Source organism: Brevibacillus sp. NRS-1366 (assembly GCF_050467985.1).
This window is the reverse complement of the sequence record NZ_JBITPN010000020.1, coordinates 1-57,671: the sequence shown is the minus strand read 5'-3', so window position 1 is coordinate 57,671 and position 57,671 is coordinate 1. Positions and strand designations below refer to the sequence as shown.

General features: G+C 48.0%; 50 protein-coding genes, 1 rRNA gene and 1 riboswitch (1 of these 52 running past the window's edge). Of the genes, 19 read left to right on the top strand and 32 right to left on the bottom strand.

Translation table 11 applies throughout. The features are described 5' to 3' along the window. From ACIFQN_RS13900 to ACIFQN_RS13890, 3 genes are all read right to left on the bottom strand, one after another. Positions 1-2,766: the 5' portion of a calcium-translocating P-type ATPase, SERCA-type gene (locus ACIFQN_RS13900; RefSeq protein ID WP_429833624.1), read on the bottom strand. The gene continues 39 nt to the left of window position 1, outside the view; only the first 2,766 of its 2,805 coding nucleotides appear in the window; its start codon is at positions 2,764-2,766; its stop codon lies off the left edge, out of view. Positions 2,767-2,932: 166 nt separating this feature from the next. Next, entirely contained in the window at positions 2,933-3,673 is a 741-nt protein-coding gene (locus tag ACIFQN_RS13895; protein ID WP_429833623.1) for an MntP/YtaF family protein, read from the bottom strand. Positions 3,674-3,879: 206 nt separating this feature from the next. After that, positions 3,880-4,731, bottom strand: a complete 852-nt coding sequence (locus ACIFQN_RS13890) for a DUF6612 family protein (RefSeq protein ID WP_429833622.1) — start codon at positions 4,729-4,731, stop codon at positions 3,880-3,882. A gap of 247 nt (positions 4,732-4,978) precedes the next feature. On the opposite strand from ACIFQN_RS13890, the gene ACIFQN_RS13885 reads away from it, so the two are divergent. Both ACIFQN_RS13885 and ACIFQN_RS13880 read left to right on the top strand, forming a co-directional pair. After that, entirely contained in the window at positions 4,979-5,572 is a 594-nt protein-coding gene (locus ACIFQN_RS13885) for a TetR/AcrR family transcriptional regulator (RefSeq protein WP_429833621.1), read from the top strand. A 19-nt stretch (positions 5,573-5,591) separates the two neighbouring features. Continuing rightward, positions 5,592-6,221, top strand: a complete 630-nt coding sequence (locus ACIFQN_RS13880; protein WP_429833620.1) for an HXXEE domain-containing protein — start codon at positions 5,592-5,594, stop codon at positions 6,219-6,221. Positions 6,222-6,345: 124 nt separating this feature from the next. On the opposite strand, the gene ACIFQN_RS13875 is transcribed toward ACIFQN_RS13880, so the two are convergent. After that, positions 6,346-7,305 (bottom strand): sporulation protein, encoded by a 960-nt coding sequence (locus ACIFQN_RS13875; protein WP_429833619.1) that lies wholly within the window; start codon positions 7,303-7,305, stop codon positions 6,346-6,348. Between the two features lie 144 nt (positions 7,306-7,449). Here ACIFQN_RS13875 and ACIFQN_RS13870 point away from each other — a divergent pair, with 144 nt between their 5' ends. Further along, positions 7,450-8,256 (top strand): DUF2935 domain-containing protein, encoded by an 807-nt coding sequence (locus ACIFQN_RS13870; protein ID WP_429833618.1) that lies wholly within the window; start codon positions 7,450-7,452, stop codon positions 8,254-8,256. A gap of 237 nt (positions 8,257-8,493) precedes the next feature. Beyond that, complete coding sequence (locus ACIFQN_RS13865) at positions 8,494-8,712, top strand: hypothetical protein (RefSeq protein ID WP_429833617.1); 219 nt, start codon at positions 8,494-8,496, stop codon at positions 8,710-8,712. Positions 8,713-8,733: 21 nt separating this feature from the next. Here ACIFQN_RS13865 and ACIFQN_RS13860 read toward each other — a convergent pair whose 3' ends face one another. The 11 genes from ACIFQN_RS13860 to kdpF all read right to left on the bottom strand — a co-directional run bounded on the left by ACIFQN_RS13860 (position 8,734) and on the right by kdpF (position 21,775). Further along, positions 8,734-9,603, bottom strand: coding sequence for an arginase family protein (locus tag ACIFQN_RS13860; RefSeq protein ID WP_429833616.1), 870 nt, complete (start codon positions 9,601-9,603; stop codon positions 8,734-8,736). A 248-nt stretch (positions 9,604-9,851) separates the two neighbouring features. Further along, complete coding sequence (locus tag ACIFQN_RS13855; protein WP_429833615.1) at positions 9,852-10,232, bottom strand: RidA family protein; 381 nt, start codon at positions 10,230-10,232, stop codon at positions 9,852-9,854. Between the two features lie 60 nt (positions 10,233-10,292). Further along, entirely contained in the window at positions 10,293-11,471 is a 1,179-nt protein-coding gene (locus ACIFQN_RS13850) for a MalY/PatB family protein (protein WP_429833614.1), read from the bottom strand. An 86-nt stretch (positions 11,472-11,557) separates the two neighbouring features. Further along, positions 11,558-12,928: an amino acid permease gene (locus ACIFQN_RS13845; RefSeq protein WP_429833683.1), complete on the bottom strand. Its 1,371-nt coding sequence runs from the start codon at positions 12,926-12,928 to the stop codon at positions 11,558-11,560. A 426-nt stretch (positions 12,929-13,354) separates the two neighbouring features. After that, positions 13,355-13,996 (bottom strand): helix-turn-helix transcriptional regulator, encoded by a 642-nt coding sequence (locus tag ACIFQN_RS13840; protein ID WP_429833613.1) that lies wholly within the window; start codon positions 13,994-13,996, stop codon positions 13,355-13,357. A 202-nt stretch (positions 13,997-14,198) separates the two neighbouring features. Beyond that, on the bottom strand, positions 14,199-14,951 hold the full coding sequence (locus ACIFQN_RS13835) for a hypothetical protein (protein ID WP_429833612.1): 753 nt from the start codon (positions 14,949-14,951) through the stop codon (positions 14,199-14,201). 12 nt (positions 14,952-14,963) lie between these two features. After that, on the bottom strand, positions 14,964-17,294 hold the full coding sequence (locus ACIFQN_RS13830; RefSeq protein WP_429833611.1) for a universal stress protein: 2,331 nt from the start codon (positions 17,292-17,294) through the stop codon (positions 14,964-14,966). 24 nt (positions 17,295-17,318) lie between these two features. Continuing rightward, on the bottom strand, positions 17,319-17,879 hold the full coding sequence (gene kdpC / locus ACIFQN_RS13825) for a potassium-transporting ATPase subunit KdpC (protein ID WP_429833610.1): 561 nt from the start codon (positions 17,877-17,879) through the stop codon (positions 17,319-17,321). Between the two features lie 34 nt (positions 17,880-17,913). Beyond that, the gene (gene kdpB / locus ACIFQN_RS13820) at positions 17,914-19,953 is read right to left on the bottom strand and encodes a potassium-transporting ATPase subunit KdpB (RefSeq protein WP_429833609.1); all 2,040 of its coding nucleotides are present in this window, start codon (positions 19,951-19,953) and stop codon (positions 17,914-17,916) included. 43 nt (positions 19,954-19,996) lie between these two features. Next, on the bottom strand, positions 19,997-21,670 hold the full coding sequence (kdpA, locus tag ACIFQN_RS13815) for a potassium-transporting ATPase subunit KdpA (protein ID WP_429833608.1): 1,674 nt from the start codon (positions 21,668-21,670) through the stop codon (positions 19,997-19,999). A gap of 30 nt (positions 21,671-21,700) precedes the next feature. Then, complete coding sequence (kdpF, locus tag ACIFQN_RS13810; RefSeq protein WP_429833682.1) at positions 21,701-21,775, bottom strand: K(+)-transporting ATPase subunit F; 75 nt, start codon at positions 21,773-21,775, stop codon at positions 21,701-21,703. A gap of 457 nt (positions 21,776-22,232) precedes the next feature. After that, positions 22,233-22,377: riboswitch (cyclic di-AMP (ydaO/yuaA leader) on the bottom strand. Positions 22,378-22,834: 457 nt separating this feature from the next. Here kdpF and ACIFQN_RS13805 point away from each other — a divergent pair. Beyond that, on the top strand, positions 22,835-23,203 hold the full coding sequence (locus tag ACIFQN_RS13805) for a DUF2294 domain-containing protein (RefSeq protein ID WP_429833607.1): 369 nt from the start codon (positions 22,835-22,837) through the stop codon (positions 23,201-23,203). 68 nt (positions 23,204-23,271) lie between these two features. Here the strand turns inward: ACIFQN_RS13805 and ACIFQN_RS13800 are convergent, their stop codons facing one another. Both ACIFQN_RS13800 and ACIFQN_RS13795 read right to left on the bottom strand, forming a co-directional pair. Then, the gene (locus tag ACIFQN_RS13800; protein ID WP_429833606.1) at positions 23,272-23,472 is read right to left on the bottom strand and encodes a copper ion binding protein; all 201 of its coding nucleotides are present in this window, start codon (positions 23,470-23,472) and stop codon (positions 23,272-23,274) included. Between the two features lie 79 nt (positions 23,473-23,551). Further along, positions 23,552-25,969 carry a heavy metal translocating P-type ATPase gene (locus ACIFQN_RS13795; RefSeq protein ID WP_429833605.1) on the bottom strand — a complete coding sequence of 806 codons (2,418 nt, stop codon included), beginning with the start codon at positions 25,967-25,969 and terminating at the stop codon, positions 23,552-23,554. 256 nt (positions 25,970-26,225) lie between these two features. Between ACIFQN_RS13795 and ACIFQN_RS13790 the strand changes: the two genes are divergently transcribed. Then, positions 26,226-27,680, top strand: a complete 1,455-nt coding sequence (locus tag ACIFQN_RS13790; RefSeq protein WP_429833604.1) for a stalk domain-containing protein — start codon at positions 26,226-26,228, stop codon at positions 27,678-27,680. A gap of 56 nt (positions 27,681-27,736) precedes the next feature. On the opposite strand, the gene ACIFQN_RS13785 is transcribed toward ACIFQN_RS13790, so the two are convergent. After that, positions 27,737-28,063: an ArsR/SmtB family transcription factor gene (locus tag ACIFQN_RS13785; protein WP_429833603.1), complete on the bottom strand. Its 327-nt coding sequence runs from the start codon at positions 28,061-28,063 to the stop codon at positions 27,737-27,739. A 96-nt stretch (positions 28,064-28,159) separates the two neighbouring features. Here ACIFQN_RS13785 and ACIFQN_RS13780 point away from each other — a divergent pair, with 96 nt between their 5' ends. Both ACIFQN_RS13780 and ACIFQN_RS13775 read left to right on the top strand, forming a co-directional pair. Then, entirely contained in the window at positions 28,160-28,597 is a 438-nt protein-coding gene (locus ACIFQN_RS13780; protein WP_429833602.1) for a DMT family transporter, read from the top strand. 24 nt (positions 28,598-28,621) lie between these two features. Next, positions 28,622-29,095 carry a DMT family transporter gene (locus ACIFQN_RS13775; protein ID WP_429833601.1) on the top strand — a complete coding sequence of 158 codons (474 nt, stop codon included), beginning with the start codon at positions 28,622-28,624 and terminating at the stop codon, positions 29,093-29,095. A gap of 26 nt (positions 29,096-29,121) precedes the next feature. On the opposite strand, the gene ACIFQN_RS13770 is transcribed toward ACIFQN_RS13775, so the two are convergent. The 4 genes from ACIFQN_RS13770 to ACIFQN_RS13755 form a co-directional block, all read right to left on the bottom strand. Beyond that, positions 29,122-30,048, bottom strand: coding sequence for a pseudouridine-5'-phosphate glycosidase (locus ACIFQN_RS13770; RefSeq protein ID WP_429833600.1), 927 nt, complete (start codon positions 30,046-30,048; stop codon positions 29,122-29,124). A gap of 3 nt (positions 30,049-30,051) precedes the next feature. Further along, positions 30,052-31,152 carry a carbohydrate kinase gene (locus ACIFQN_RS13765; RefSeq protein ID WP_429833599.1) on the bottom strand — a complete coding sequence of 367 codons (1,101 nt, stop codon included), beginning with the start codon at positions 31,150-31,152 and terminating at the stop codon, positions 30,052-30,054. Between the two features lie 158 nt (positions 31,153-31,310). Further along, complete coding sequence (gene menC, locus ACIFQN_RS13760; RefSeq protein WP_429833598.1) at positions 31,311-32,423, bottom strand: o-succinylbenzoate synthase; 1,113 nt, start codon at positions 32,421-32,423, stop codon at positions 31,311-31,313. 168 nt (positions 32,424-32,591) lie between these two features. Beyond that, positions 32,592-34,169, bottom strand: a complete 1,578-nt coding sequence (locus ACIFQN_RS13755; protein WP_429833597.1) for a glutathione ABC transporter substrate-binding protein — start codon at positions 34,167-34,169, stop codon at positions 32,592-32,594. Between the two features lie 389 nt (positions 34,170-34,558). Between ACIFQN_RS13755 and ACIFQN_RS13750 the strand changes: the two genes are divergently transcribed. From ACIFQN_RS13750 to ACIFQN_RS13720, 7 genes are all read left to right on the top strand, one after another. Further along, entirely contained in the window at positions 34,559-34,720 is a 162-nt protein-coding gene (locus tag ACIFQN_RS13750; RefSeq protein WP_429833596.1) for a hypothetical protein, read from the top strand. A 162-nt stretch (positions 34,721-34,882) separates the two neighbouring features. After that, on the top strand, positions 34,883-35,329 hold the full coding sequence (locus ACIFQN_RS13745; protein ID WP_429833595.1) for a MarR family winged helix-turn-helix transcriptional regulator: 447 nt from the start codon (positions 34,883-34,885) through the stop codon (positions 35,327-35,329). Positions 35,330-35,454: 125 nt separating this feature from the next. Then, a complete protein-coding gene (locus ACIFQN_RS13740) occupies positions 35,455-36,081 on the top strand; it encodes an FMN-dependent NADH-azoreductase (RefSeq protein ID WP_429833594.1) in 627 nt (208 codons plus the stop codon). A gap of 78 nt (positions 36,082-36,159) precedes the next feature. Then, a complete protein-coding gene (locus tag ACIFQN_RS13735; protein WP_429833593.1) occupies positions 36,160-36,546 on the top strand; it encodes a DoxX family protein in 387 nt (128 codons plus the stop codon). Between the two features lie 53 nt (positions 36,547-36,599). Continuing rightward, positions 36,600-37,373, top strand: a complete 774-nt coding sequence (locus ACIFQN_RS13730) for a pirin family protein (RefSeq protein WP_429833592.1) — start codon at positions 36,600-36,602, stop codon at positions 37,371-37,373. A 167-nt stretch (positions 37,374-37,540) separates the two neighbouring features. Next, positions 37,541-38,872 carry a cytochrome ubiquinol oxidase subunit I gene (locus tag ACIFQN_RS13725; RefSeq protein ID WP_429833681.1) on the top strand — a complete coding sequence of 444 codons (1,332 nt, stop codon included), beginning with the start codon at positions 37,541-37,543 and terminating at the stop codon, positions 38,870-38,872. Positions 38,873-38,900: 28 nt separating this feature from the next. Beyond that, entirely contained in the window at positions 38,901-39,938 is a 1,038-nt protein-coding gene (locus ACIFQN_RS13720; protein WP_429833591.1) for a cytochrome d ubiquinol oxidase subunit II, read from the top strand. Positions 39,939-39,943: 5 nt separating this feature from the next. On the opposite strand, the gene ACIFQN_RS13715 is transcribed toward ACIFQN_RS13720, so the two are convergent. The 3 genes from ACIFQN_RS13715 to ACIFQN_RS13705 all read right to left on the bottom strand — a co-directional run bounded on the left by ACIFQN_RS13715 (position 39,944) and on the right by ACIFQN_RS13705 (position 43,131). Continuing rightward, positions 39,944-40,153, bottom strand: a complete 210-nt coding sequence (locus ACIFQN_RS13715; RefSeq protein WP_429833680.1) for an Lrp/AsnC ligand binding domain-containing protein — start codon at positions 40,151-40,153, stop codon at positions 39,944-39,946. A gap of 653 nt (positions 40,154-40,806) precedes the next feature. Continuing rightward, positions 40,807-42,318, bottom strand: coding sequence for an acetyl-CoA hydrolase/transferase family protein (locus tag ACIFQN_RS13710; protein ID WP_429833679.1), 1,512 nt, complete (start codon positions 42,316-42,318; stop codon positions 40,807-40,809). 141 nt (positions 42,319-42,459) lie between these two features. Further along, positions 42,460-43,131: a LytTR family DNA-binding domain-containing protein gene (locus ACIFQN_RS13705; RefSeq protein WP_429833590.1), complete on the bottom strand. Its 672-nt coding sequence runs from the start codon at positions 43,129-43,131 to the stop codon at positions 42,460-42,462. 180 nt (positions 43,132-43,311) lie between these two features. On the opposite strand from ACIFQN_RS13705, the gene ACIFQN_RS13700 reads away from it, so the two are divergent. The 4 genes from ACIFQN_RS13700 (at position 43,312) to menC (ACIFQN_RS13685) (ending at position 49,312) form a co-directional block, all read left to right on the top strand. After that, complete coding sequence (locus tag ACIFQN_RS13700) at positions 43,312-45,336, top strand: sigma-54 interaction domain-containing protein (protein WP_429833589.1); 2,025 nt, start codon at positions 43,312-43,314, stop codon at positions 45,334-45,336. 186 nt (positions 45,337-45,522) lie between these two features. Beyond that, the gene (locus ACIFQN_RS13695; protein ID WP_429833588.1) at positions 45,523-46,935 is read left to right on the top strand and encodes a YfcC family protein; all 1,413 of its coding nucleotides are present in this window, start codon (positions 45,523-45,525) and stop codon (positions 46,933-46,935) included. A 30-nt stretch (positions 46,936-46,965) separates the two neighbouring features. Further along, on the top strand, positions 46,966-48,108 hold the full coding sequence (locus tag ACIFQN_RS13690) for a M20 peptidase aminoacylase family protein (protein WP_429833587.1): 1,143 nt from the start codon (positions 46,966-46,968) through the stop codon (positions 48,106-48,108). A gap of 55 nt (positions 48,109-48,163) precedes the next feature. Further along, positions 48,164-49,312, top strand: a complete 1,149-nt coding sequence (gene menC, locus ACIFQN_RS13685) for an o-succinylbenzoate synthase (RefSeq protein ID WP_429833586.1) — start codon at positions 48,164-48,166, stop codon at positions 49,310-49,312. Positions 49,313-49,373: 61 nt separating this feature from the next. On the opposite strand, the gene ACIFQN_RS13680 is transcribed toward menC (ACIFQN_RS13685), so the two are convergent. The 7 genes from ACIFQN_RS13680 to ACIFQN_RS13650 all read right to left on the bottom strand — a co-directional run. Next, entirely contained in the window at positions 49,374-50,279 is a 906-nt protein-coding gene (locus ACIFQN_RS13680; RefSeq protein WP_429833585.1) for a hypothetical protein, read from the bottom strand. 137 nt (positions 50,280-50,416) lie between these two features. Then, positions 50,417-50,707 (bottom strand): HesB/YadR/YfhF family protein, encoded by a 291-nt coding sequence (locus tag ACIFQN_RS13675; RefSeq protein WP_429833584.1) that lies wholly within the window; start codon positions 50,705-50,707, stop codon positions 50,417-50,419. Between the two features lie 145 nt (positions 50,708-50,852). Next, the gene (locus ACIFQN_RS13670; RefSeq protein WP_429833583.1) at positions 50,853-52,145 is read right to left on the bottom strand and encodes a sensor histidine kinase; all 1,293 of its coding nucleotides are present in this window, start codon (positions 52,143-52,145) and stop codon (positions 50,853-50,855) included. Continuing rightward, entirely contained in the window at positions 52,145-52,822 is a 678-nt protein-coding gene (locus ACIFQN_RS13665) for a response regulator transcription factor (RefSeq protein WP_429833582.1), read from the bottom strand. The genes ACIFQN_RS13670 and ACIFQN_RS13665 overlap by 1 nt, the downstream gene beginning before the upstream one ends. Before the next feature lie 45 nt (positions 52,823-52,867). After that, a complete protein-coding gene (locus tag ACIFQN_RS13660; RefSeq protein ID WP_429833581.1) occupies positions 52,868-56,017 on the bottom strand; it encodes an efflux RND transporter permease subunit in 3,150 nt (1,049 codons plus the stop codon). 9 nt (positions 56,018-56,026) lie between these two features. Continuing rightward, the gene (locus tag ACIFQN_RS13655) at positions 56,027-57,334 is read right to left on the bottom strand and encodes an efflux RND transporter periplasmic adaptor subunit (protein ID WP_429833580.1); all 1,308 of its coding nucleotides are present in this window, start codon (positions 57,332-57,334) and stop codon (positions 56,027-56,029) included. A 234-nt stretch (positions 57,335-57,568) separates the two neighbouring features. After that, a 23S ribosomal RNA gene (locus ACIFQN_RS13650) occupies positions 57,569-57,671 on the bottom strand; the annotation flags it as partial.

The following is a 57,671-nucleotide window of genomic DNA, read 5'->3' as shown; positions in this document are numbered from 1 at the left end:
CTTGTTGGCTCGTGGTCGACCACTGGTCAGAACCCCGCCAATTCCTGCCACGAAGGTAGGAACTCCCGATGTAACCAGAATCAGTGCCCAATCACGGAAATCCAGAGCAGTTGTCTTGAATATAGGTTGCAGGGCATCAATATAGACGACACCTAGCACTAGCAACAGCGAAGAGATAACCGCCCAGACCAGATACTTGTTCTCAAACACATTGCGGTGAAAGACACTGTATTGGCTGCGGCAGTCGAACACATGAATCAGTTGGGCCATTACCAACGTAACAAAGGCAACCGTCTGCGCGTGTACCAGGTCGCTTGGATCCTCATGCAAGGTTAGCCAAAAAGCGAGCAAGGTCATGGCTCCAATCAAAAATCCACGGCTGATGATTTTCCAGCCTAATCCGCGACTGAATATATTTTCAGCTTTGTTGCGCGGGTGTTGGTACATCGTGTCTTTCTCGGCCTGATCAACGCCCAAGGCCATTGCTGGCAATCCGTCTGTGACCAGATTGACCCAAAGAATCTGAATCGGTACCAATGGCAGAGGCAGACCGAGAATCATGGCGAAAAACATGACGAGAATTTCGCCTACGTTGGAAGCTAGCAGATATCGAATAAATTTTCGGATGTTATCGTAAATGTTGCGCCCTTCCTCCACGGCCGCAACGATCGTGGCAAAGTTATCATCACGCAGCACGAGATCAGCCGCTTCCTTCGTTACATCCGTGCCTGTAATCCCCATCGCGATCCCGATGTCAGATGTCTTGATTGCAGGCGCATCATTGACCCCATCCCCTGTCATGGCAACCACGTGCCCCTTGCTTTGCAAAGCACGCACGATTCGCAGCTTGTGCTCGGGCGAGACACGGGCATATACGGTCACGCGTTCTGCGTATTCGGCCAGCTGAGTATCGGACATGCCGTCCAGCTCTCGGCCTTCCAACACTTCGCCATAGCCACGCATCAGCCCGATCTGACGAGCGATGGCTTCTGCGGTCACTTTATGGTCGCCTGTAATCATAACGGTCTTGATACCTGCTTGATGGCACAGGTTGATCGCAGGACGAACTTCGTCACGCGGCGGGTCAATCATACCTGCCAGGCCGACAAAAACGAGGTTGTTCTCGACGGAGGCGATTGGCTGACCAGGTCGATAGCCTTGCATCGTTTTGTATGCAAACGCCAGGACACGCAGGGCCCGACCAGCCATACTCTCTGTCTGTTCAAGCACTTGATGACGAAGTGTAGCTGACAGCGGCTGAAGCTCGCCTTTCCAAAGAATATGCGTGGATCTTGCCAGTACGGCTTCTGCTGCCCCCTTTGTCAGCAAGGAGTGGACGCCGTCTGACCCTTTCTCTACTACGGACATCATTTTTCTCTCTGAATCAAACGGAAGCTCTTCTACACGCAGGGGCTGTTGTCCGTTTTTTTTGCGCTCTGTACCGCCATTTTGCCCTTTGGCTGCCAGTACTTTGAGTGCCCCTTCCGTCGGATCACCGACCACTTGCCAGAAGCGCGTGGCCTTTCCTACCCCGAGAATGTTTCGCGAACTTTGCTCTACACTGGTTAATCGCGCATTATTGCAGCGCTCGGCAATCCGTAAAATTTGGCTGAGCGCCCCATCCCGCCCTACTGATACAGCCTTGCCTTGATAATGGAACGAGCCTTCTGGTTCATAGCCGCGTCCGCTCACCTCGTACATCATATCGCTGTGCCAGACGTGGGTCACTGTCATTTTGTTTTGCGTCAGCGTCCCTGTCTTGTCAGAGCAAATAACCGAAGCGCAACCCAGTGTTTCCACGGATGGGAGCTTGCGTACAATCGCATTTCGCCGGATCATCCGCTGCACACCGAGGGCCAGTGCTACCGTCACAATAGCTGGCAAGCCTTCCGGAATTGCCGCTACCGCCAAGCTTACCCCGGCCAGGAACATCGTGAATAAATCATGTCCGTGCCATACACCTGCACCAATCACTACGATCGTGAGCAGCACAGCCACTACGACGAGAATTTTGCCCATCTGTTCCAGGCGCATCTGCAATGGCGTCTCTACTTCTTCCGCTGTATTCATCAGATGTGCGATTTTTCCTATTTCCGTACCCATTCCGGTAGCCACTACGATGCCGCTTCCCGTCCCTCCGGTCACCATCGTGCCCATAAAGGAAAGGTTTTTCTGGTCACCCAAGGGTACTTGCGCCTCGATAGCGTGGTCCAGTTTTTTTACTGTCTTTCCTACCGGCAGGGACTCTCCTGTCAGCGCAGACTCTTCAATCTCAAGCCGATTGGCAGATAAAAGACGCATATCAGCCGGTACCCGGTCCCCTGCTTCCAAATACACTAGATCACCTGGGACTAGCCGGGAAGCCGGGATCATGGAAAGGTGCCCATCTCTCATGACACGCGCCATAGGAGAAGCAAGCTCCTTTAATGCTTGCAGTGATCGCTCTGCCTTCGCCTCCTGAATGAAACCGAGAATGCCATTAATAATGATGATCGCGATAATCGTAATCGCATCCAGGTATTCTCCGAGGAAGTAAGAAATCAACGTGGCGATGAACAAGATGAGCACCATGAAATCCTTGAACTGGTCCACAAAGACCGCGTAGAGAGGCTTTCGCTTGGTCTCAGCCAACTGGTTGGCACCGTGTTTAGCCAGTCGCCGCTCTGCCTCCTGCTGAGTCAATCCCTGCGCCGCATCGCTATGAAGGGCATCGGTCACGTCGGCCGCTGCCAGCGTGTACCATTTTCGAATTGGCTGTGTATCCACCTACATCTCCTCCATCCACTTCTCACTCATCACATGTGTATGCAGACGAGCCAGAAAATAAAACAACCCGTCCCTCTATAGGCGGACGGGTACAATCGATTTCATTATTCTGAATCAGAAAGTATAAACCTCGCGCATCCTTGAGAATACCTCGATAGGGGTTTTCTTACAGACTTTTTACAAGCCCGATAAAGATTAACAGAATTGGCGGGAGCCATGTCAGTCGTGACAGCCACTTCCTTTTTCCTGCGCGACGCCCCAACGCAAGACCTACCGCCAAGAGCAAAGCACCCATCACAGCAATACAAAGGGCGACCAGAAAAGGTGTGTACCCCAGAAAAGTGAGACTGATACCCGCGCCAAACGCATCCAGGGACAGGGCAAGACCAAGCATGACAGCCTCCCAGCCCATGATATGTCCGGAGCGATCCGCATCAGCTTTAGCTGGATCTCGTAAAATCTGAATCATTACTCCAAAAACTCGAAATTGCGACAGGACCGTACGCTCTGCCTCTTCATGGGTTTCTTCAGAATCAATTGCAGAGCTCTGTCCTGCCATAGCAGATGTCCGGTTCGTTTCACAGGATTCTACTCGTCCTTCTTCCGTAGACGAGACTTTTCCGGCCTCTGCTGCTGCACGTGGAGAAACAAGTCTCCACAACGTAAACAATCCCATGACAATTAACACGGCGGCACCAATATGTTTTCCTACCTCAGGCGTTAGCCAGTACGTGAGCGACGAGCCTACTAGCATGACTCCATAAACGACTGCAAATGAACACCCAGACACGACGATCAGAGACAAAAATGGCATTCTCATATTGCGCAAACCATACGTCAATCCTACGCTGACACTGTCCATGCTGATGGCCAGGGAAACGAGCAGGAGTGAGAGCCATCCGCTCATATGTGGTCACCTCTTTCTCATTGCCTATTAGGTATACGCGGAGTACTGTGGTTTTGTGCTAAAAATTAGCCTTGGTGGAGGAGAGGAAAACGGAGAAAACGCTCTAGATTCTTGGAACTCCTGCTGGGGGTGTGCTGGGACAGAATGAAAAAACGCCAAAGCTCTGTCTGGCAGAACCTTAGCGTTTTTGTGATTTTTTAAACAGCTTATTGTTGAACAGGTGCTGCGTTCAGAGCTTCTTGCGGAACCTTGATTTCGCCGACTTCGTTATGCTTGGAGAACGTGCTTGTCGTCACCATGTCGAGAGAAATTTTTTGACCTTCTTGCTCCATCTCCATCGACATGTTCACAACAGAACGTGTTGGCAAATACGTTTCTTTGTTTACAGCGCTCTGGATTTTGAGACTCTTGATCTTCATCGAGTCCAGCATAGCTGTCGCCTGCTCGCCAGCACCGGCGCCTGCTTGGCTCATCAGCTCTTTTGCGAGCTCCTTCACATTGTCGCCAGACAGTTCTGCCGACATAATATAATCGTTGCCTTCCTCAGCGATTTTCGTATCGCTGACGATTTTTTTGAACTGCTCCATCTGTTTCTCTGGCTCCAGGGAAGCCTTCATGCTTGCCATGATTTGATCCTTCATCTCGTTAGGCAGCTTCATCCAGGTACCATTCGTTTCAGTGAAGATGCCGTCATTTGTGATGTACTGCTTGATCGCTTGCTCTCCTTGCGGCATTTTCATTTGAACCTCTTGGTACATTTGCAATGGCTCTTTGACAAAATCTGCTTTCATCGTCATGTCGATTTTTTGCTCTTGCTTTTGTTCGCCTTGCTGCATCACCATGTTTTGGTTCACTGTAGAATCCATTGCGAAGCTTTTCAATTCTACGCTTGCTTTTGTTGTTTTCTCAATCAATTCTTCCACAGTCGGAACCGCAGCAGCTGCTTCTTTAGCCTCGTTTGTTTGAGCATTGTTGTTGCTCGGTTTCTCTGCTGGGCTACAAGCTGTCAAGCTGATCGCAGTCGCAACTGCCAAAAACAATACACTCCACTTCTTCACTCCATTATCCTCCTAAAAATTGAACTACTAACAAGGATATCCAAGTCCATATAGGTACTAAAGAGGATTTAGTCCCGAATAGATAGGCACATTTTCCTGTTTATATACAAAAAATTCCTTTTCGTTTGTTGAAGAAGAAAATAAAAAAAGGAATTGAAATCGAACGTATCTCCTGCTATTATCAAATTAAACATTGTTTAAAACGGTGTTTAACACCTGATTTTACTTCTATTCAAAGGAGGGCTTTATGTCTCAGGTCGATAAGAATAACGGCGAAACGAAAACGAAAATTTTGCAGGCGACACTGGATTTGATTAAATCGGAGGGCTTTGAAAGTGTGACGGTGCGCAAAATTGCAGCGGATTCAGGCACCAATGTTGCTTTGGTCAATTACTATTTTGGCTCGAAAGACAGGCTCATCAATGAAGCTCTGAGTGTTTTTCTTAGCAGCTTCCAAGGTACGTTTGATTTGCTCGATGATGGAACTATCCACCCCAAGCAGCGTCTCAAGCAGTTTTTGACCCGCTATGTGGAAGTGATCCAGCAATATCCCGAGCTGGTCTCCCGCATTTTTGCCCTTGGCGGAGCTGTTTTTACCTCGCAGTATGAGTACGGACAATTCTTGAGGAACATAGGCTTCACGAAGGTTCAAACTATCTTGAAGGAAATTACCGGGGAAGAGAATGCTGAGGTCCTGATGATGATGATCATGCAGCTATTCGGAGCAGTATTTCTACCCGCCCTGCTTAGGTCCATCCTGGCGACAGGTGCCGGCATCGAAGTCAGCTCTGTAGACGAACAGATTGACTTGTTATTTACACGCTATTTTCACGAAATGTAGGAAATAGGGGGAGAGACACATGGACTTTTTGCGAAAATATTGGCAAGATCTAGGTCTGATTGTAGCTGTATTGGTTGGGATTTACCTCCTGACAGAGTGGGGAGCCATCCCGGCAACGGAACGCCTGTTATGGCTGAGCTTCATCGCGATTCTGGTACATCAATTCGAGGAATACAGGTGGCCAGGCTATTTTCCCGGATTGTTTAACAGGCTGATTTTCAAGAGTGACCATCCTGAACGTTACCCGCTGAATACTCAGTCTGCGATGATCATCAACCTCGTCATCGCGTACTTGTTTTACCTTGTTCCCGTGTTCTTTCCAAGTGTCGTCTGGCTGGGGTTGGCTCCAATTTTCATGGGCTTCTTCCAATTTATCTGGCACGGAATATTCGCCAATCGATTGGCCAAAACCATCTACAATCCGGGCTTATTCGCTGTCATGTTCCTCCATATTCCCATTGGCGTATGGTATATACAGCATATCATCTCAACAGACATGGCAACGACGCTGGACTGGATCGTCGGTACTCTCTACTTTATCGTCGCCGTGTACATTTTGATTGTGAAGGGCAATATGTGGTTAAAGAATGAAAACTCGCGCTATGCCTTTTCTCGCAAACAACTCGGGGCATATGGACCTAAGTCATAAAGGAAACTAGCGGGTTTTACTGGGCTCCAACCACACTTTGCTTAATTGACAGCACCATACGAAAAAGCCACCGCCTGCCGTTTCCAGCAAGCGATGGCTTCTATTTATGCTCGGGTAGATAGCCTTACAGCTCCTCGTCAAAACCCCCGAAGTCCATATCCATGTCTTCGCCTTCGCTATCCCCTGTATCTTCGGAGGCCATTTCCTCGTCTCCCGACATCATTTCACTAAGCAGCATGCCGCCAAGGACCCCTGCTGCCATACCGCCAATCATGCCGCCCATACCGCTGCCACGATGTCCGTGATGAGCATGTTGTCCTTGCTGGTAGGAGGAAAGCGACACGTATGGGATCGATTGCGGATTGTTCGCATATCCGGTAATGGTGTCGCTAAAAAAGCGGGATAGCTCCTCTTCTTTTCCATCCACCAACAATTCCTCGGGAACCACAATCTCTGCCTTGTACTCTTTCTCGCGGCGCAGGATACCAGTCGCCAGGTCCAGCTCTACAAGCAGTCGCAGTTCTCCTGGTACGGAGAAGAAAATAACCTCCAGCTCATTTAGCGGAATACCCAGATTCGAACCTGGGAAAAAGGAGAACTCCTGCCCGTATGGAGTCAATTTGCCCGAGTCTGGTTTTTGACGCAAATTTAAACGATCAAGTGCTTTCAAGACACGCTCGACAGGCTCTGGCGGCAATACCTCGACCCTATCAAAATCGGTCGGATCTAGCGCCATTTCAACATCCAGCTTGGTGTGAAGCGCATATTGGATAGCTGGAGTCGACATCGCCAAGCCCTGAGGCATTTCGAACGAAAAAGGGATCTCCTGCACAAATGGCTTCGGCTGTACAGTGAAATTGCGACTGATCGAAAATGCCTGTACCTGCTTGGTCACTTCCTGTCCTCGAATATGTACCCGCATGAGTAATAGAGCACTCAAATCGGAAATGCGCTGTTCTACGTTTCCGCCCTCAATGCGAACGACCCCTGTCATCGTTTCACCGAGTCGATACCCCGGGCGATCCAGCTTCAGATCAACCTTGGCTGCTCCAACCCCAAACTTGGCCAATATTTTTTTAAACATAGCCTCTCCCCCTCTACTTATAAGCAATTACTTATATGAATAGTATATCAGAAAACAGGGGCTGTTGCTGAATGTTCCCGGGCATCCATACACACTTCTGGGCATGTTGACATATGCTGAAGCGTTATGAAGGAGGGTACACACGTGAAAGTTAACTTTCGAGAAAGCATTCTATTTGAGCATCGTTTTTGGCTACAAATTCTGGGCGACCATTCCCGATTTATCCTTCAATCCCTAGCTCAAAACGAACAAGAAGAGATTGAAAGGGCTCGTTATTTTATCGAGTCATTTGACAATCTATTGGATTACGCTCGAAAAAATTTATCGGATGAAGAAATTTATGCCCTCAACCATCAGGCAAGTACTCAAACACAAAGCTTGCGTGAGTTTAAGCTGCATCTCCTGGAAAGACATCTTGTCGGAAAGATTTCCCTCAGCCTTTCTCCCACTTTTCTTAACCACATGGTAAATGAGTTAGAAGAATATGAACGAATTTTGAATGCATACTTATCAGGCAACATGCCTCCTGCTCCAAGCCTTGTTGATGTTCATCTGCTATGGCTCTCCGATGCTGCTGGGCATGCCGCTACCATCACTTCCCTATTGGATATGGTCGAATTTGACTATCAACAAAAAAGCGAACGATTTACTAAGCAATTCGAACACTTTTATCAAAAAGCGATAGAATTGGCAGGTTACCTTCGAACAAACCTGCAAAATTTTCCGGCGTTGAGTCGTTTTAATCACCAGGCGGAAATGGAGATCAAGCTGTTTCAGGTCTTTTTGCATGAATTAGAAGAAATGCGAATGAGCGACGAATTGTTAGGTGTTCTGACTCCACTCATGGCCGACCATATGTCACGGGAAGAGTGTTATTATTTGATGAAGCTATCCGAGCTTTCCGACGTACAGCCACCTGACTGTTATCCGACCAAACCGCGGAATGAATAGAGGAATAGATCTGTTTCCCCTGAGGGGAGTGTCACCATAACTAGGTGTCGCTCCTTTTCTCCATACCTGTCTAGTTTTTTAAACATAAGCAGGACTTCGACATGACAATCTAATCAGCAAAAACATATTACAATAGCCTCATTTACATATTATTTAATATATGTGATTATATTGGTAAATACTGTAACTTTACCCGCCGATGCAGCCAACACTGAATGTTAAAAGGGGTCATGTATTATGAAACAAAACGATGAAGAAGTGAAGAATGAAAGTCAAGAGACACCTTCCTTTAATTCGGTAACTGATCACTACAAGAACATTATAGGTGTGCCAACAAATAAGGTCGATATGAAAAAGATGCCGCGTGCTCTTCGTTTTTTTGGTTATTTTGTTTTTGCAATTATGGCGGCATGTTCTTTCATTTTTATTATCATGTACCTTTTGCAGTTTCTTTAGAAAAAAATCCAGTTCCTGTTCCTAAGAGCCAGCTACACGACTAGCCAACGCATCCACAAGCAGTTGAACAAGCCGTGTCGCCTGATCCCCATTCGTATCCCGGAGCGCAGAGAACTCGGTCACTTCCAAACCGATTACACGCGGATCACGCAACACAGTAGTCAACACAGACTCAGCTTCTTGCAGCGACAAGCCTGTCTCGCTCGGGGAATAGGCTGCAGCCATCGCCTCTTTATGCATCACATCCACGTCGAAATGAACCAATATTTTGACATCTTCCGGGATGGTTTGCATGACAGCCTTGATACGCTCAATGATATTGCCTGCTAAAAGCTGCTCCAACGTCATCACGTCCACACCGTAGGTCGCCTCTGGCATCTGCTGACACCCGACCACTCGCATCCGATCCGCACTCCATCCGCTGGGCAAGGTCCAGACCCCCTCGTCTTGCAGCAAAAACCACAGACCCATACCAGCTGCGCCAATCGAGCGCGATGCCACGGGAATAACCGCATCAAAATGACCGTCGATGACTACGAGGTACGCATTGTCTCCATAACGTGCCCGGTGAGCCTGCGCCACCCCCACGATGAGACTGCAATCACCGCCCAGCATCAAGACAAAATCCTCTGGATCGAACCATTCATACGCCTCTTTTTGCAGCAAATCCCACAACATGCGAGGTGCAGGCCAGTTGCGGACAGGGGGAATGTTGTGACGAGGCAAATAATCAGGTAGCCTCAGATTTCCGATATCTTGAACATCCAGACCAGACTGCTGTAGCTGCAAAACCAGGCCTGCCTTGCGCAAAGCATCTGGAGCAAGCTCCGTTCCCGAAACCAATGCCCCTGTATAGTGCGGTATGCCAACGACTTTTACGTAAATAGCCAATCCCTCCTGTTTCATTCGGTATGTAAATGTAACCAGTATATCACAGCCCTATAGCCTAAAAAATGGATCATGGCTTTACCTACTGTAAGCGACCAGCTTTTCTTTTCCCTCGTTCGTTTGGAAGGATTCTCTTGGGTTGAAAACATAAACATGAAAAAGCCACCGCCTGCCGTCTCCAGCAAACGATGGCTACCCGCTTTACAGTTCCTCGTCAATTCCGCCTAAATCCATGTGGCTATCCTATGTCTTTATTTTTTATGCGCAATCGCTTCAATTTCAATCAACGTATCTTTCGGTAGTCTACTAACTTCCACGCAGGCTCGTGCTGGTGGATTGTCTACAAAATATTCACCGTAAATTTTATTCACTTTCGGGAAGTCATTCATGTCTTTAATAAATATGGTTGTTTTTAGCACATCATCAACACCTGCGCCGGCTGCTTTTAAAATTTCAATCAGATTTTGAATGGAACGATGCGTTTGTTCTTCGATATCTGAAGATACAATTTCTGATGTGTCAGGGTCCAACGGGATTTGCCCCGATACAAAAATCAATCCTGATAATTCAATAGCTTGTGAATAGGGTCCAATTGCAGAAGGGGCTAATGATGTTTGCACTACTTTTTTCACATGTATCACTCCTATTATGGTTCGCTACGTTCATACTCCATTTGCATTGCCAAGGCTGCTTTATTTGAGCTGATCATAGGCATTTTTTATTCTTTGAAGCCCTTGTTCAAGAATTTGTTTCGGACACCCAATATTAATCCTGATAAAACCACTTCCGCCTGTACCCAATGAATAGCCTTGGTTGACAATGGTCCTCGCTTGATCTTCAAAAAATGACGTTAATTCTGAATCTGACATACCCAGAAAATTGAAGTCCAGCCAAACAAAATAGGTTGATTCTGGCTTGTACACTTTCACTTCGGGTAAATTAATTTTCATAAACTCATAAACAGTATGATAATTTCCTTCTACATACGTCATGAGTTGCTCGATCCACTCATCACAATGCGCAAATGCCGCTTCTGTCGCAACATGTCCAAAAATGCTCTCTCCAAAATGTTGATCGTTTTTCAAGAGTTCATTCTGGTAAATCTCTTGAAATTTTTGATTTTCCGTGATGACTAGTGAATGTTTAAGCCCGGTAACATTGAATGATTTACTCGGTGAGGCCAGTGTAATGGTATTTAAGGAAACTTCTTTGGATATGGAAGCGATTGGAATGTGTGTATATCCCTCATAGGTCAAGCCCATATAAACTTCATCGGATAAAATGACAATCCCGTGCTGCAAACAAATATTTGCAATTTCGGTTAATTCCTCTCGCGTCCACACCCTGCCAACAGGATTCTGTGGATTACATAAAATAAGAAGTTTTGTTTTTGGTGAAATTTTCGCTTTAAAGTCCTCGATATTAAAGATGTATTTACCATCCTTTATTTGCAAGGGGTTCTCTACAGTAATTCTACCGTTCGCATGAATAATCTCCTCAAAGACAAAATGAACGGGTGTTTGAATGATTACTTCGTCCCCAACCTCGGTCAGCCCATCGATAAACGATTGAAAGGCAGGATAAATGGAAAGACTGTTCGCAATCCACTCTTGCCTGATCTCCCAATTGCATCTTCGTTTAAACCAACCAATTATGGCATCGTAGTATGACTGCCTTTTATATGGATATCCAAAGTGTCCCACATCAACAACCTTTTGTATGGCATCAATAATGGGCTGAGCAGATTTAAAATCCATATCAGCTGTTCCAAAGCAAAGCAAGGAGTCATCGTTTTTGCGTTTCATCTGAGCTTCCCACTTCATCGTACTTAGCTTTGAACGATCTAAAACTTCATCAAAGTTATATTTCATATCACTGCTGCCAACGTATCCTGTCGGATATATTATGGCTCGCAGATTCCCCCCTTTTCACAATTTGTTTTTTTAACTAGTCATGGTCACATTTCAGCTTGCATTTTTTTCTTCGTTTTTGAATAGTAAATGATCACCAATAATGCATACCAGATGACCCCTACCATAACACCGATACGGGTATCGGATGTATAGGCAAGCATGACAATGATAAACGCTAAAACTGCTAAAGTAATATACGGCATAAACGAAGCAAACGGCATTTTGTATGCTAACCTATTTACCTCGTCTGCAGTTAGACTTTTTCGGAATTTGATCTGAGACAGTAAGATCATAGTCCATGTGAAAAAGGTAGAAAGTGTTCCAATACTTGCAAAATACATGAAGATTTGTTCCGGCACAATATAGTTCCCGATTACTGATAGAAATAGGATTGCTGCGAAAAAAAACACCGCATTTCTTGGAACACCATTTTTTGTTGCCCTGGCAAGTGCAGATGGAGCTTCTCCTCGATTCGCCAGATTAAATAGTATGCGTACTGCACCATACGTATTGCTATTAAAAGAAGATAAAGCTGCTGTAATGACGACAAAATTTATGATACCCGCCGCAGCTGGGATACCTAACTTTGTAAACATATTGACGAATGGACTACCAGTTGAACCTATTTCTGTCCATGGATACACGGAGAGAAGAACGATCATTGCACCTACATAAAAAATTAATATGCGCCAGAATACGTTATTAATAGCGGTTTTTAACGTTTTTTCAGGGTTTTTAACTTCAGCGGCAGTCATTGCTATCATTTCCATGCCGCCATAGGACCACATCACCAAGAATAAGGAAAGAAAAACACCTGATAAACCATTCGGCAAAAATCCCCCGTTATTCCATAGATTATCAAAGCCAATCGCAATACCGCCATTTCCAATACCAAAAATAATTAGGCCTAATCCGCTAATAATCATGAAGCCAATTGCGGCCACTTTTATCATTGAAAACCAATATTCAAACTCCCCAAAAAATTTTACATTTAATAAATTTATTGCAATCATGATAACAAATGTCGCAAGTGCCCAAATCCATTGCGGAACGTCTGGAAACCAAAATTTCATATAGATAGCAACTGCAGTGATTTCGGACATACAAAAAACAATAGTAGAAAATGTGTAATTCCATCCAACCGTAAACCCTGCAGCTGGCCCCAAGTAATTTCTTGCATACTGGCTAAAGGAGCCTGCCGTAGGGTCTTGAACCGCCATTTCGCCAAGAGCGCGCATGATAAAGTACATAAAGAAGCCGCCGATTGCATACGCCAAAATAACTCCCGGTCCTGCTATTTTTATGGCACTTGATGATCCTAAAAATAAGCCAACACCAATAGCACAGCCTAAGGACATGAGAACAATATGTCTTTGTTGTAACCCCTGTTGTAAACCTTGATCCTTAGAGCTCATATTTTGCATAAAATATCACTCTCCGTTGTTGTTTTTCGCAAAATAACCGTTTTTCTTACACTATTTCTTGATCGTTTAAAAGTAAGCGTTAACAATTCGATCAACAAAGGAATCAAGTAAAAGCTCTCTAGTATATCGATCTTATATCTATAGCTCTCCATCTCATCCACTCTTAGCTTTTTGTCTGCGGTCTTTCCTCCTTTTGTTGTCTATAGAAAATTCAAATAATTAGACCCGATTAGCTTCATGAAACAAATGGCTAGCAGCTTCTAAAACAAATCATAATATGTATTTTGAAGATTGTCTATAATAATTTATTTTCATGATGTATTTTTATTTTCAATAATAGAACGTCCTCTTATCGTTTCGGTAAACACAAAAAAAAGTATAGGAAATCATCTCCTATACTCCTTACAACTGCAAATACTATCTTTTTTTATTGAGGTACCTGTATATCGTAGGTTCAGAAGTCTTTAATCGTTGTGCAACCTCTGACACAGCTCCTTTTAATAAAAACACTCCTTGATCACTCAAGTTATGCACGATTTGTTTTTTTTCTTCTGGTGACATTCTTTCAGGCGATATACTTATACCCGAAAAAACGCTCTCCATCGTGTTCTTTATTAGATCATCCATCGATATATCAATATTTTCGGTTGTCTCCTTATTGTCAGTCTTGTTGTAAAAACTATCCAAAAGGCCTGATAGATAATTGTTAAAAGAAATTAATTCAGTCAAATTATTGTTTACACATAACAAACCAATTAGTTCTTGGTCATTATTTTTAATAAAGAAGGTAGACGAGTTTAAAATTTTATTATCGATTGTCCGACCATTGTTAACAACATAGTCTTGTTTTTTGTAATATTCTTCTTTAATGAGCTTTAGAGCGAGGTTGGTTATTGGTCCACCTACTTCCCTTCCACTGATATGCCCGTTCACAATACAAATGATTGAATTTTCGAAATTTGATGCATCATGAAGAACGATTTCATAATTGATCCCGCAAATTTTCCCGATAAATTCAACCAAAGGAACGTACGATTTTAAAATTTCCTGATTGTTCATTACTTCCTCCATCTATTTCAACGAATATAATGTGTACTGAATGTAATCAAAGCTAGGTGTAGATAGAGCATTTTGACAGTGTATATCCTGCAATAATTTTATCAAAATGCAATAATATTGTCAGCTTGTATAGTGCGTACTTTTAACGATATGATAGCCAGTTCATGTCCGTTACTTCGGTGTATGAATATACATTAGTATATCATAATCTGGATTCTAAAAAATGGATCATGTCACTTACCGAAGGCTGCAGCCACCGATCCGGCATATTCCCCTGTTCCCCCAGAAGCAATTGAGCAGCGAGCGCATTCGGATGAATATCCGCACTTAAAAAATAGAGCTGTTCCCGCGGTTTGGGGATCGCATCCATCACCTCTACGCATTTGCAGATGTACGCTTGCAGCGCATCCCGATAGGCTGGAGCGGTTAGTGCCGTTCCACTCCAAACGTCCACTCCGGTCAATGCCTTCGCATGGGCCGCATCCAAGCTTTTAGCGAGAGAACAGACGACAAACAGCAATTGCTCCGGCGCTAGCTTGTAGCGTTTTTGATACTGCTTGATGAACCTTGCAATGGTTGCATTCCACGATGGCGTATCATAGCTGCCCAGATCGGGAATGCATTTGAGGACACCTACTAGCTGTTCCTCTTTTTTGACAAACAGCAGGCCATCCTGGACCTGAAAAGAGAACCCAGGCAAGCGCTCCAAAAGAAACTCTCCTACTCTCTCATGCATGACGCGCGAGATTCGCTGCGACGATTTACGCTTTAATTTTTGCCGCACACGCACGTCTTCTTCCTCCAAATAGACCCGTGTCAGACGGGAAAACAAAAGCGCTTCCATACTTGGCTCCTCTTGTTTGCCCCGTTCGACACATTCTCTCGTCAGGCAGTCCAAACGGCTATAAGCTTTAGCCAAGCTTTGATCCCATCGCCCCTCTTTTGCTGTGCCCATGGTTATCCTCCCTCACGTCGTATCGGGTGCATGATCGGCTACAACCAGCACATCCATATGTCGCACTTCCCGCAGCAATCGCTGAATCACTGAGCCGCCGCAAATTTCTTTCCACCTCGTCCTCGCTGATTGACCGATCACTACCTGTGTCGTATTTTTTTCGTTCATGTGCAAGACGAGCTTGGTAAACACCTTTCGTTTGGATGCTGCCTCGTACTTCTCAAAGCGACCGCCGAGCCGCTCCGTCAATTTCTTCAGCTTTTCCAACTGCGTCCTTTCTTCGTCGGTCAGCGGCTCATGATCCTGTACATAGGCTGCGTGCCAGGATGCTTTCAGCCTGTATGCGATACGAAAACCACGGCGAATCAAGCGTTCGCTATCTGCACGTAAATTGACGCAGACAAAAATCACTTCCTGCTGCCTCCAAGGTCCCCGCAGTGTCCGGCGCTCCCATGCTTCCAGCCGCTCGTCGACGTCATCAGCCACTTCGCGCAATGCAAGCTCCCGCAGAGCGATGAGATTCCCTGTTTTAAAAAAATGGGTCAGCGACTGTTCCATCTTTTCCATCGCATAAATATTGCCCTCGCGCATCCGCTGACGCAATGCCTTGGGCGAGATGTCGATCAGCTCTACCTCATCTGCCTGATGCAGAATATGGTCGGGGACCGTCTCGCGCACACGAATTCCCGTAATTTGTTCGACACTGTCATTTAAGCTTTCGAGATGTTGAATATTCATCGTAGAGATGACAGAAATACCCGCGTCCAGAATCCTTTCTACATCTTGGTACCTCTTCTCAAGCTGACTTCCCCATACATTGGTATGCGCCAATTCATCGACCAGCACCACCTCGGGATTGCGCCGAATAATCTCGTCCGTATCCATTTCCTCCAGCGTGACATTTTTGTACGGAATACGCTTGCGGGGAAGCAAGGGAAGATGGCCCACCTGTTCGCTCGTTTCTTTTCGTCCATGTGTTTCCAAGAGACCAATTACGACATCAATGCCGTTTTGGGCCAGCTCGTTTCCTTCTCGCAGCATCGTATATGTTTTGCCGACTCCCGGGGCTGCCCCAACGTAAACCTTCAAGGTACCGCGCCGGATTTTCCCGATTTCCTGCTCCATTTCCGCCTCGGAAAGTCGGCGGTACGGATTGAATGGTGCCGTTTCCCTGCGTTTGGTTGGCATGACGCGCTCTCCGTCCCGTTTTGACCTATCCGCCACGATCAAAATGTCGATATTCTTCGTTTGCCGCAATATTTTATGGACGATGGAGCCATACCAAATCTCTTCCCAGCGCGTTCGCTTGGATTGGCCCATCACGATGCGAGTCACATTGTTATCCATCGCGTAGGCAACGAGCTCACCCGCCACATCCTGATCCCACTGCAACGTCTGTTCGTCGAATACTCCCCCCACTTTATCCACCAGCTTCATCATCGCCCGTTTAAAGGTAGCTTCTTCCTTCGTCAGCTGTTTCGATGCAGGACGAAAGCAGACGACCAAAAGCTCTCCGCCGAGGCGCTTGGCTACCTGTTGGCCGCGCCGAACCAATATGGACCCATTCCAATGATATTGGGCCGATACCAGTATCCTCTCCGTTGCCCCGGACGCTCCCACCATGCCGTGCTTTTCCCGGTATTCCTCCAAGTCTTCATTCACTCCAGTGGCTACAAAGCGAAGCGCCAGCTCCCGCAGCACATGCAGATTATCTTTTTGCAGCAAAGGATGCTTAATGCGAGTCGGATTACTCTCGTCATCTTGCAGGCGCTTGAGGATCGCCTCTGGTGTTACGTCCAAAAGCTTTACCTCATCCGCTTGCGCCAGCGTGTCTTCGGGTACACACTGTTGGATTTGCACCTCGATTTTGGTCAGCCTTTCCGCCATTTCTTTCATACCCGATAGCTCGTATATGTTCACCGTCGTAATGACACTAATATTGTGATTGAGCAAGGTTTGGACATCTTCAAAGCGAGTCAGGCGCGGCGCATTCGGTCGATTGCGGCATGCCAAGCCATCCACCAGCACCACTTCGGGGTCACGAACGATCAGCGCCTCCACATCCAGATCGTGCCTCACTCCCCCTAGATGGTTCCATTCGATGGAAGGGATTTGTTCCAAACCTTCCCGCTTTTGTGCCAGCTTCGGATGTATGGCTTCGCCTGTCCCTGCGATTACGACATCGATTCCCTTTCTCTTCAAGCTCTGTCCTTCCATCAATAGGTGAAACGTCTTGCCGGAACCACTGACAGCCCCCAGTATGATCTTCAGTCTGCCCCGATGCATTTTGGATATGGACTGCAAGATTTCCTCCGGAGATTTCTTTCGAAACTGCTCGACCATCTTGAAGCCCTCCTGTTTGGCGTCTTATTTCAATTGATCCAAGGCCAGATTCAGCTTCAATACATTTACCCGCGGCTCTCCGAATACCCCCATGCTTCTGCCTTCCGTATGTTCCGCAATCAGGGCGTGCAGCTTCGCAGGGTCGAGGTTGCGTGCCCGGGCTACCCGCTCTACCTGAATGCTAGCGGCTTGGGGCGAGATGTGCGGGTCCAGTCCAGAGCCAGAATTGGTCAATAAATCGGCAGGGATATCTGCCTCTTTTACACCAGGATTGGCTTTTAAAAAAGCGGCAATATCCTTTTGTGTACGTTCAATCAGGGCAGGATTGGACGATGCGTAGTTGTTCGAGCCAGATCCAGCCGCGTTGTTATCTATAGAAGAAATACGCCCCCAAAAGTACTTCGGATCGGTAAAAGTTTGCCCAATCAGCTCTGAGCCAACCACCTTCCCGCTCTCGTCCACGATCAGACTGCCGTTCGCTTGTGCAGGCATGACGACCCTAGCAATGCCCGTCATCGCCAGCGGGTAAGCGAGACCGCACATCAACAGCAGGACGAGACTAAGACGCAGATTTGTAAGCAACATATGCACTTCCCCTTTGCTTTCCTTTTCGATGTTGTTACACCAGATTCAATCCGACTAACACGAGGTCGATCAGCTTAATCGCCACGAACGGAACCACAATTCCCCCCATGCCGTAGATGACCAGGTTGCGACTGAGCAGCTTTGTCGCGCTCATCGGCGTATATTTCACGCCCTTCATTGCAAGTGGAATCAGGATAGGAATGATGATCGCATTAAAGATCAGCGCCGACAAAATTGCACTTTGCGGTGTCGCTAGATTCATAATGTTGAGTGCATTCATCTGCGGGATGGCCAACATGAACATCGCCGGAATGATCGCAAAATATTTCGCCACATCGTTCGCGATGCTAAACGTCGTCAAGGCTCCGCGTGTCATCAACAACTGCTTGCCGATTGCAACGACTTCAATAATTTTGGTCGGATCGGAATCGAGGTCGACCATATTGGCAGCTTCTTTCGCTGCTACCGTACCGCTATTCATGGCCAGGCCGACATCAGCCTGGGCGAGGGCTGGTGCGTCATTCGTTCCGTCCCCTGTCATCGCCACCAGCTTGCCTTCTGCCTGTTCTTTGCGGATCAGCGCTATCTTGTCTTCTGGTTTGGCTTCTGCTACGAAATCGTCAACACCAGCTTCGCGGGCAATGGTGGCGGCCGTCAAAGGGTTATCCCCCGTACACATGACGGTGCGAATCCCCATGCGGCGCAGCTCTGCGAACCGCTCGCGCATACCGGGCTTCACGGTATCTTTTAAATAAATCAGCCCAAGTATGTTCGCCCCTGCCACTACAGCGAGTGGCGTGCCTCCAGCGCTCGCAATCTTCGTCGCTTTTTCTTCGAGATCGGATGGAATGGTTCCGCCTTGATCCGATACAGATCGCTTGATGGCGTCCACCGCTCCTTTACGGATGTGCGTCCCATCTGCCAGATTCGTACCGCTCATCCGCGTCTCCGCCTTGAATTCCACGCCTTCTGCGCCGGGAAGCTCCAGCTGTGCTGATTCGAGGCCATGCTTTTTCGCCAGCTCAATGATCGAGCGCCCTTCTGGTGTTTCATCGTAAATCGAGCTCTGTGCTGCTGTTTTGTTCAACTGCTCCTGACTGGTCTTGCCTACCTTCACGAATTCGGCAGCCATCCGGTTCCCAAATGTAATCGTCCCCGTTTTATCGAGAATGATCGTGTTGATGTCTCCCGATGCCTCCACCGCCTTCCCGGACATCGCAATCACGTTAAACTGCGTGACACGGTCCATCCCGGCAATTCCGATCGCGGACAAGAGTCCCCCAATGGTAGTCGGAATCAAGCAGACAAGCAGCGCAACCAATGTCGCGACAGGGATCGCTGCATGCACGTATGCCGCAATCGGCGACAAGGTCGTGCAGACAATCAGGAAAATGAGCGTAAGACTGACGAGCAGGGTATTGAGAGCAATTTCATTGGGGGTCTTTTGCCGCTTGGCTCCCTCGACCAGTGAAATCATGCGATCCAGAAACGATTCTCCAGGATCAGTCGTCACACGCACTCGGATGCTGTCACTTACGACACGCGTACCTCCCGTAACAGAGCTGAAGTCTCCACCCGCTTCCTTGATCACAGGGGCAGATTCCCCTGTAATCGCAGACTCGTCGACAGAAGCGACTCCCCAGACAATTTCTCCGTCGCTAGGGATGATCTCGCCCGTTTCTACAAGGACCAGATCGCCTTTTCGCAGCTGTGTCGAGCTGACCATTTGGAATGAGCCGTCTTTCATAGCCCTGCGCGCTTTTGTATCTTGTTTGGTTTTCTTGAGGCTTGCCGCCTGTGCCTTACCTCGCCCCTCCGCCAATGCCTCAGCGAAGTTGGCAAACAAAATCGTCACGAACAGAATCAGACTGACGACACCGTTATTAACAGGGTCTGATACCCCTCCGAACAGATTAGGGAGAAGCGTGAGGAGGAGTGTAATGACAAACCCTACCTCTACCACAAACATGACCGGGTTTTTCATCATTACTCGTGGGTCCAGTTTTTTGAAAGACGCAACAAACGCCTGTCGGTATAAATCTTTTGGAAGCGCTACTGTGCGCGTTCTACTCATCGAAATATCTCCTTTGCCTCTAGTTTCGCGAGATAAGCAGCCGTTATCGCAGGGTCAGCCACTCAGCGACAGGACCTAATGCAAGCACAGGTAAAAAGGTCAGGGCCCCTACGATCACCACAGTGGCAATCAAAATCACCAAGAATACATGGTTATCCGTACGCAGCGTCCCCATCGTCTCCGGCACCGGCACTTTGACGAGCAGTGATCCCGCCACTGCCAGCATCGCTATAATCGAGACATAACGACCGAACAGCATGACCAGACCTGTGGAAATATTCCAGAAAGGCGTGTTATCCCTCAATCCTTCAAAACCAGAGCCGTTGTTGGCTGCCGAAGAGGTGAATTCATACAGCACCTGAGAAATGCCGTGAAACCCGGGGTTGCTGATGCCTGCCGTTCCCATATCTGTCGCCATTGCAATCGCGGTAGGAGCCAAAATAATCAATGGATGAGCGAGAATCGTGATCGCAATCAGCTTCATCTCTTTACCCTCGATCTTGCGTCCCAAAAATTCAGGTGTTCGCCCTACCATCAGCCCGGCGATAAAGACAGCCAGGATGGCGTACATCAGGATGTTGACGGTACCTACCCCGTCTCCCCCAAATACGCAGTTGAGCATCATTTCACCCAAAGGCACCAATCCACCAAGTGGCGTCAGTGTATCGTGCATATTGTTGACGGTCCCGGTCGTTGCTGCTGTCGTGACTGCGGTAAACAGGGCACTTTGGGCAATGCCAAAACGTACTTCCTTGCCTTCCATGCTGCCCATCACTTGGGACAATCCTGCCCGCTGCAAAGCTGGATTCCCATTGATCTCATTGGTGTAGGCCGTAGCCAGAAAGACCAGGAACATCGCTCCCATCGCGCCAAAGATGATCCACCCTTGTCTATTGCTTTTTGCCATATGCCCAAAAGCTAGAGGCAGCGACGCTGGTATGAGAAACATCGAAAGGATCTCCAGCACGTTGGTCCACGGTGTTGGATTTTCAAACGGATGGGATGAATTCACCCCGAAGAATCCGCCGCCGTTTGTCCCCAAATGCTTGATAGCTACGAGGGAGGCGACAGGGCCGCGAGCGATCTGCTGCTCTGCACCGCTAATCGTTGTCGCAGTCGCTGTCGGCTCCATCGTTTGCGGTACGCCCTGTGCTACGAGCAGCAGCGTCATCACAATAGCCAAAGGTAGCAGTACCCGCGTATGCGCCCGGACCAGGTCGACATAAAAGTTGCCGATGCTGCGTTGACCTGTCAGCCCGCGCATGAAAGCCATGACAACAGCGATCCCAGTAGCAGGCGTCGTAAACATCAGGTAAATAATCACTATCATTTGCGAAAGGTAAGACAGTCCGCTCTCGCCGCTATAATGCTGAAGATTGGTATTCGTCACAAAACTCACTGCCGTGTTGAACGACAGCAGAGGGTCCATCGCAGCGATCCCGCTTGGATTGCCAGGCAGCACTCCCTGCAGGCGAAGCAACACATAAGCGACTGCAACCATGGCCATATTGCTCATCAGAACAGCTACCGCGTATTGCTTCCAGGTCATGTCTGCCATGCGAATCCCGGAAAGCTTGTAAATCCCCTTTTCCAGCCAGCCAAATAGAGAGTCCAGACTCGTCGCATCCAGTGAAAACGCACGAGCCAGATATCGTCCCATCGGTATCGCCAGAATCAGCAGTACCACCAAAACCAACGCCATTTGTAAAAAATCCACGACAGCTCCTCCTAACCTCAATATGAATCGTTAGTATTTTTCCGGGTAGATCAGTGCATGGCACAAATACAGTGCAAGACCAGCCACGATAATCAGGAGCACCATCATTTTTCTTTCCCTCCCTGTTCATTTACTACAGCATCACAAAATTTGATGAGTGCAAAAAATACCCCGAATGAAAGGGCCAAGAGCAGTATGGAAACGACATCCATTGTTATACCTCCTTTTCCTGTTTGGCCTACCCGAAATAAAAATAGACCAATGCTTACCCATTCCCCGTAGATCGTCACAGATGACCGGCATAAGATGGCATAGACGAAGAAACTCGCCCACATCCAGCGGCAAAACGATCGTTTATCGGAGAAAAAGTACTCATTGGTCTACCTAACGCCCAGCCGACAATGATGTTGCCCTCTTTGCGTTTTGTCTCCCGTTTCCTTTTTCGCGAAAACAGCTTATTCTTTTTTGGGCATAACGAAAAGACCTGCAAAATATTTCGAGTAAAACCTCTTGCCATCTAAATCAGATAACAAAAAAGGCCTCCTCAAATAGGCGGTCTTTAGACCTCCCTCGCTTTAGCCTACGAAGTTAGCTGACGGGTAGGATGGCGAAAGAGTTTCTCATCCCTTCCACAAATTCGTGGAATTAACCCCTACGTAATTGGGTCCTCCGTTCCCGAGTGCCTCGGGATTAGGCCAAGATCTGCAATTGTTGGTTACGAGTCTCATTATACGTCCGGCATAATCCGTTGTTAATGTTCTGTTTCTGGCTTTTTTGCACGATTTGTTCATTCTTTATTGATGTAAGCGATTTAACCCCGTCAGGCCTCATCCGCTCACGATATTTCATGGATTCTCTCGCGTTTTCATTTGGAAGCCGGTTGATTGTCTCAAGTGAAAAATCACTTCGCGCCATCCTTGTTGACAGTCTCGCCAGCTGCTAAGTAAGATAAAGCAATATAAAAAAACCTCTATCGAGGCCTCCTCAAGGAGAAGCGACCGTGTTTTAGCGGAAGGTTTTACCGAAGTAATACTGGATGCGGACGCTGAAGCACTTTGTTATGCGTTCCGGAAAGTTTAGCAAGCCAGACAAGTCTTTTTGGCGCAGGCAGGACCCTCGTCGCGCCCGATCGTACAAGGAAATGATTCATGGGAGGAATTACGGTTGCCCATCTCTAACAAAAAAAAGCTTGAAGCAGAAATTAGCGAAGCTTTTATCAAATTCCAACGTGATTTGATTGGGCGTGGACCGCAGGAGTCCAAGACATACATTGTCGGTGATATGGTGATTGTGCGCTTCAAGGGCGTCCTCACCGTAGAAGAAAAACACCTGTCCAGTCACGATAAAGGACGTCGGATCGTAAAAGAGATGCGCGAGGTACTGCGTGAAATGTATAGCGAGGAATCCGAAGAAATCGTAGAAAAGCTGACCGGATGCAAGGTCCTGTCCAGTCATAGCGATATCAGTACAAAAATGGGCGAGAGGATCGAGGTTTATGTACTGGACAAAGATTTGGAGAAATTGCTAGCGTAATCTATTTTAAAAAAGCTCCTGCCCGATCGGTGTTTCGGGTAGGAGCTTCTTCAGCTTTATGATCCGTTTTAGACGACGTCGTAGCCTTGTTCTTCGATCGCTTCCTTGATCGCTTCCAGAGTAACACCGTTTTCGTCGTAAGCAACTTCTACCGTTTTGGCTGCCAGGTTTACTTTGCCTTCTGCTCCCAGCTCTTTCAGTGTTTTTTCAACGGTGTTTACGCAATGATTGCAAGACATTCCCTCTACGTTCAATGTGATGTTTTTCATTCTCAATCTCTCCTTTGCGTCTATGTGTATAGAAATGCGGACAAGCCGCTTGTTGCTTTTTTGACCAGGCTGCTGGAGTTTACAGCTTCACCCGTTGTAGTCTTAGCGCATTGAGCACGACAGATACGGAACTGAATGCCATAGCTGCTCCGGCGAGCCAAGGCGCCAGAAATCCTAGTGCAGCAAAGGGAATGCCCAATGTATTGTAGGCAAATGCCCAGAAAAGATTTTGCTTGATGTTGCGAATAGTCCGCTTGCTCATTTCGATCGCGTCGGCGACACTCGTAAGCTCGCCACGCATCAGCGTAATATCTGCCGCCTCCATTGCCACATCTGTACCTGTGCCTATCGCCATACCGATATCTGCAGTGGCAAGGGCCGGAGCATCATTGATACCGTCTCCCACCATAGCTACCTTTTTGCCTTGTGCCTGCAGTTTTTTCACTTCTGCTGCCTTGCCCTCGGGCAGGACTTCGGCGATTACGTGATCGATTCCTGCCTCTCGCGCAATCGCTTCAGCAGTTTGGCGATTGTCACCCGTCATCATGATGACCGTCAATCCCATTGCCTTCATTCGCTCTACCGCTTGCTTCGAGGTCGGCTTGATCGTATCGGCTACGGCAATCAGTCCTGCAAGCTTGCCATTTATGACTGCCAGCATTGCGGTTTTCCCTGATTGCTCGAGCGCCAGCATCGTATCTCTAGCGGCCAGATAGGAGATCTGGTTTTGCTCAAGAAGGCGGCGGGTACCAACCAGTACTTCTTTTCCCGCAACGACTGCCCGAATACCAAAGCCAGGAATGGCCTCAAATGAAGATGTCTCTGCCAAGGAAATGCCTTTGTCAGCAATACCTCGGACGATAGCCTGTGCCAGTGGATGCTCTGAATTTTTCTCGGCTGCTCCCACCAATGACAGCAGCTCCTGCTCCTCTACATCAAAGGAGATTACATCTGTCAGCTCCGGTTCTCCTTTGGTGACTGTCCCTGTTTTATCCAGAACAATCGTATCCAGGTGATGAGCCGTCTCGAGGTGCTCCCCGCCTTTAAACAGGACGCCCAGCTCAGCCGCACGTCCCGAACCTGCCATGATGGAGGTTGGCGTAGCCAGACCGAGTGCACACGGACAAGCAATGACCAGTACTGCGATGGCTTTTTCCAGTGCTTCTGCAAAATTTCCGGGCATCACTGCAAAATACCATACCAGGAAGGTCAGGATCGCAATTCCCACGACAATCGGAACGAAAATCCCGGAAATGCTGTCTGCCAGCCGTTGAATCGGAGCTTTTGTTCCTTGCGCTTCTTCCACTACCTTGATGATTTGAGCCAATGCCGTTTCTTTTCCTACCTTGGTCGCTTGGATCTTTAGAAAGCCATTCTTATTGAGTGTTGCACCAATAACTGTATCGCCAGCGGCTTTATCTACAGGAATGCTTTCCCCGGTCAGCATGGATTCGTCTACCGCAGATTGCCCTTCCAGCACGAGCCCATCCACAGGTACTTTGTCACCAGGCTTCACATGAACGATATCACCTGGCCGTACTTCTTCTACTGGTATCGTCATCTCTACGCCACCGCGAATCACGACAGCCGTTTTGGCTTGGAGACCCATCAGCTTGCGAATGGCTTCTGACGAGCGGCCTTTGGCTTTTACTTCGAATAGCTTCCCGAGCAAAATCAGTGTAATCAAGACTGCGCTGGTCTCAAAGTACAGCTCCAGCATGTGTCCATGGGTACCAATCGAGGAGATCACGACATACAAACTGTAGAAGTAAGCAGCTGATGTACCGAGAGCGACCAGCACATCCATGTTTGCACTCTTGTTGCGGAGCGCTTTGTAAGCACCTACGTAAAACTGCGCGCCGATGATGAACTGTACGGGTGTCGCCAGTGCCAGCTGCACCCACGGATTCATCAAGAAATCTGGCAGCCAGATAAAAGAAGTAAAGGAAAAGTGACTAACCATCGACCATAGGAGTGGGAGCGAGAGAACCAGGGAAATCCAGAACTTTCTCGTCTGTCGCTGAATCTCTGCGGCCCGGCGGTCTACTTTTTGTTCGTCATTGCCTTCTTCCTTGCGCTGTGCCTGATAACCCAGCTTTTCGACCTGCCTGATCAAATCAGATATGCCGACATGTGATGAATCGTACTCGACGGTTGCCGTTTCCAATGCAAGATTGACGTTTGCCTTCAAGACGCCGGGCATTTTGTTCAGCCCTTTTTCTATCCGGGTTGAGCAGGCCGCACACGTCATGCCTGTTATGTTCAGCTCTACTCTGTCTGCCACGACACCGTAGCCAAGCGATTCAATCTTTGTGCGAATATCATCGAGGTTGGTCTTGGCCGGGTCATAGACGACTGTGGACTTTTCCAGTGCCAGGTTGACATTGGCAGTCTCTACGCCGTCCAGCTTTTTCAAACCCTTTTCAATGCGAAGCGCGCACGCGGCACATGTCATTCCTGAAATCGGAACAGTCGCTTCTGCTGTTTTGGCACTCATACTAATTCCCCCGCAACAGATACCCTTGTGGGGTATATTTTATCGTATTGTTCCCCCGAAAGCAATTTCTTATCCCACTCTCACTATACAATACCCCCCAAGAGTATATCAAGTAGTTTTTTAAAATTTTCCTGCCCAATTAGTAAAAACCGTACTGCAACTTTCCCGCTCCTCAGGTAGTCAAATCATATGGAAGAAATATCAAGCTCCTCGACAAAGGGATGTTCTATAAAGAAAGGAGCTAAAGGAGGAAAATATGAAGCGTTTGATGAGTTTGATCTTCGCGGTTTGCTTGTTATTGACCGTGGCATTGAACACAGCCATCGCCAAGGTTCCAGATGTAACAGTAAAAATCAACGGCGTTGTTCAATCCTTCGATGTGCCTCCCATCATCAAAAACGGACGTGTCCTGGTACCATTCCGCAAAATCTTTGAAAGCCTGGGAGCGCAGGTTACCTGGGACCCGAACGAGCGGGCCGTACATGCAGATAAATTCGGCACTCAGATCACTTTGATCATTGGTCAACCAACCGGCTATGTCATTACCCCAACCATCGGCGGAGGCAAAAACATAGAGAACTCACATAAACTGGACGTACCTCCAGAGATCAAAAACGGAAGGACACTCGTACCGCTCCGCTTTGTAAGTGAAAGCTTGGGCTCCAAAGTGGAATGGGTAGAAAAAGACAGAGTCGTGCTGATTACCGCTGCCGAACCCGCTTCGTTTCTTCCAGACAAAAATCTGGAGCACGCAATCCGCGAAATGCTCGGGATCAAAAACGGACCGCTTGGCACGGAAGATTTGAAATCGTTGAATCAGCTCATGATCACTTCCAGCGCGATTGATCTGACCGGGCTGGAACACGCGACCAACCTGAAAATTTTATCGCTTTCTGCCAAACAAGTAAACCATCTTGAGGTTCTCGGCTCTCTTTCTTCCCTGGAGGATCTTAACCTGTATTCTGTTCAAAACAAAGATGTTCGCTTCCTGGAAAAGCTCCTTCACTTGAAGAGCCTTCGCATTTCCGAAGTGCCCGTCGAGGATATCAGTCCGGTTAGCAAGCTTGGCGTATTGACTAGCCTTGCAGTTACCAATGCGCCGGTCAAGGATCTTCGTCCGCTGGTTGGGCTCAGCAAGCTTACGAGCCTTACACTGGAGAGTACGCAAGTCGCAGACCTGTCGCCACTGAAAAATATCAAGACGCTGGAATATTTGTCTATCTACAAAGCCCCTATGAAAGACATAACGCCGCTGCAAAATTTGTCCCTGTTAAGCGAAGTAGGATTGATGGAGACCGAGGTTTCCGATGGTACACCACTAGCCAGCCTGAAAAATCTGAAGTCGCTTTGGTTAACGGATACCAAGCTTACGACCATAGATTTTGTCACTGACCTGACCAATTTGGAATGGCTGAGTGTGCCGAGAAACCAGCTTCAATCCCTACCGTCTCTGAAAAAATTGACGAAATTGGCAACACTCCACCTTGATCACAACCCATTGAAAGACATTTCCCCGCTGGCGGGGCTCCCGGCTTTGCAAAAGCTTTCCCTGTCCGATACGAAGGTTGCGGACCTTTCTCCGCTTGCAACCTTGCCTTCCCTAAAGGAAGTGTATTTATTCCAAATCCCGGTAGATTGGAAAACGAATGCCGCAGCGCTAAAGGTACGGCAGCAGCTGGAGCAAAAAGGCGTGGAAGTCTCGATTAATTAGTTAAAGAACCGTCAGGGCTCATCACCCTGACGGTTCTTTTCGCGCAGTCGTCACGCCTACTGTGAGAAACCATCCAGCCATGCGGATAATTGCCCCAACGGCTCTGTATTCAGCTCGTAAAAAATCCGTTTTCCTTCCCGATGCTCCACGACCAACCCCGCCTGCTTCATTTCCTTTAAATGATAGGACAGCTTTGAGTCGGATAAATCCTCCATTTTCCGCAGAATGTCTTTTGGGCACAACGCTTGTGGATTCAATAAAGAGGTAGGAGACAAGCATTCCCCATCTCTTCCCTTTTTTAAGACATACATGATTTTCAAGCGAATCGGGTCACTAAGGGCTTTTATGACAGACATCATCATCAGATCAGCATTTGTATTCATGATTTTATTTTAACCCGACACCATTGACATTTCAAATAATATTGAAATATACTCGTTTCAACATATTTTGAAATATAACAGAAAGAGATGGTGGAGATGCCATTTATCCTTCTTCTTTTTGCTGGAATGATGATGCCTGTGCAGTCTGCGGCCAATGTCCAGTTACGCAGCGCATTGACCTCACCCTACCTTGCCCTGGCGATTGCTTATTTCATCGGCTTTCTCCTCTTGTTCATTTTGTGTATCACGCAAAAAAATACCATTTCTACCCTGTTTCATGCTCTGAAGACGAAGCAATCGTGGGCATGGCTGGGAGGCGCAGTAGGCGTCATAGCCGTCCTCGCTAATCTGGTGTCAGCTCCGGTTCTAGGTGCTTCTCTTACGTTTGCACTTCTTTTAACTGGACAAATGGCGATGTCCATCGTTATCGATCACTTCGGTTTTTTTCATATGCCGAAAAGAAAGGCAAGCGCTTCACGCCTGATTGGAATCACTGTCATTCTTGGTGGCATTTTGCTCATTCGTTATTTTTGACTGCTAAAAGGAGGTCCTCTTCCCATGCTGTTCATCTGTTTCGTAATTCTTACCGGAGCCACTTTGCCCATCCAAGCAGCGGTAAACGTCCGTTTGCGCCAGCTCACCTCTTCCAGTTATTCGGCAGCGATGGTCTCGTTTCTGGTTGGCACCATGATTCTTGTTTTGCTCACGTTCTCTTCCGGTCAAATAAAAATGGCCGATTTGCGCCCTGTTACTTCTTACCCTTGGTGGATTTGGATTGGCGGCTTCATCGGGGTCGTCATGATTTTGACCACAACCTACTGTTTGCCCAAGCTCGGTTCAGCTCTCACCTTTTCTCTCACTTTAATTGGACAAATGCTCATGGCGATCATCATCGATCATTTCGGGCTGCTCCACATGCCTATTCACGAAGCCTCTCTGCCAAAAATACTGGGCATCGCCCTGATCATTGCAGGCATCTTCTGCATCCAGTACAAGAAAAGCTCCGTCAGCACGCAAAAAGCCCCCGGTTGATTTCCGAGGGCTTGGTCTATCGTTACTTATTTGCTTTCGTTTACTTGTTGTTGGTAAGCAGCCGCTACTTTAGCAGCTACCTCTGCATTGTGTTTCACCAGTGCGATGTTTGTTTGCAAGCTTTTTCCTGCTGTCAATTCTTTTACTTTCGCTAACAAGAACGGTGTTACCTTTTTACCAGCGATGTTGTTTTCTTTTGCTTCTGTGAGAGCTTGCAGAATCACTGCTTCAATTTCTTTGTGGTTCAGCGCATCAGACTCGGGTACAGGGTTGGCGATTATCATGCCGCCGCGAAGGCCCAGCTCCCATTTTGTGTTCATCAGTTTTCCTACTTCTTCTGGAGTATCCAGACGGAAGTCTACACCAAATCCGCTTTCGCGAGCAAAGAAGGATGGGAATTCAGCCGTGCGGTAACCGACTACAGGAACACCTTGGGTTTCCAAGTATTCGAGAGTGCGTCCGATATCCAGGATGGATTTCGCTCCTGCGCAAACTACTGCTACATTGGTTTGTGCCAGTTCAGTCAAGTCAGCGGATACGTCCCACGTGATTTCACCATCACGGTGTACCCCGCCGATGCCCCCGGTTGCAAACATGTGGATGCCAGCGAGTTCTGCTGCGATCATCGTAGCGGCTACTGTGGTCGCACCGATTTTTCCACTAGACAGGATGTATGGGAAGTCACGGCGGCTTACTTTTTCTACAGATTGGTTCGTCGCGAACTCTTGCAGTTCACTCTCAGTCAGACCGATTTTGATCTTGCCGTTCATGATCCCGATCGTAGCTGGCACTGCTCCGTTGTCACGGATGATTTGTTCTACTTCTTTTGCCATCTCGATGTTTTGCGGATATGGCATACCGTGCGAAATAATGGTTGTCTCCAGGGCAACTACCGGCAAATTGTTGTCCAATGCGTGGCGAACTTCCTCAGTAAAGGTCAAATATTGTTTCATCTCTTATCTCTCCTTTTCGTATTGTTCGACTGTCAGTTCCAATTGATCTGCTTTTAACAATGGCGATACTGATTGATCTGTTTGCAATGTAAGGGCTGAGGCTGCCAATCCGAGGCGGCAGGCTCTCTCGAACGATTCTCCATTCACCACACCGTACAAAAGACCAGAGACAAAAGCATCTCCCGCTCCGGTTACATCTACTACCTCTGTTGGGTACGGGGTCAAATGCTCGGAAACATCCTGTGACTGATAGTAAATCCCTTGTTCACCCATAGTGACGATGACGTGTTTGACGCCTCGCTCCCTGATTTTGGCGCAAGCCTCGGCACATTCCTCGATCGTACGGATCGTCATGCCAGCGAGCAGCTCCGCCTCTTCGCGATTGGGCAATATCGCTTCTACTCCGTCCAAGCGCTGTGGCAGCTTTTTTGCTTTTGCAGAAGAGACCGGGTCAACGAAGAGGGAAATCTTCTCCTCGCGGCATCGTTCGATGATGTAGGCCAGGCAATCTTCCGGGACATTGGTATCGAGGAAAATAGCGCTGGCTGCCGCGATGTGGGACCACTTTTCGGCAAACATCTCTGGCGTTAGCGCATCGTAAATATCCATGTTGGCTAGAGACACAACCATTTCTCCGTCGATATCCAACAATGCCGTGTACGTGCCTGTTCGCTGGGTGGGAAGACGCCACACCTGGGAGATATCTACCCCGTGCCCTCTTGTCTCCTGCACAATCCACTCGCCTTCCTTGTCCTCACCGATACTGGTGAAAAGCGATGTATGGCAGCCGAGCCGTCCCAGGTTTTCAGCAATATTCCGTGCCACCCCGCCGCACGACTCCATGATCGTAACGGGATTGGATGAGTGCAGACGCACTTGCTGCTTCCCGCGCGCTTTACGGTCTAGGTTCGCCCCGCCAATGCAAGCGATCAAGCCTTCGTCGCGCAAGATATAGGCACGTCCTTTTATCTCTCCGCGCTTGGTAAGCTGTGCGATATAACCAGCTACGGCTGATCGGGAGATGCCAATCAGGTCAGCTAACTCCTGCTGGCTGATAAACGGATTGTGCCGAATATGATGCAGAATCTGCATTTCTTTGTCCACAGTCATCCTCCTTTCTTCTTAACTAGCATTCACAGCTTCGTCTACAAACAAAAGTTTATCACACAGACATTTGTTTTGCAAAATAAAAAAATAGAAATGAAAAAGCCGAAGTTCATCTGTGGTCGAGTCGACCTGAACATCGGCTTTTCATCCCATTTTTATTCAGCTCTATATATTTTGCTATACAACTCTCTTTCTTCAATTCGCTCACGATTAGGTTCATATCCGATCCCTGGCGCATTTGGAACGGTAATTATTCCATTGTCTACCACTACTTCTGGATCAATAATGTCTTCCTTCCAGTATCTAGAGGATGCCGCTGTATCTCCGGGAAGAATAAAGTTTGGCAACGATGTAATCGCCACATTGTGCGCTCTTCCTACCCCTGACTCCAGCATACCTCCACACCAAACAGGGATTTGATGCGCCTCGCACAAATCGTGGATCTTTTTCGCTTCTGTTAGCCCACCTACACGCCCGATTTTAATGTTGATGACTTTGCAACTTCCCAATCGGATTGCTTTTTGGACATCCTCTACGGAATGAATACTTTCATCCAAACAAATAGGCGTTTTTAATCTCGCCTGCAACTGCGCATGATCAATAATATCATCGTGAGCCAACGGCTGCTCAATCATCATTAGGTTAAACTCATCTAGGGCAGCTAAACGGTCCATATCTTTCAAAGAATAAGCGCTGTTTGCATCAGCCATTAATGGAATATCTGGAAAATGTCTTCTTACCTGTGCGATTACCTCGACATCCCAGCCAGGCTGAATTTTCACTTTCATACGTTTATAGCCTTGCTCAAGATATTTTTCGATCAGACCAAGCAACTGATCGACAGACTCTTGGATTCCGATGCTGATACCTACCTCTATCTTCTCTTTTTTTCCACCTAATGCTTTTGCCAGTGGTATTCCCTGTTCTTTCGCATACAAATCCCAAATCGCGCCTTCTAATGCAGACTTGGCCATGTAATTTCCACGGATATGCTTAAAACGTGCGGAGACTTCATCGGGATGCCTGATAGGCTCTTGAAAAAGAAGAGGTATTAAAAAATCCTCCATGATATGCCAGTTTGTTTTTAGTGTTTCTTCTTTATATAGAGGATCTAATGCAGCAACAGATTCCGCCCAACCAGAGAGTCCGTTCTTTGCTTTTATTTCTACTAAAATAAAATCTTTATCGTAGTCCGTACCTAAACTTGTTGTAAAAGGATGTAATAATTGCATTTTCAAATGTCGTAGTACGATATGCTTTATTTCCATTCCATCTCCTCCTTTTTTTGCATGACAGTAAAGTGAACCGTATCCATGTAGCTTTGTTTTCGACAGTCTCTTGCAGTCTATCATATTCTTGAATCCTCGTATTATAGAACAAGGATCCCCCGCTTTTGGAGTGAGGCCATTGTTCTCCTTTTTGGTCGGGTGCCTCAGCTATTCAATGCTTACGTCATGCAGCATATACATACTGACTGGATTAATCCAAAAGCCTTTCACATTTTTGCTTACAGCGGCCAGAATCTCCGGATTTCGGTAAGGAATCAAGACGGCATCATTTATTTCAATTTCCTGCGCCTTTGCATAGATCTTCTTGCGCTGTTCGATATCTGTTTCTCTGCGTCCCTGTTCAATTAGTTTGTCAACCTCAGGATTCGAGTAGAACCAACGGTTACTGAAGCCTTGAGAGCTACTATGGAATAGGTTGAATTGATTGTAATCGCCGTCGCCCGTAGCGTTCCCCCAGCCTCCCAGGAACAAGTCCTGCTTTCCGGCCATGACTGCATCAAAATAGGCTCCGCTTTCCATTGTGACAATCTGGAGATCGATGCCTATCCCCTTTAATTGTGATTGTATGACCTCGGCTACATTGATACGGTCTTTCAGATCGATCGTCAATATGGATGTTTTAAATCCGTTGGCGTACCCCGCTTCAGCCAGAAGCTCCTTGGCCTTGTTCAAGTCATACGGATATCCTTTAATATCGGGGGTAAAGCCCAGTACTTTGGATGACATTGGCGTATTCACGAGTTTTCCAATATCGTTGTACACACCCTTGATTAATGATTCTTTATCGATGGCGTAACTGATCGCCTGTCGTACACGCACATCATCGAGCGGCTTCTTTTTCAAGTTAAACCCGATGTATGCTACCTCTAGCAATTCGTTTCTGTAGAGGGTCATCGATGAGGAGGACTTGACGCGTTCCACCTCCGTAACTGGCAGCGGTTCTGCAATATGCGCTTCTCCCGTCTCTACCATTGCTACGCGCGTTGCATCCTCAGGCACTACTTTGAATACAACCTTCTCCACTTTGGCCTTTTTCCCCCAGTAATTGTCGTTTCTCGACAATACGATCTCTTGTCCAGGCTTCCAAGACTCGAAGACAAATGGCCCCGTCCCTACAGGATTTTTTGCGAGATCTCTGCCGTATTGTTCAATCGCTTTCGGACTGAGGATGCTGGCTTCGTTGCTCGCTAAAATGGAGAAAAGCGGAGAAAACGGATATTTCAAAATGAACTGGAAGGTATAATCGTCAACCACCTTCACTTCTTTTATCATCTCAAAGTCGGACGCTTGCGGAGCCCCAACCTGGGGGTCCAATACTCGCTGAAAAGTCTTTTGAACTGCCTGTGCGTTAAACGGGGTGCCGTCGTGGAAGCTGATGCCTTGCTGTAGTTTAAATTCCCAGGTTGTATCATTGAGTTGTTTCCACTCGGTAGCTAGCTGTGGTTGAATGTTCATGTCTTTGTCCTGTTGTACGAGGGTTTCATAGACTTTCTGGTAAATGACGTTTTGAGATTCAAAATCGGTGAGAAAATGGGGGTCAAGCTTGGATGCGTCAGCTTGCCTGGCGATGACCAATGTACCTTTTTCATTGGATGCGGCAGTAGTTGTTTCTTTGTTTGTATGATTCGATGTACTTGCTCCTTGCCCGGTTGAACAGCCGGATAATGCGGCTGTCGTAGCGATACTGAGCACAAAGAGCGCACTGAGAAATGTTTTTTTCTTCACGCTTGTTCTCCCCCTATTCACGTTTGTTCCCTATTTCCTATTACAATTGAGCAACAATCGTTCAAAGCGATGGCCATCACAGTGTCCATGTGAGAAACGCGGAGAAACCTGTCCTTTTCTTCATCAACCCCTTTGCAGTTGGAATTGGTGACGAACCTCTTGTTGGATACGCTTTCTATTTATGATAAAGGAAAATACCTTTTAGTGTTTTTGTAATATTTGCAATTTTTTATAAAATATTTACTCAATCTTTTTTACTTTATCAAAAATCCTCTACCGAAGCGTGGCTTTGAGCGACCGTGTCTTTTCGAAAAACCTGCCATTACACGGATGTTTTCCATCTAGTTAGCGAACACTATCCATAGAAAAGAAAGCGAAGGGGGATTATTATGTCAGAGCAACGCAAACCATTGAATCAAGATAGACCAAAGGAATACTTCTATTTTGATCTGTCAGACGAAGGACATGAAAAGCTGCTGCAAAAAGAGCTTCAGGAAGCGCATGACAACCCTCTTGCTCCTTTAGAGGAAGTAACAAAAATTGAGTATTAGTCGGTCCTGCTCTACCCCGCTACCAATCCTGATGGCCACTTCTGCCTCAGGTTTTTCTTTTTTCTTCCTGAACCCAATTTGACAAGACCTATCTTTATCATGTACGATTATCTTAAATTAAAGATATCCAAAAATCTTTGAATATAGAAAGGAGGGGCCATTGTGTCCGAGCAATCGCAAAGAAATGACTCCCTCGATCTGTTTGTCGTACTTTCACGTTCATTCAACTGGGTCACGGCGCATTCCAACCGCAGCATTCGCCAGTTCGGATTAAATCCAACCGAGTTTGGCGTGCTTGAGGTTCTTTACCATAAAGGACCGCAGCCATTGCAGCAAATTGGGGAAAAGATCCTGATCTCCAGCGGAAATATCACATATGTTGTGGACAAACTAGAAAAGAAGCAGTTGCTGATTCGCAGGCCCTGTTCGGAAGACCGCCGAGTCATCTACGCGGAGCTGACGGAAAAAGGCAACCGGTTTCTTGCTGAAGTCTTTCCCTCCCATCAGGAAGTAATTGAAAAGGCAGTAAGTGGTCTTTCTTCAGAAGAGAAAAGACAAGCGACTGAACTCTTAAAAAAGCTGGGGAGATCTGCGCAGGATTGTTATTAGAATAAGGAATGTTGTTGAATGACTAAAAAGGTATTGACAAAAAACCTCGAAAGTAATAATCTTAAAATCAAGATTTACATCTTTGAGGTTAGCAACTTACGAATTGAAAGGGGAATAATTTTTTCATGAGTAAAGTACTTATCATTAAAGCAAATGATCGCCCAGTTGAACAGGCTACGAGTGTAAAGCTGTACGAAGCTTTCACTAAATCCTATAAAGAAGCTCATCCAAACGATCAAGTTACTGAGCTGGACCTGTTTGCTGAAAACCTTCCTTACTATGGCAATGACCTGATCACTGCTATGTTCAAAGCTGGCCGTGGCATGGAGCTGACAGCAGAAGAACAAAAAGGTGCAGAATTCGTTACTAAATACCTGAACCAATTTACGGAAGCAGATAAAGTAGTGATCGCTTTCCCAATGTGGAATTTCACTGTTCCTGCAATCCTGCACACTTACATGGATTACCTGTGTCAAGCAGGCAAGACATTCAAATACACTGCTGAAGGCCCTGTTGGTTTGATGGGCGACAAAAAAGTAGCTCTCTTGACTGCTCGCGGTGGTGTTTACTCCGAAGGCCCAATGACTCAGGTTGAACTGGCTAGCAGATACGTGAAAACAGTGCTTGGCTTCTGGGGCATCAGCAACATCACTGAAGTGGTGGTTGAAGGCCACAATCAATTCCCAGACAAAGCGGAAGAAATCGTTCATGCTGGTGTAGTAAAAGCAGCTCAACTGGCGGAAACTTTCTAAAGGCCCGCCAGCCTTTTTTCTAGTAATATCTCAAATTTAAAATACTATAATTTAAAATAATTTAAGGAGAGATGAAAAATGATGGATCTTGGTTTGCTTATCATTCGTTTGGTGGTTGGGTTGTTGTTTATTGGTCACGGTGCGCAAAAACTGTTTGGCTGGTTTGGAGGCTACGGCTTAAAAGGAACTGGCGGTTGGCTGGAATCGATTGGCGTCAAACCAGGTGTCGCTATGGCACTGATTGCCGGATTGGGTGAATTTGTCGGTGGGCTATTGTTTGCAACAGGTGTCGGTACGTGGGTGGGAGCCATTCTGATTGCCATTACCATGCTCGTTGCGATTATAAAAGTACACAGTCAAAATGGTGTCTGGGTCACTCAAAACGGATACGAATACAATCTTACTTTGATCGCTGTAGCAATTGGCGTTGCCTTGATTGGCCCTGGCGCGTACGTCTTGTTTTAATCAATAAATGATGACCCGGTCTACTAATCTTTTTCCTAAGGGAGGAGAAACCTATGACTATTCACGTTTACACACAAAAGGAACAAGTACAGGGACATTTCGGCGACGGAGAAATCGTAGAAAGCAAACCAATTGGCTTTCCTCATGAAGGATCAGTAGTGAAACGGGTTGGACCACTGTTTTACTGGGCATGGGCAAAATCTTTGAAAACATTTGAGATTCCACTGCATCCTCACTCTGGTTTTGAAATCCTTTCCTATGTTCTGAGCGGAACTGTAGGTCACCGCGATACATTGGGCAACCTGCAAGAGGTGACCACTGGAGGCGTGCAGATTATGCAAACTGGTTCTGGTGCCCACCATGCAGAAGAGCTGGGTAAAGACACAGAGATGTTCCAAATCTGGTTTGAACCCCATCTTGCTAAAAGCACCAAGCTTCCGCCGACCTACAATCAATACAACCATGAGGAATTTCCTTCTGACGAGGTAGACGGCGTCCAGGTGAAGCGCATTATTGGTAAAGCAGCGCCGATCCAGCTGATCACCGACTCTTTGATGAGCGATATCACCATTCCAAGAGGCCAATCGTATTCGCTCAGCTTGCCGGCTGGCTATGCTCACTGTGTCGTGGTGGTTTCCGGTACAGGTACCATCAGTGAAGAAGGTAACGAAGCCGCAGGATTCAAAACTGCAAACAAAAGTGACTTTGTCGTTATCTCCGCAGAGGATAGCAGCACCGCTGTTTATCACGCCTCAGCAGATGCACCGCTACGTCTCGTACTCATTCAGGTACCGACTGAAGTCGATTATCCGCTCTATCGCAAATAATCAACCTCGTAAGCAATGATTGAACTGTAACTCTTTCCAAAGGCCGTCACTTCTTTGTGGCGGTCTTTTTTTTTGCATAATCCCCCTCCCCTCTTGGGACATTATCAGGGAAAGATTAACAAGTGAGGGATGAACCGGAAAGGAAGCAAACCGTGGAAGATATCGTAATGACCAGAGCCGCCTTTGGGACAACCATGGCCTTTCATATTATTTTTGCCACCCTCGGTGTAGGACTCCCGCTGATGATCCTGCTCGCCGAAATCCTTTTTTGGCGGACCCGGGATCGCGATTACGAAACGATGGCCAAGCGCTGGACCAAAGCTCAAGCCATTCTCCTAGGGGTCGCCATCCCCTCGGGAACCATTGCGGGCGTACAGCTTTCCCTTCTATGGCCGGGCTTCATGGAGGTGGTGGGAAAAGTCATTTCGCTGCCTTTCCAGATTGAAATTTTCGCCTTTTTCCTGGAAGCTTTATTCATGTCTATTTACGTGTATGCGGCACACCGCCTCTCCCCCGCTATGCGACTAGTCAGTGTGTTCATGGTATTGATCGGAGCAACAGCGTCAGCCGTGCTGATTACTAACGTCCACGCTTTCGAAGGTACCCCTACTGGCTTTCGGATCACAAACGGGGAGATTGTAGATGTGAATCCATGGGCGGCTTTTTTTAATCCCAGCTTTTTTGTGACGGCGGGGCACGTAACCGTATCGGCTTATATGACAGGTGCTTTTGCCATTGCTGGGGTGGCAGCCTGGAAGATGCTGCGCCAAGAAAAGGGCGGGCGAGTCTACCAGTATCACCAAAAAGCATTGCTCGCAGGGCTGATCGTTGGAGGCACCTTCTCTCTTTTGACCGCCCTCAATGGGCACGAGTCCGCCCAGCTTTTACACCAATATCAGCCAGAAAAGCTAGCTGCTGCAGAAGGCCTGTTTGAAACGCAAGCCTATGCGCCTTTAACCATCGGCGGATTTACGGATTCGCAGACCAAGGAAGTCAAATACGGGGTCGAAATTCCATGGGCTCTCAGCTTTTTAGCAGCCAATCGGTTTGACGAAGTAGTCGTCGGGCTGGGTGATTTTCCAGAAGAATTGTGGCCCCCGCTCTATATCCATACCCTTTTCAACGGCATGGTCGGGATCGGCAGTCTGTTGATCGTCGTAGGCTTTTTAGGTTTTGCCTGGAAAAAGCTGCTGCGCCGCTCTCAGTTCCCGCGCTGGGTTTTGTGGGTATTTGTCGCAAGCGGCCCTCTTGCCTTATTGGGAATTGAATTCGGGTGGATTTTTGCCTGCACGGGACGACAGCCCTGGGTTATCTACCGTGTCATGAAAACCGCGGACGCCGCTACGAAAGCAGCAGGGGTCTCCACGTTTTTCTGGATTTTCCTCGTGATCTATTTGTTCCTCGCGATAGTCACGCTGCTTGTTTTCCGCAGTTATTTCGGCCGCCATCCTCTGGAGCTTGATCCTTTGGGACATTCCAAGGAACGTCATGCAAAGTGACTACCATCTGATGCAAGGAGGACAAGCGATGAATGACACCCTTATTGCGATAACACTGCTCTGGATTTTCGTTGTCATTTACTCTGTTGCCGCCTCATTTGATTTCGGTGCAGGCTTTTGGTCCATGATTTATTTGAACCGCGAGAAAACCAAAGCTACATCCATCGCCAACCGTTACCTCTCCCCCTCTTGGGAAGTGGTCAATGTGTTCATCGTCTTGATCGTGGTTGCACTCGTTACCTTTTTTCCCGGTGCAACCTATACGCTCGGAAGCGTTTTGCTGATTCCCGGTAGTCTGGTCCTTCTTTTGATGCTGATTCGCAGCGCATTCATGGTCTTTTCCCATCTGATCCACAAATACGACAAGACACTCTCCATCGTCTCGGGCATTACGGGCATCCTGGTACCTGCCCTGTTAATCAGCGTGCTACCCGTGACCCAAGGAGGCTTTATCCATACGACCAACGGAATCGAAAATCTGGACTGGGCCTTGTTCTTCACCAGCCCGCACGTCTACGCCTACATCTGCCTGGCCATTAGCAGCACCCTGTTTCTCTCCTCCCTTCTCTTGGCGGACTACTCCTACGTAGCGGGAGAAAAGCAGGCATTTGCTGTTTATCGCCGAGATGGGACACTCCTCGGACCCATTACGCTATTGATGGCTTTGTTGACTGTACTCACGATGAAAATGGAAGCAAAGTGGCTTTACGATCGGATCATTACCTATTTTCCGTGGCTGTTGGCCTCCGTCGCCTGCTTTTTCATTGGCTATATCGCGCTCCTCATTCCGCAGCATCGACGCTATGTACTCCACCTGCCGCGGATTGCGGTGATTGCTATTACGGTTCAGTACCTGCTCGCAAGCTACGTATATGGCGCGGCACGCTTGCCGTATATCGTCTATCCTCATGTGACGATTGAATCGAGCTTTACTCATCCTGATACGTTCCATGCCTTGTTCATCTGCTACCTGGTCGGATTTGCTGTCTTAATTCCAGGCTTTATTTACTTCTGGCGTCTGTTTATGAAAGATGAGCATTACGTGAGGCAAAAAAAGACGCATTGATGCGATTAGATGACCTTTTCTTCACCAATCATCATTTTTTGCTCGAATGGCGCTGTCAGCACAATCAATGTATAGGAAGAACCAAAATCCCCTGTGCGTTCCGAAAAATGGACCAGCTCTTCAGTGGAAGCCGTGACGACCTTCAGCATGTAATTGTATTCCCCGCTGATTCGGTACATATCTGTCACTTCTGGTGCCCGCTTGCAAAAATCAATAAAAGCTTAATCACGCTATCTCCCCATTCTTCAGAGGTCTCCCTCAGCCTCAATACCTCAATCTTTCAATTAGGTTTGGCTGTTGGTGCAGGATTAGGAGGACTTATCGTAGAGCATTCGACCGTTCTTCATCTCGGATGGGTCAGCGGAATTCTGGTGGTGATTGGGCTTTGCTTTGCATGGGTGACCTTTTCCCGGCTAAAAAAGACGGAGCAGTTACAAGCTTTGCAGCAGTGATTAACGGGAACTTCCTAATAGTTTAGGTCCTTCCCCGAGAATACCGACATCACAGAATCATTAAAAGCTACTGAGAAAACCAATGCTGGCCGAGGAAAAAGGAGAAAAAAGCGAAAGATCTTTGGAACACCAACCAAGGCGCAAGGGAAAAAGAGAAACACGCTTTTTAGCGTCCACCTCTGAAAGACTTCATGAATCGGCTACTTTGGACGCGGTTTCGCTTTTTCCCTGGAGCTGGACAGGGATGACCCCCATGGAGTGTTCCAAGAAGCTGGAGCGTTTTCTCCTTTTTCCTCTCCTCCACTGAAGCTTGAACAACTGCGCTCTCCTCAGTATTTTTCTTTCGATACGCCAACAAACCCGCTCAAGGCATCTACTGCCCGGCGGGTTTTGTTGCAAACGATCGTTATTTTCATTTAGACGAGAGCCGGCTCTTGCTCCAGCATGGTTCCTTCTTGTGCAAAACGCACGTGCCAGGAGAAAGCTTTTTCGAGTACATGCGGGGTATGACCGCCGCGTGTGAGTGCTTCCGCGTAATAGGCCCTTAGCTGCTCGCGATATATCGGATGTGCACAATTATCGATGATTTTCAGTGCTCGTTCACGGGGAGCCAGTCCACGCAGGTCCGCAAGTCCTTGCTCGGTTACGATAATGTCTACGTCATGCTCCGTATGATCCACATGGGAAGCAAATGGCACGATACTGGATACTTTTCCGCCTTTGGCGATCGACTTGGTAACAAAGATGCCCAGTCGTGCATTGCGGGCAAAATCACCGGAACCACCGATTCCATTCATCATCTTTGTACCAGAGACGTTGGTCGAATTGACGTTGCCGTAAATATCCGCTTCAATCGCTGTGTTGATGGAGATCAATCCCATGCGGCGAATCAGCTCTGGATGGTTGGTGATCTCCTGTGGACGAAGCAGCAGCTTGTCACGGTAAGAAGCGAAGTTGTCCATTACCTGCTTCATCTTGTCAGCTGTCAGCGTGATCGAACAGCCGGATGCAAAAGAAATTTTGCCGGCATCCATCAGGTCGAATACCGCATCCTGCAACACTTCTGAAAATACGGTCAGATCGGTAAACTCCGAATCCAAAAAGCCGTTGAAAACCGCATTGGCAACCGAGCCGATCCCGGATTGCAGTGGTGCCAAGCTATTTGGCAAACGTCCCTCTTTCACTTCCTGACGCAAAAATTCGATCAGGTGGGCTGCGATCTGTGCTGTTTCTTCGTCCGGTTCCACGATGGTCGAGGGAGAATCCAATTGGTTCGTAACCACAATTCCTCTGATTTTTTCTACATCAACCGGAATGCCTGCCGTTCCAATGCGCTGCTCCACAGAAGTGAGCGGAATCGGTCCACGCTCCCCTTGCTTCTTCGGGGTGTAAATATCGTGAATCCCTTCCAGTTCAGTCGATTGCGCCAGATTCAGCTCGATAATTACATGCCTGGCATACTCGACGAAAATGTTGGAGTTCCCTACAGACGTGGCGGGAAGAATCATACCATCTTCTGTAATTGCAACCGCTTCCACAATCGCGTAATCAATCGGGGCCATGACTCCCGCGCGAATTAACTCTGCTGTGTGGGACAGATGCTGATCCACAAACATCAAGCTGCCATCGTTAATTTTTTTACGCATCAAAGGATCTGCCTGAAAAGGAAGGCGTTTCATAATCATTCCCGCTTCAGCCATGACAGCATCCACATCAGATCCGAGTGAAGCTCCTGTATATACGTTAACCCCGAAAGGCTTGTTCTCTTTTTTCGCAAGCTCCGCCAGTGCGAGCGGAACGACTTTGGCATCACCAGCACGAGTGAAGCCACTTAACCCGATCGTCATGCCATCCTCGATCCAACCTGCCGCTTCCTCAGCCGTCACGATTTTATCTGCCATTCGCTTATCGCGTAAGCGCTCCCACATCATTGTGACCTCCCCGCCATTCTTTGTTGTAACTACACTATCACATGGGTTTATGAACGGGCACTCGATTTAGGGTAAAGCAGAAAATTCGGGCGGTTATGTAGCATTTTTGGCCGCGAATCATTCTCACTACATGACCGTTTAAAAGCCGAGCAATTGCCTAAAGGAGCTCGCATACGTTTGGCTTACGGGCACACGCGTTTTCTGCTTGTCCTTCATCTCAAGCAAAAAGGTCGAGTGAAAATGCGGGTGAATAAAACCGATCGATTCCATATTCACAAAGTAAGACCGATGGCAGCGCACGAACCGATCCATTGGAAGGAGCAGCTCCAGCTCCGCCATGCTGTACTTGTTGGCAAAGGAAGCGCTGGCCGTGTGCAGCATCGTTTTTCCATCATTTGAGCTGATATACACAATCTCGTTTAGCGGGAGTGGCAACCAGCCGTCCTCTCCTTTGCCGATCAAAAACGACAGACGCGGCTCGGAAGCAGCAAGCGGCATCGTTTGCAATGGATAAATCGCCGTTATACACCCCATCACCTGTCCCTTGTGCACGAGTGGCAAGGAGAGACCGTAATAGGGCACACCGAATACGCGACTCTCTACGTGATGACCCACTTTCCCCATTTCATTCAAAGCTCGATGTGTAGCCGATCCGATCGGCACCTGATCACCCGGAACGATTTTCAAATCAATGTTGGAACTGGGCTGGTAGTAGAGGTATTTCGAACCGTCTGATATCGCAACCGATACCCCTTCAGGAACAACTTCACCAATCATTTGCAACACTTCTGGAACCAATGTGTTTTCCATGATGACTCCCCCTGCTCCTCTTCCTCACTTTATCTTCTTTCTTCTATATTCTATTAAACCACAGAGAGGTACCCTCTGATCAATCCTTGTCTTTCCAATCAAATACAAAAGGAATGGACCCGATCTACATCGACTGTTGTGCTATCATGTAAGCAACTGTTTTCGTAAAGGCGGTGCCTCATGAGCAACACCATTGTGTTGATTGCAAAAGGAACAGACACACTTGATTTTTTGCTCAAGGAATTGCGAGCGTACTTTGAACCATACTGCCGTGTCATCGGGTATGCCAGCCATGATCATATTCCCGATCTTAGCTCTGCAGCTCACGTCTTCATCACGACCAAGTCACCAGAGCTGTACACCATCGCCCGTCAGGCTGTATCCGATGCGGTTCCCATCACGGTTTTGAATCGTTTTTTTGAGCTGCGCAAGATCAAAGCATTGATGCAGATTCCTCCAGGGACGACCGTGCCGGTCATGAACAACTCGCCAGTCACTTCTCAAGAGGTCATTCACAACCTGCTCGAGGCAAATGTCGATCACTTGAACTACATTCCCTTTCACCCTGGATGTACGTTTGATGACGCAAATATTCAGTATGCCATCATCATGAGCGTACCAGATGTGCCACTCCCGCCTCATATTGAGGTCATTGACCTCGGGTTTCGCAAAATCAGCATTCACGATCTGATTGATACCGGACGCAAAGTAGGCGTGCCCATCGAGTGGGAGCGCGAATACCTGTCCAAGTTCATTGCGGAGATGTCAGAATTGGCCAAGATGCTCGGCACCTCCTACACGGAAGTCCAAAAGCTGAACAGCCAGCTCCAATCTACATTTCAAGCCGTCAAAGATCCGGTTATCGCCTGTAATGAACAAGGCATGATTACCTTCATTAACGACGTCGCTGTGGATCTGTTCTGCCCACACGAGTCTACGATTATCGGTCGGCCTTATACCCTTTTGAAGGAACACGACCTGCTTCGCCCCTTTTTCGAACACGAGGGACAAGAGGATACCTTGGTCACCATTGACCACAAACAATTCATTGTCAGCAGTCAAAGCATTCGTCGCCGTCACCAGCATCTCGGCTTTGTCTGCACATTGAAAGACGTCACGGAAATCCAGCAGCTCCGCACCCAGCTTACCTTGCGCGGTCATACGGCTACCTATTCGTTTGCTGACATCAAAGGGAAGAGCGAACGGTTGGTACAGACAATCGACCTGAGCAAAAAGATGGCGAAAAATAACCAGACAATCTTGCTTCTCGGGGAAAACGGAACGGGAAAAGAACTGTTTGCTCACGCCATCCATCAGCACTCTCTGCGAAAAAACGGACCTTTTGTAGCGATCAACTGTGCCTCCCTACCTGAAAACCTGCTGGAGAGTGAGCTGTTCGGGTACGAAGACGGTGCCTTCACTGGCGCACGTAAAGGCGGAAAGCCAGGTGTGTTTGAGCAGGCGGACGGCGGTACGATTTTTCTCGATGAGGTAGGCGATATTTCACCCGCCATTCAGGTAAAGCTGCTGCGTGTGCTGCAGGAAAAGCAAGTCATTCGCGTGGGAGGAACCGGCATTCTCTCGGTCGATTGCCGTGTGGTAGCCGCTACCAACCGCAATCTGGAGGATGCTGTTGCGCAGGGACAATTCCGCGAAGACTTGTTCTATCGTCTGGCGGTTCTGCCCATTGAAATCCCGTCCCTGCGCGAGCGGATCAGCGACCTGCCGCTTCTCATCGAAGATCATTTGGAAAAACAGGGCATACGCAAGTCTTGGTCCCCCGACGTCATGGAGCTTTTGCTCAGCCATGACTGGCAAGGAAACATTCGTGAACTGAAAAATGTAGTCGATTACGCCATCACAGTTAGTGAACAGCCCGTGATCAGCATACAAGATTTGCCCAAACGATTCATTGATCGGGTTTTTCGTGAGTCTGCTCGCGACATTACCGTTCCTGTAGAAGACGATCGAGATTTGGACATTCTCTCCTGTTTGTATCAATATTACTCGGCAAACAAGCCGGTAGGACGCTATCAGTTAGCCCATTCCCCTGCTTTGCAGTCTGCAGGTTGGACAGAGAGTGCCCTGCGCAACAAACTGAAGCTTTTAGAGAAGCAAGGCTTGGTTCGGTCTGGAACGACTCGCCAAGGAACCTCGATAACACGAGAAGGGATCGACGTACTGCGGCAATCAGGCCGGATATAAGGCGGTAGAACCGAATAATAGGCTGTATTAGGCTGAATAAAACCTAATAAACATCCCTAAAGAACGGCCAAACGTATCCGCTTACAACTCTCAATCCCGTGAAAAATGTATTTTTTCGCTACATTTTGACAGTTGGCACGCCCCTTGCTTGTATATTGCATTGCAAAATAAAAGCGAGGTGACATCATGGCTACACAACAATCATCAACACCTGCCAAGAAACGTTTTTCGGTACCGCACACTTATGCCATTCTCTTTATCATCATTATTTTGGCAGCGCTAGCATCCTACGTCTTGCCTACGGGTGAGTTCGAACGCGTCAAGGACGCTACTTCCGGTAAAACCATCGTAGTAAACGGCAGCTATCATGAAGTAGAAAGCAGTCCAGTCGGATTTTTTGACATGTTCAAAGCCATTCCAGACGGGATGCAAAAAGGTTCTCAAATCATCTTTTATATCTTTATCGTCAGTGGTGTTTTTGGAATCATCCGTTCGACCGGGGCAATTGAGGCCGGTATTAACAAAGGGGTCCGACATCTAGAAGGCAGGGAAAAGCTGTTAATCCCCGCCTCCATGTTCCTCTTCTCCATCGGTGGTTTTACCATGGGGATGGCTGAGGAAAGCATTATCTTTGTACCAATCGGAATCGCGCTCGCACGTGCTATGGGCTTTGATGCCGTAACCGGTACCGCGATGATCACCATGGGAGCAGCGAGTGGCTTCATGGGTGGGATGCTCAATCCGTTTACGGTAGGTGTCGCTCAGTCTCTCGCCCAGCTGCCGCTGTTTTCCGGCCTTGCCTTCCGTGCAGTCGTCTATGTGTTCGTTCTCAGCTTTGCCATCTGGTATGTGATGCGATATGCCTACCGCGTAAAAGCTGATCCGACCAAGAGTGTGATTTACGCGATCGAAAAACAGGAAAGCACGCAAAACGTAGAAGTAGACATCCCCGATCTGAATGCTCGTCACAAGCTCGTCTTTTTGGTCATGGTTTGTGGTCTCGCTTTAAACGTCTACGGTGTATTCAAATACGAATGGTTCCTGACCGAGCTGACCGCTTCCTTCTTAATTATGGGGCTAGTCGCTGGACTCGTTGGTGGACTTTCCGTGAACAATCTGTTTGACTCGTTTGTCGCTGGTGCAAAAGCCGTAACGTTTGGCGCACTGATCGTCGGTTTTGCCCGCGCTATTACGGTTGTTTTGGAAGATGGAAAAATCATTGATACAATGATTAACGGTTTGACTTCGGCAATCGGGCATCTGCCTGACGCTGTGAACGTCATCGCCATGTTCTTGATCCAGGCAGTGCTGAATCTCTTTATTTCTTCCGGCAGCGGACAAGCTGCTACAACCATGCCGATCATGGTGCCTATTTCTGACCTATTGGGTATCCAACGTCAGATCGCTGTTCTCGCGTTCCAATACGGTGATGCTGTAACCAACTCCATTATCCCGACCTCCTCTGCGTTGATGGGATACTTGGCTGTAGCAGGCATCCCTTACGAGAAATGGGTCAAGTTTATTTGGAAATTGCTTTTAGGCTGGGCAGTGATCGCCTGCGTCGCACTGATCGTTGCTGTTATCATCGGTGTTTCCTAGACTTATCGGTAAACAAGATTTGGAGGAACCATGCGCACAACTATCGAACAATTGAAGCCCATCATTTTTTCTCTGTATGAACACTTGCATCAGCATCCTGAAGTGAGCTGGCAAGAGGTGCAGACAACCGCATATGTGGCTGATCTTTTGCAAAAATACAACTGCCGCGTCACGACGTTTGAGGATGTACCTGGTGTTGTTGCAGAATGGGGAAATCACACTCCAGGCTCATTGACAGTGGGAGTACGCGCCGACATGGATGCATTATGGCAAGAAGTAAACGGCATTTTTCAAGCGAATCACTCGTGTGGACACGATGCTCACATGACCATGGCTCTTGGTGTCCTCATGGTCCTGCAGGCGCAAAACATCGAGCTCCCCGGTAGACTCAAGCTCATTTTTCAGCCTGCGGAGGAAAGCGGAAATGGCGCTCTGACCCTCGTGAACAAAGGGGTCGTTGACGATGTTGACTATTTGTACGGCGTTCATCTGCGTCCGATTCAAGAAATCCCGAACGGTACAGCTGCATCTGCCATCCTGCATGGTGCAGCAGGTACGATTTTTGGCCAAATTAAGGGAGACGATGCCCACGGTGCACGCCCCCATCTCGGGGTCAATGCCATTGAGGTAACGTCTGCGATTGTCGAGCAGCTCAAAGGGATTCATCTGGATCCCCTTGTCCCTTATTCGGTTAAAATGACACAGCTCAGCGCCGGGGGCAAAAGCACCAACATCATTCCTGGTTCCGCGCACTTCCATCTCGACCTGCGGGCGCAGACAAACGAAGTCATCCATGCGCTCTTTGCCAAAGTAGAGCACATCCTGCAGCACGTTGCCCAGCTCTATCAGGTCAATTTGTCTTATGATATTACAGAGCGGGTGTACGCAGCAGAGGTGAATGAGGAAGCACGGCTAATCATGGCCGATGCCATTACCAAGACTTTGGGGACACAGCAGCTTGAACCACCCATTCCCACCCCTGGTGCAGAAGATTTTCATTACTACACCAAGGAGCGTCCACATCTGCGGGCAACGATGCTGGGACTTGGCTGCGGTCTGGCGCCGGGTCTTCATCACCCACAGATGACTTTTGAAAAAGAAGCTTTGCTCGACGGAATTGAAATTCTGACGAGGGCCGTACTCACCACCTTTGAACGTCACGGTAGCAAATAAGTTTTCCTTCTATGCCTGCATGCAACAAAAATCCCATTGTTGAGGAGAGATGGTCATGAGAATCGAACGCGTCGATCTACAAAGAATCAAGATTCCGTTGAATTCGCCATTTGAAACTAGTATGGGAACCGAAACCCACAAAGAATGTATTCTCGTTCGAGCTTACAGCGGCGCTCATGTCGGTTTTGGGGAAAGCGTTGCGATGGATGTCCCTGTTTACAATGAAGAGGACGTGGACACGGTCTGGTACATGCTGGAGAAGTATTTGATCCCTCAGTTGTTCTCACGTGAAATTGAACATCCTGATGACGTTTCCCGCATGTTCTCCTGGATGCGTCGTAATCACATGGCTAAAGCCGCCTTGGAAGGCGCAGTCTGGGATCTGTACGCTAAAATGAATGGCATATCGCTCTCTCAGGCACTGGGCGGTACTCGCTCCACCATTGATGTAGGTGTCAGTATCGGAATCGAACCGACGATCGAAAAGCTGTTGCAACGCGTGGATGGCTTCATCCGGGACGGCTACAAGAAAATCAAAGTGAAAATCAAGCCTGGCTTTGACGTAGAACCGATGCGCGCGATCCGTCATACATACGGACCAGACGTTCCGTTGATGGCTGACGCAAACTCGGCTTATACGCTCAAAGATATGGATATGCTAAAAGCTCTGGATGACTTCGGTCTGATCATGATTGAACAGCCGCTGGCTCATGACGACATCATCGACCACGCGACACTGCAAAGGGAGCTAAAGACACCGCTCTGCCTGGACGAAAGCATCCATACTGTCGAGGATGCGCGCAAAGCCCTTGAACTGGGCAGCTGCCGGATCATCAACATCAAAATCGGACGCGTAGGGGGACTGACAGACGCCAAGAAGATTCATGACCTGTGCGAATCCCTGGGCATCCCTGTCTGGTGTGGCGGCATGCTCGAAGCGGGGATTGGCCGCGCCCACAACATCGCCATGGCATCTCTTGGCAACTTTACGATCCCAGGCGATACCTCACCGTCGAATCGCTACTTTGCCCAGGATATTGTGACACCGGCGATCGATTTTGCAGGGCCTGGCGTTTTGAATGTGCCTACTGCCCCGGGAATCGGATTTGGCATCAATGAAGCAGCCATTCTCGATTCTCTCGTGGAGCATAAAAGCTATTTTGCCAATCAGGAGTCAACCACTACTGTCATTCCGGCTTGGTAATCAACACTGCAACGAAAAAGGAGGTCCCCCAGTGGGCCTCCTTTTCATTTCCGACCTGTGCTCAGTCCATAATGGTTAGTAATTTGCACAAATTACGCTCGGCCAAAGCCCTTTCTTCAACCGGAAGCCGCTTGAGCAAATCAAGCGCCGCATAGGGCAGTTTCAGTGCGTGCGGATCACTGTACGTTTTAGCCCAAAATTCAGACGAAAAAATTTGCTCGAATGCCGGTTCCCCTACCTCATCCTTCAAAACAAAGTCTGGCATCTGACGATCGAGATACATCTGCACACGATGGTTGCGTATTCCAGCACTCGCCAGCTCTTTGTAGCCAAATCGCTCCAAGTCAGTCAACGCCTGTGCATGGGTGACGCTATGCACAACCTCTCCTGCAAAATGATAACGAAGACCATCAATGACACGTCCTGGCACGACCGTATGCAGCTCGGCAAACGTCCATTTTGCCATTTCCAATGTCGTATCGTACGGGGGAATCCCCTCAATATCTGCTTCCGTCACCTCGAAGTAATTGTCGATCCCAAAGTAACGGGTCGGTCTATCCTCTGTCGTAGCCTTCAAAAGCTTAACGAGTCCTTCTACTACGCTTGGCCTGATCAAATCCGGACGTTCCCGCAGTGCTTTCAATGCCAGCACGCCCAACGCCAGACCATGACCAGAAGTACGCAGTTTTGCTACATTTTGTGCTAATCCGGCAATCACCTGGTCCAACAGGGACGCATCAGCCTCTTCCTCCGGGTCCAATGGCAGAAACCATTCCGGCTGCTGTAAGCGATACGCTTCACAGGTGCGCTCAATTCCCGCTTTGACATGCTCTGGCAGGTCATGCTCACGATCCATGTAATAACCCGCGAGCAAAGCCGCTCCATAGTGTCCTCCGAACCACCCCGCCGTGGCAGCTCGCGCCATTCCCACTACACCAAGCTCCAAGTACGAATCCAACAGTCGCATTGTCAAATCCTCCTTTTTCCAATTCCCTTTATGTAGCTATCATATAACAAACATTTTAGTTTGTTAAGTATATAAATTTAAAAAATAAAAAACTCCGATTCCTGTTCGGAGTTTCCTACACTTTCTTCACAGTGCGATCATTCATCCAGCTTAAAAACGACTTCATCCGTCGCGGGCACATAATCGACAATCAAACCTTTTCCATTCATATACCACAGCTCATCCTGTTCCATGTAATAAGTAATCCCGTCTACTACGGAAAAGAGCCCTGCTTCATTCGGCTGTTCTTTTGCAATCCCCATGGAAAACGAGTCCTGTACCGTGCTGACGCCGCCATAACGAACGAAAAAGCGGATGCTGTCCCCCTCTTGGCATCCCCACTCCTCCCGGAACCAAGCGACAGCTGCTGAAGTTACTGTTAGTTTCATCGCTACGACACTCCCTTCTCTACAACTGTAGTTTACATCACTTTCTAAATATGTAAAGTAAAAAAGTATAATAACATGGCGGTGTTTGGCCTAGCTCACGAAAAAACCGATTCCCCTTGGCCGGAAATCGGTTCTTCTATCATCCTTACTGCTTCATTGGGAGTGTAACCAAAAAGCTGGTTCCTATTCCTTCTTCGCTGCTCACCTGTATTTTCCCGTGATGAGCATCGACAATCCATTTGGCGATCGACAACCCCAGCCCTGTTCCCTCCGTGGCTCGGGAGCGCATTTTGTCCACACGATAAAAACGGTCAAACAAATAAGGAATGTCTTCTTTTGGAATCCCGATCCCCGTATCTTTCACGAGTACTACGACGCGCTGTCCTTCCCGTTTACACGAGACGTAAATCTGGCCGCTCTCGTTGGTGTACTTCAAGGCGTTATCCAGCAAAATGACCAGTAGCTGGTGCAATCGTTCTTCGTCTCCGACCATTTCTAGGGGAGCCTCAATGTCGGTCTCTAAGCTGACTTCCTTGACGATAGCGAGTTGTGTAAAAACTTGCGTGCATGTTTGCACCATCTCATCCAGCCTGAACCTTTGCGGCATGATTTGCAGCTCATTCGAATCACTGCGAGCCAGTGTCAGCAAATCGGAGACAAGCTTGCTCAACCTGCGTGCCTCCTGCATCCCCACCATGATTTTTTCGCTTTCCTGCTCAATTGTATGATCGGGAAAGCGGAACAGCCTTTCTAAATTGACGAGAATGGCTGCCAGGGGCGTACGCAGCTCATGAGAAGCATCTGCGATGAATTGCTGCTGTTTTTCCCACGAGACCTGAATCGGAACGAGCGCCCTTCTCGCCAGGAACAGACCGACTACCATCGCGATGACGAGACTGACTGCTCCACCGATCACCACTACATACAGCAAGCTGCTAAGCATGTTTTGCTCTGGCGCCAAATTGTAAATCAGTTGAAATTGATAGGAGACTTGGGGCCTGTTCCCGATGATCACTTTTTTCGGCATCGTGACGGTCTGCACACGATACATCTGACCGCTTACCGAAATGGTTTCTACCCCGTCAGGCTTGCCAATGTGACGAAAGCCAGGATAATCCTCCGCCTCCAGCCTCTCTCCAAAAGCTGTCCCTATTACCTGACCCAATCCGTCCCAAGCGAGCAGTACATATCTGCGCTCCAGCTCCCCGAACTTCTTTCGCTCCAAGCGATTGTAAGGAAAAGAATCTTCATTGACTCGTTGAAGACGCGGCAAAGGATCTACTACCATGCGCTGGGTCACTTTTTCCAGCTCGCGGTCCACTTGCGAATACAGCCGGTATTTCATGGTATAGTAGACAGCGCTCCCCAGACCGTTTAATAGCAGGAATACTACGATGACATTCAGCGTCACCAGACGAATTCGGGTTTTTTGAAACATTACCGCTCTTCCTTTTTCAAAATGTAGCCCACATTGCGGATCGTCCTGATGAAGCTTTCGTAAGCTCCCAATTTTTTGCGAAGATAATGGACATACAGGTCTACGACACCATAGTTGGCTTCAGAATCGATTCCCCATACCCGATCAAAAATTTGCTGGCGAGTTAAAATCTGCTCTCGGTTTTGCAGGAAGTACTTGAGCAGCTCATACTCCTTGGTCGTGAGCTTCATCGGTTCATCGTCAACGAACCCATCGTATTCATTTACTTTCAGGGAAAGTGGCCCGTATGCCATCTCCCCCTCTGCTCCTCCTGTTTTCCCATTGCGACGCAGGAGTGCCCTGGCCCTGGCTGTCAGCTCCTCAGTCGCAAAGGGCTTGACCAAATAATCATCTGCGCCCGCATCCAGACCTTCTACTCTCGCTTTTACACTGTCTTTTGCCGTCAAAAACAGCACTGGTGTCATGATTCCTTTCGCGCGTAGCGTTTTGACCAATGTCAGGCCATCCAGACCTGGCATCATAATATCTAACACCAATAGATCGTAGATGCCTCGCTCTGCCAACAAAAGTCCGTCATCGCCCCGCTCGGCTGTATCTACTTGATAGCCTTCGTCTGTCAGCACTCCAGCAATCGCCTGAAGGAGAGCTTGTTCATCCTCGACTGCAAGAATTAGCATATCTATCCCTCTTTCTTTTGAAACAGCTACCTGTTGTACCTGCCATTACTTTTCCAGACTCGCCGACTTTATCTTCCGAGACGGCAGATTGAACCGAAATACCTTTTGCAATCGGGTCGTCATGTCATCCAGCATAGCATAAACGACTGGAATAACAACGAGAGTTAGCAAAGTGGAAAAAAGTAGTCCACCAATAACCACGGTGGCCATCGGTGCCTGGCTCTCTGCTCCCTCACCCAGACCAAGCGCCAGTGGCAGCAAGGCTAATACCGTACAAAAGGTCGTCATCAAGATCGGCCGCAAGCGTACCGGTCCTGCTGTTAGCAACGCTTCTGTTCGTTCCATCCCTTCTCTGCGCAAAATATTGGTAAAGTCGATCAATACAATCGCATTGCGCACGACCAGTCCTGCCAGCAGGATCAAACCGATAAAAGCAGGTACACTAACCGGTCTGCCTGTGACCCACAGACTGAAGGTCGCTCCGAAAATGGACAGTGGTACGGAGAGCATGATTGAAAATGGGTAGACCATCGACTCGAACTGCGCTGCCAAAATGATGTAGACCAGCACAATCGCCAATCCAAACGCAATCAGCATACTTTTGGTTGACTCATCCATCTGTTGATTTTGTCCTTGTTGCTCGATCGTGTATCCCGGTGGGACTGGAAACGTAACCAACGTTTGATTAATAGCATCTGTCACAGTTCCAAGGTCCTGATCAGGAGCGAGCGCTGCCGTTACGTTCACCACGCGTGTCTGATTGTAGCGCTGGATCGCTTGAGGACCGTTAGCCATCGCAACAGTGGCTACATCCTTGATTTGGATCAATTCCCCTCTCGGCGTTGTTAAAAGAAGATCGCCAATCTCTTGCATGCTTGCTACCTTGTTGTCTCCGAGGCTCAGTGTCACATCTACTTCTGTCCCTGCAGTCTCATATTTGGTAGCTACCTGATCCCGCAGTGCTGTCTGGATCGTACTTGCGATGAGACTTTGGGTAACACCCAGCTCAGCAGCTCGCACTCGGTCCAGATTCACCTGGATTTCTGGACGGGATTCTTCCATATTGTTGTCTGCCTCACGCACTCCCGGCACTTCACCGATCGCCGCAGTCAGATTTTCCGCTACCTGCTTTAACGTAGCTTCGTCATTGCCCCGGATCGCATAAGAAATCGGTGCAGAACCGCCAAATTGCCCGCCTCCTCCGCCTAATCCGGGCAGGGTCGCACCCCCTGCTTCGCTCACTCTCAATCGCGCGCCTGGGAAACGGTTCAGCTTTTGACGGATTTCTTCAGTGACTGCTGCTGTACTACGCTGCCGCTCCGATTGGTCAGACAGGATCAATAGAAAGGAGCCTGCTGAGGTGGATGCGGAGTTCCCTCTGGTGGCATTCGTTGCGCCCAGTGCTGTAAAGATCGTTTTGACTTCTGGAATCGTAGACAAAATGGATTGGGCCTCGGTGACGACCTGTCTCGTCTTTTCCAGCTCGGTTCCATTCGGCAAGGAGATCGATACGTTGATCTGTCCCTGATCAGATGTAGGCATGAACTCCGATCCGATAAAAGGAATCAGTCCTACACCAGCAATCAAGGAGGCTACCCCAATGGCAAGAACGCTCTTTCTATGACGAAGCGCCCATCGCAACACCTTGCGATATAGGGAGACCATACCCGAATCTGGGCGTTTCTCCTGCTGCTCGGCCGCTGTTTTTATGTAATTGGTTTTGTGCGAAGCACTCCATTTGACTGCCAGCATTGGCGTGACAGTGAGCGAGATGATTAAAGAAGCCAGCAAGGAATAAGAGACGGTCACTCCGAGATCACGGAACAACTGTGCAGTAATTCCTTCTACAAACACGATCGGGAAAAATACGGCGACGGTCGTAAGCGTAGCGGCAATAACGGGCATCGCTACTTCCTTTGTACCTTTCACAGCCGCTGCCTTGATCGACAAGCCCGTCTCTCGATGCCGGTGGATATTCTCCAAAACGACGATCGCGTCATCTACGATCATCCCGATGCCCAGCGTCAAACCACCCAAGCTCATGATATTGATCGACATGTCGGCAAAAAACATCAAGGTAAAGGTAGAAATGACAGAGATCGGGATCGCTGTAGCAATGATCACCGTATTGCTCGCACTTTTCAAGAACAGCAGAATAATCAGGATCGCCAGAACGCCACCAATCAAGCTGTCATGCACGAGCGTATTGATGGATGCTCGAATAAAGGAAGACTGATCGGAAAGCGCCATGACAGACATGGACTCTGGCATACTGTTTCGCTGTTGGTCCAGCTCGGCGAAAAGCTGATCCACGACTGCGACTGTATTGGTACCGGATTGCTTCATGATCGACATCGTTACTGTCGGCTGGTTGTTCAAGGTGTTTTCAATCGTTGCTTCCTTGAAGCTGTCCTGAATGAAAGCCAGATCCTCCAGGAACATTCGGCTGCCGTCCTTTAAAGGAACGGACACTTTGCGAATATCATCCAGCGATTTGAATTTTCCCAGTGATCGAACGGTGTAGGAAACGCCGCCCTCCATAAGGTTGCCACCGGAGGAATCCAGGTTTTGGCTTTTCAGCTGCTGACTGATATCGGAGATGGAAACACCGTACTGCTCCAATTTACTTTGATCGATGACAATCTTGATTTCTCGATCCAATCCTCCGGAAACAGATACAGAGGCAACTCCATTGACCCGTTCGATCGCTGGGGCAATTTGGTCCTGCACAAAGCTTTTCAACTGGTCTGCACCCATGTCCGCCGAAACTGCCAGCGTCAGTACCGGGGTACTGTTCGGATCCATTCTGGCTACGGTCGGTGAGTCGACGTCATCTGGCAGAGAACGCTTGGCCCGCTCAACCTTTTGCGTGACCTCCGTTATCGCCTTATCCAAATCGGCTCCATAGTTAAACTCAACGATGACCATGGAGGAGCCTTCTCTAGAGGTAGAGCTGACAGATTTAATTCCTGCTACGGTAGCTACTGCCTGCTCGACAGGTTTGGTGACGAGATTTTCTATCTCTTCCGGACCGACGCCGGAATAACTCGTGATTATCGCAATCGTAGGTATTTCAATTTTGGGGTAAAGGTCAATAGGAATCCGACTCAGTGACATGATTCCCAGGATAATGACGATCAGCACCCCCATCATTACAGTGACGGGTCGTCGTATCGCGCGTTCCGATATATGCATGGGAATCACCTATCCTTTTGGGGCTGCCGAAGGCTCGGGTCTCGGCCATGCCTTCTTCCCTTGGCCTTCTTTTGCCTGATTAGGGTCAATCACTGCTACTGTTGAATTGGCGGTTAATGTATTTTGCCCCTGGACGACAACGGACTCTCCACCTTGTAATCCGGACAGTATTTCGATCTTTGTTCCGTCTGACTCGCCTGTTGTTACCGTCACTTGCTTTGCCTTATTGTCTTCTACAACAAATACGTACGAGCTTTCGGCTTTCGTGATGACAGCTTCACGAGGAACGACAATGGCCTGATGCGGGTTTCCTTTTACTTCAATAGAAGCAACCATGCCGGATTTTGCTCTCATCTCAGTATTGTCTACCTCGATTTCAATCGGATACGATTTGCTGGCATCAGCGATAGGGCTAACGGAGGTAATTTTCCCCGTTACCGTGAGCTTCGCCGACGGGATCTTCACTGTTACCGTTTGTCCTGGCTCGAATTGTCCGACCTGTCCCTCACTTGTCTTGGCCGTCACTTTCATCGTTTTCATGTTTACGACCTGAGCGACGACCCCATTGTTTGATAGTTGATCCCCTACAGTCACTGCCAATGAACCAATGACACCATCAATCGGGGCTTTTATCGTCAAATTGGTGACGTTTAGTTGGGATAGAGCGTAATCAGCTTCCGACTGCTTCAACTGAGCATTTGCTGTATCCAGCTCTTCTTTAGTTGGTCCCTTTTTCTCTTGCTTTGCCTTTTGCTTTTGATTTTCCAAATTGGTAGTTGCTGTCGCCAGAGCCAAGCGGGCCTTTTCTACCTCAGCAGTAGAAATCGCTCCTTCTTTAAAAAGGGTTTCCGCCCGTTCCAAATCGACTCTTGCCGCATTTTCCTTGTTTTGTAAATCAGCCAGAGAATTGGCGGTTTGAGCCAATGTCTCCTCTTCCACCCCTTTTGTCGCCTCCGCATATTTGGCTTGGGCTGATAGCATGGAGGCCTGTGCCTTTTGCATCTGAATCTGGAGCTCTTGTCCCTCCAGTATGGCGATAGCTTGTCCGCTTTTTACTTGATCGCCTACTTTCACGAGCACCTGTGATACTCGCCCTGTCGCTTTCGAGGTTATATCTACCTGTTGAATGGCTTCTAGCCGTCCAGATAGAGCAAGCTGCACAGAAAATTCTTCTTGCGCCGCTTTTTTTACTTCAACAGGAACTGCTCTTGCCCCTTGGCTCATTCTCCTGTTTGAATTTTCAGGATTAGATGAGCACCCTATCACCACGGCTAGTACCAAAATCCCAATGGTGATCATTCGAACCGTTCGATTCACCTTGCTTTCCTCCGTTTCGTCCCTCTCCTGGCCCCTACCAAAAGACAGGCATATGTATAGATATTCTCATTAGAGCATGGATTTTTTTGAATTAAATTTGAAAACGGACCGGCAGGCAAATTGATCGTTTGAAAAACAAAAAAAGCTGTATTCGCCATTACTTTTTCAAGTAATCGAGAATACAGCTTTTCCAGCTCGTTCCTTCAAAACTGGATCTGCATGATTGCTAAGAGTGTGGATAAGTCCTCGACCGATTAGTATTCGTCAGCTCCACGTGTTACCACGCTTCCACACCGAACCTATCAACCTCATCGTCTATGAGGGGTCTTACCAGCTT

What these genes read in the sequence shown, in the direction of transcription:
- ACIFQN_RS13880 (WP_429833620.1), top strand. Translation starts at nt 5,592, where the DNA reads ATGGACTTTTTGCGAAAATATTGGCAAGATCTAGGTCTGATTGTAGCT.
- ACIFQN_RS13730 (WP_429833592.1), top strand. Translation starts at nt 36,600, where the DNA reads ATGACTATTCACGTTTACACACAAAAGGAACAAGTACAGGGACATTTC.
- ACIFQN_RS13665 (WP_429833582.1), bottom strand. Translation starts at nt 52,822, where the DNA reads ATGCTAATTCTTGCAGTCGAGGATGAACAAGCTCTCCTTCAGGCGATT.
- kdpC (WP_429833610.1), bottom strand. Translation starts at nt 17,879, where the DNA reads ATGTTGCTTACAAATCTGCGTCTTAGTCTCGTCCTGCTGTTGATGTGC.
- ACIFQN_RS13690 (WP_429833587.1), top strand. Translation starts at nt 46,966, where the DNA reads ATGCGCACAACTATCGAACAATTGAAGCCCATCATTTTTTCTCTGTAT.
- ACIFQN_RS13705 (WP_429833590.1), bottom strand. Translation starts at nt 43,131, where the DNA reads ATGGAAAACACATTGGTTCCAGAAGTGTTGCAAATGATTGGTGAAGTT.
- ACIFQN_RS13865 (WP_429833617.1), top strand. Translation starts at nt 8,494, where the DNA reads ATGAAACAAAACGATGAAGAAGTGAAGAATGAAAGTCAAGAGACACCT.
- ACIFQN_RS13740 (WP_429833594.1), top strand. Translation starts at nt 35,455, where the DNA reads ATGAGTAAAGTACTTATCATTAAAGCAAATGATCGCCCAGTTGAACAG.
- ACIFQN_RS13660 (WP_429833581.1), bottom strand. Translation starts at nt 56,017, where the DNA reads ATGCATATATCGGAACGCGCGATACGACGACCCGTCACTGTAATGATG.
- ACIFQN_RS13670 (WP_429833583.1), bottom strand. Translation starts at nt 52,145, where the DNA reads ATGTTTCAAAAAACCCGAATTCGTCTGGTGACGCTGAATGTCATCGTA.
- ACIFQN_RS13735 (WP_429833593.1), top strand. Translation starts at nt 36,160, where the DNA reads ATGATGGATCTTGGTTTGCTTATCATTCGTTTGGTGGTTGGGTTGTTG.
- ACIFQN_RS13770 (WP_429833600.1), bottom strand. Translation starts at nt 30,048, where the DNA reads ATGAAACAATATTTGACCTTTACTGAGGAAGTTCGCCACGCATTGGAC.
- ACIFQN_RS13895 (WP_429833623.1), bottom strand. Translation starts at nt 3,673, where the DNA reads ATGAGCGGATGGCTCTCACTCCTGCTCGTTTCCCTGGCCATCAGCATG.
- kdpB (WP_429833609.1), bottom strand. Translation starts at nt 19,953, where the DNA reads ATGAGTAGAACGCGCACAGTAGCGCTTCCAAAAGATTTATACCGACAG.
- ACIFQN_RS13800 (WP_429833606.1), bottom strand. Translation starts at nt 23,472, where the DNA reads ATGAAAAACATCACATTGAACGTAGAGGGAATGTCTTGCAATCATTGC.
- ACIFQN_RS13795 (WP_429833605.1), bottom strand. Translation starts at nt 25,969, where the DNA reads ATGAGTGCCAAAACAGCAGAAGCGACTGTTCCGATTTCAGGAATGACA.
- ACIFQN_RS13775 (WP_429833601.1), top strand. Translation starts at nt 28,622, where the DNA reads ATGCTGTTCATCTGTTTCGTAATTCTTACCGGAGCCACTTTGCCCATC.
- ACIFQN_RS13720 (WP_429833591.1), top strand. Translation starts at nt 38,901, where the DNA reads ATGAATGACACCCTTATTGCGATAACACTGCTCTGGATTTTCGTTGTC.
- ACIFQN_RS13785 (WP_429833603.1), bottom strand. Translation starts at nt 28,063, where the DNA reads ATGAATACAAATGCTGATCTGATGATGATGTCTGTCATAAAAGCCCTT.
- ACIFQN_RS13710 (WP_429833679.1), bottom strand. Translation starts at nt 42,318, where the DNA reads ATGTGGGAGCGCTTACGCGATAAGCGAATGGCAGATAAAATCGTGACG.
- ACIFQN_RS13725 (WP_429833681.1), top strand. Translation starts at nt 37,541, where the DNA reads ATGACCAGAGCCGCCTTTGGGACAACCATGGCCTTTCATATTATTTTT.
- ACIFQN_RS13885 (WP_429833621.1), top strand. Translation starts at nt 4,979, where the DNA reads ATGTCTCAGGTCGATAAGAATAACGGCGAAACGAAAACGAAAATTTTG.
- ACIFQN_RS13680 (WP_429833585.1), bottom strand. Translation starts at nt 50,279, where the DNA reads ATGCGACTGTTGGATTCGTACTTGGAGCTTGGTGTAGTGGGAATGGCG.
- ACIFQN_RS13790 (WP_429833604.1), top strand. Translation starts at nt 26,226, where the DNA reads ATGAAGCGTTTGATGAGTTTGATCTTCGCGGTTTGCTTGTTATTGACC.
- ACIFQN_RS13875 (WP_429833619.1), bottom strand. Translation starts at nt 7,305, where the DNA reads ATGTTTAAAAAAATATTGGCCAAGTTTGGGGTTGGAGCAGCCAAGGTT.
- ACIFQN_RS13695 (WP_429833588.1), top strand. Translation starts at nt 45,523, where the DNA reads ATGGCTACACAACAATCATCAACACCTGCCAAGAAACGTTTTTCGGTA.
- ACIFQN_RS13780 (WP_429833602.1), top strand. Translation starts at nt 28,160, where the DNA reads ATGCCATTTATCCTTCTTCTTTTTGCTGGAATGATGATGCCTGTGCAG.
- ACIFQN_RS13835 (WP_429833612.1), bottom strand. Translation starts at nt 14,951, where the DNA reads ATGGGCACAGCAAAAGAGGGGCGATGGGATCAAAGCTTGGCTAAAGCT.
- ACIFQN_RS13845 (WP_429833683.1), bottom strand. Translation starts at nt 12,928, where the DNA reads ATGAGCTCTAAGGATCAAGGTTTACAACAGGGGTTACAACAAAGACAT.
- ACIFQN_RS13830 (WP_429833611.1), bottom strand. Translation starts at nt 17,294, where the DNA reads ATGGTCGAGCAGTTTCGAAAGAAATCTCCGGAGGAAATCTTGCAGTCC.
- ACIFQN_RS13750 (WP_429833596.1), top strand. Translation starts at nt 34,559, where the DNA reads ATGTCAGAGCAACGCAAACCATTGAATCAAGATAGACCAAAGGAATAC.
- ACIFQN_RS13850 (WP_429833614.1), bottom strand. Translation starts at nt 11,471, where the DNA reads ATGAAATATAACTTTGATGAAGTTTTAGATCGTTCAAAGCTAAGTACG.
- menC (WP_429833586.1), top strand. Translation starts at nt 48,164, where the DNA reads ATGAGAATCGAACGCGTCGATCTACAAAGAATCAAGATTCCGTTGAAT.
- ACIFQN_RS13700 (WP_429833589.1), top strand. Translation starts at nt 43,312, where the DNA reads ATGAGCAACACCATTGTGTTGATTGCAAAAGGAACAGACACACTTGAT.
- ACIFQN_RS13840 (WP_429833613.1), bottom strand. Translation starts at nt 13,996, where the DNA reads ATGAACAATCAGGAAATTTTAAAATCGTACGTTCCTTTGGTTGAATTT.
- ACIFQN_RS13675 (WP_429833584.1), bottom strand. Translation starts at nt 50,707, where the DNA reads ATGAAACTAACAGTAACTTCAGCAGCTGTCGCTTGGTTCCGGGAGGAG.
- menC (WP_429833598.1), bottom strand. Translation starts at nt 32,423, where the DNA reads ATGGAAATAAAGCATATCGTACTACGACATTTGAAAATGCAATTATTA.